Raw genomic sequence first — 57,286 nt, forward strand, 5'->3', positions numbered from 1 at the left:
CACGGACGTACGTGTGGAGGAGAAGACGGGCGGGAAGTCGGGCGACTGGAGCCGGGCGTGAACGCCGGGCCGTCCGCCGATGGCGTGCCGCGCGCGCCGTATCGCGCGCTGGTCGTGACCGCCTCCAACCGGGCCGCCGCCGGTGTCTACGAGGACCGGGGCGGACCGCTGGTCGCGGCGGGCCTGGCGGACCTCGGGTTCAGCGTGGACGGGCCGCGGGTCGTGCCCGACGGGGACCCCGTGGCGGCCGCGCTGCGCGCCGGGGTCGAGGCGGGGTACGACGTCGTCGTCACCACCGGCGGCACCGGGATCTCGCCCACCGACCGCACGCCGGAGGCGACCCGTGCGGTGCTCGACTACGAGGTGCCGGGCATCGCCGAGGCCGTCCGCGCGTTCGGACGGGAGAAGGTGCCCACCGCCGCGCTCTCCCGGGGCCTGGCCGGGGTGGCGGGCCGGACACTGATCGTCAACCTTCCGGGGTCCACCGGCGGGGTGCGGGACGGCCTCGCCGTCCTGGAACCGCTGCTGGCGCACGCCGTCGACCAGATCCGCGGTGGCGACCACCCCGGGCCGAGCAGCGGGGGTGCGAGCTGAACAGCCTGTCCTGGCCCGTCGTGCTGGTGGACGGCGACGTCGTCCTCCGGCCCATAAGGGTGCGCGACCAGCGGGCCTGGCGCGAGGTCAACCGGCGCAACCGGGACTGGCTGCGCCCCTGGGAGGCCACCATCCCGCCGCCCACGCCCAGCGGGCCGATCGCGCACCGGCCGACCTACCGGCAGATGGTCCGGCACCTGCGGTCCGAGGCGAACGCCGGCCGCATGCTGCCGTTCGTCATCGAGTACCAGGGGCGCCTGGTCGGGCAGTTGACCGTCGCCGGGATCACCTGGGGGTCGATGTGCTCGGGACACGTCGGCTACTGGGTGGACCAGTCGGTGGCCGGCCGCGGGGTGATGCCGACCGCCGTCGCGCTCGTGGTGGACCACTGTTTCCGGACCGTTGGTCTGCACCGCATCGAGGTCTGCATTCGCCCCGAGAACCGGCCCAGCCGCCGGGTCGTGGAGAAACTCGGATTCCGCGAGGAGGGGCTGCGGCCGCGTTATCTCCACATCGACGGCGCCTGGCGCGACCACCTCGTCTTCGCCCTCACCGCGGAAGAGGTGCCCGAGGGGTTGCTCGGCCGCTGGCAGCGGGCACGCTCGCAGAGCGCGTCCGCGAAGGCGCCGGGCTCGACGGGCACGGGCACGCCCCCGCATGTGCCGCGCAATCCGCAGAACACCCCAGGGAATCCCGGCTAGCCGAACTAATTGAATGCGTGTTCGAAATTGATCGGTTCTTGACCATCTCGGGGCGTTGAATTCGCGGCTCCGGCGGCCTACTGATCGCATCGGTCACAAAAAAAGCTCGAAATATCAGCCAGATCGTGCGACACACCGGCGCAATTGGCAGATGGCCCCACGCAAACCCCTCTACCGTGTGAGGCGTGAGCAGCAGCGGCCTCATCTACGCAGTCATCGTCGGGGCCTGGGCCGCCTACTTGGTGCCGATGTGGCTCCGTAGGCAGGACGAGCTGAACGAGGCCCGTCCGACGGAACGCTTCAGCACCGCCATCCGGCTGCTGTCCGGACGGGCGGGGATGGAGCGTCGGTACGCCAGGGACCTGCGGGCGCGCTCCGCCTCGGAGGGGGAGCAGGACGCCCGTGAACCGGACGCCGCCACCGACTCGGTGGACGTCCGGGCCTTCGCCATGCACCCGACCCGCCGTCAGGTCCGGGCGGACGTCCCGGCGGAGAGGGGTCCGGAGGCACCCGGACGCCAGGAACCCGGACGCCAGGAACCGGCGCGCGACCAGACGGCCGCGTCGACGGCCACATCCGCGCCGCCCCGCCAGACGGGCACCGCATCCGTCCCGGCCCCGGCTTCCGCCTCCGCGCCCAAGTCGGGTCCCGCGCCCAAGTCCGGTCCCGCGCCCGCCCGCAAACAGATTCCGACCCCCCGGCGCGCGCCCTCCGCACAGGCGGCCGCGGAACGCGCCCGGCGCTCGAAGGCGCTCGCCCGCCGTCGGCGCACCACCGTCATGCTCTTCGTCGCCTTCACGCTGGGCGCGATCGTCGCCGCCGTCGGAGGACTGGCGTTCCTGTGGGCGCCGGGCGTGCCCGCCGTCATGCTCAGCGCCTACATCGCCTACCTGCGGGCACAGGAGCGCCGGCGCTTCGCCTACCAGATGGACCGGCGTCAGGCCGAGGTCGCCGCACAACGGTTGCGGGAACGCCAGCCGCGCCGGCGCGCGCCCCTCGACCCGGCGGCCGTCGGCGCGGACGAACCGGAGGAGGGACCAGGGACCGGCACCGACCCCGGCCTGTCCGCACTCGCCGCCGACCGGCGCGCCCTCGTCGAGCAGACCGACCACGCCGAGTGGGTCGACCAGCAGCGTGAGCGGCAGCGGCGCCCCGGGCACGGCGACAGCTGGGACCCGGTGCCGGTGCCGCTGCCGACCTACGTGACCGCACCGGTCGCACCGCGCGCCACCTCCGAAGTGGACCTGGGGGCGCCGGACGCGTGGAGCTCGGCGCGGTCCAGCGCCGTCGCGTCGGAACAGGAGAGCAGGCCCGCGGCGCCCCAGGCCGAGGCGGAGGAGGCGGCGCCCGCCGCCGACGACAAGACGGCGGAGGCGGACGGCCGGACCGACGCCGTCCCGCACGCTCGGCGGCGCCCGCGCGGGGGGACCCCCAACGCGGCCTCCGCCCGCCGGGCACGCGAACGCGGCCGCACGCCCCTCTTCGACCAGTACGAGGACGGCGACCGCCCCCGCGCGGCCAACGAATGACCTGACGCCGAAGGCGTGGGGCGCCTCGGCACCCCACGCCTGACCAGTCAGGGAACGGATTTCCAAGCACCCCGACGGGGATGCTAGAGTTTCACTCGTTGCAAGGGCCTGTGGCGCAGTCCGGTAGCGCACCTCGTTCGCATCGAGGGGGCCAGGGGTTCGAATCCCCTCAGGTCCACTGCACGGTGAGACCCCGCACGATCGTGAAGATCGTGCGGGGTCTTCGTCGTTCCCCGGACCGCCGGCCCGGTGGGTGGCGGCTCGGCCGCCACCCGGCAGGTCTGTTCCGGCAGTTGCGGCCTACCGGTCCGCCGGCAGGTCCGCCCGCAGGGCCTTGGCGAAGCAGCGGCTGGACTCGTAGTGGCGGTAGTAGCCGAACTTGACGCACGGTTCGTAGCCGCTGGAGGTGTAGAGGGCGATGGCCTCCGGCTGCTTGGTGCCGGTCTCCAGGACCATGCGCAGGCGGCCGGCCGCGCGGGCGTCGGCCTCCAGGGCCGCGAGCATGCGGCGGGCGAGACCGCGACCGCGCATCGCCTCGACGACGAACATGCGCTTGAGCTCGGCGTCGCCGTCCTCGTTGCCCTCGCCGTTCGCGTCCTGGCTGCGCCAGCCGCCGGTGGCCACCGGGCGGTCGGACTCGTCGTACGCGATCAGGTAGATGCCGTTCGGCGGTGCGAAGTCGGCCGTGCCGAGGACGGTGGCGTCGCCGCCGTCGCCGTAGCGCTGCTGGTACTCGGCCTGGACCTCGTCGTTCAGCTTGACGGCGTCGGGGTGGTCGAAGGCGACTGGGCGTATATCCATGTGGGGCATCGTATATTCGTGCAGGCGGTGAACGCGGTGGGCATCGGGACTCCGTCCAGTGTGCCGGTATCGTGCCCTGGTGCTGACTGTGACCTCGGTGAATGTGAACGGACTGCGGGCCGCCGCGAAGAAGGGCTTCGTGGAGTGGCTCGCGGAGACCTCCGCGGACGTGCTCTGCCTCCAGGAGGTGCGCGCCGAGCCGCAGCAGCTCCCGGAAGAGGTGCGCGCGCCCGGCGGGTGGCATGTGGTGCACGCCCCCGCGGCCGCCAAGGGGCGCGCGGGTGTCTCCCTGTACACCCGGCGTGAGCCGGACCGGGTGTGCGTCGGCTTCGGATCGGACGAGTTCGACGCGAGCGGGCGCTACGTCGAGGCCGACCTGCCCGGGGTCACCGTCGCCTCCCTCTATCTCCCCTCCGGAGAGGTCGGCACCGAGCGGCAGGACGAGAAGTACCGGTTCATGACCGAGTTCCTCGCCCATCTGAAGGACCTGCGCGAGCGGGCCGCCGCCGACGGCCGCGAGGTGGTCGTCTGCGGCGACTGGAACATCGCCCACCGGCAGGCCGACCTGAAGAACTGGCGCGGCAACACCAAGAACTCCGGCTTCCTCCCGGAGGAGCGGGACTGGCTCGGCAAGGTCCTGGACCCGGCCGACGGCGGGTACGTCGACGTCGTGCGCGCGCTGCATCCGGACGCCGAGGGGCCGTACACCTGGTGGTCGTACCGGGGGCGGGCCTTCGACAACGATTCGGGATGGCGCATCGACTACCAGCTGAGCACGCCCGGACTCGCGGGCAAGGCGGTCAAGGGGTTCGTGGAGCGGGCGGCCACGCATGCCGAGCGGTGGTCCGACCATGCGCCGGTCACCGTGGTGTACGACCTCTGACGACTTCTGACCGGTCCCTCTACGGGTTCTTCCGCAGCCGCCGGTCCAGCGCCAGTGACACCTCCGCCTCCACCACGCTGCGGGCCAGCGGGCGCAGGCGCTCCATGTCCTCCTCGGGGCCGTGGCGCAGGACGAGGTCGGCGAAGAGTTCGGCGAGGGCGTCCGCGTGCCGGCGGACGCTGCGGCCGGCGGCCAGCACCTCGGCGAGCGGGAAGCCCTCGCGGACCAGGGCCTCGGAGGCGTCCAGCAGGCGGCGGCTGATGTGGACGATGTCGTCGCCGTCGGTGCCGAGGTAGCCGAGGTCCATGGCGGCGGCGAGGTTCTCCGGGGTGACCTCGCCCTCGAAGCGCGCGGCGAGCTCCTCGGGGGTGAGGCGGACCGGCTCCTCCTCGGTGGGGGTGCCGACGCCGACCAGGTCGGCGACGTTGCGGCCCTGGTCGAGGGCTTCGGCGAGCTCCGCGATGCCGTTCAGGGTGTGACCGCGTTCCAGGAGCGCCGAGATCGTGCGCAGCCGGGCCAGGTGGTGGTCGTCGTACCAGGCGATACGGCCCTCGCGGCGGGGTGGCCGGATCAGCTTGCGTTCGCGGTAGAAGCGCAGGGTGCGCACGGTGATGCCGGCCCGTGCGGCCAGTTCCTCCATGCGGTACTCGCGGCCGCCGCCCGGGGCGGAGGCCGTGGAGGTCGTTCGTCCGCCGTCGTCCGTCACGTGCGCAGCCTATGTTGTACCGCCGGTAACTTTCCTCCGTCCGGGGCCTACCCATCGGTACGGAGCTGCTCTACAGTCCAACCGTGCCAGTGTTCACTGGCGTAATCACGGGCGAGGTGTGGAGGCTCCGGGATGGCCCAGCACGAGCATGTACGGGTGGCGGTGATCGGGTCCGGGTTCGGCGGGCTGGGCGCGGCCGTGCGGTTGCGCAGGGAGGGGATCACCGACTTCGTCGTCCTGGAACGGGCCGGCAGCGTCGGCGGCACCTGGCGGGACAACAGCTATCCGGGGTGCGCCTGCGACGTCCCCTCCCACCTGTACTCCTTCTCCTTCGCACCCAACCCCGACTGGCCGCGCACCTTCTCCGGGCAGGAGCACATCCGCGCCTACCTGGAGCACGTCGCCGACGTGTTCGGGCTCCGGCCGCACCTCCGCTTCGACGCCGAGGTCAAGCGGATGGCCTGGGACGCGGAGGCGCTGCGCTGGGAGATCGAGACCGCCGCCGGCACCTTCTCCGCCGACGTCGTCGTCTCCGCCACCGGGCCGCTGTCCGACCCGAAGATCCCCGAGATCCCGGGGCTGGACTCCTTCCCCGGCAAGGTCTTCCACTCGGCCCGCTGGGACCACGACTACGACCTGCGCGGCAAGCGGGTCGCCATGGTCGGCACCGGCGCCTCCGCGATCCAGATCGTGCCCGCCGTCCAGCCCGAGGTCGACCGCCTCACCCTCTTCCAGCGCACCCCGCCGTGGGTGATGCCCCGCGTCGACCGGGCCATCAGCGCCGCCGAGCGCCGGCTGCACCGCGCGCTGCCCTTCACCACCCAGGCCCGGCGCGGCCTCCTGTGGGGGATCAGGGAACTCCAGGTCCAGGCGTTCACCAAGCGGCCCGACGAACTCGGCCTGGTGGAGAGCCTCGCCAAGCGCAACATGGCCCGCGCGATCAAGGACCCCGCGCTGCGCGCCAGGCTCACCCCGGACTACCGCATCGGCTGCAAGCGGATCCTGCTCTCCAGCACCTACTATCCGGCGCTGGCCCAGCCGAACGTGGACGTGGTGACGAGCGGGCTCAGCGAGATCCGCGGCTCGACCCTCGTCGCGGCCGACGGCGGCAGCGCCGAGGTCGACGCGATCATCTTCGGCACCGGCTTCCACGTCACCGACATGCCCATCGCGGAGCGGGTCGTCGGCGCCGACGGGCGGACCCTCGCGGAGACCTGGAAGGGCGGCATGGCGGCGCTGCGCGGCGCCTCGGTCGCCGGGTTCCCCAACTGGATGACGATCATCGGGCCCAACACCGGCCTCGGGAACTCCTCCATGATCCTCATGATCGAGTCCCAGCTGAACTACCTGGCCGACTACCTGCGCCAGCTCCGCGTGCTCGGCGGGCGGGCGGCCCTGGACGCGCGCCCCGGTGCCGTTGCCGCCTGGAACCACAAGGTCCAGGAGCGCATGCAGCGCACCGTCTGGAACACCGGCGGCTGCACCAGCTGGTACCTCGACGCGAGCGGCCGCAACACCACCGTCTGGCCCGGTACGACCACGGAGTTCCGGCGCGCGACCCAGCGGGTGGACCTCGCGGAGTACGACGTGATCCGCGCGCCCCTGCCGCGTGTCGGCGCCGGCGGCAGCGACATGGCCGGTGCGGAGGTGGGGGCATGAGCCGGCTCACCCACGTGACCTCCGGGCCGTACGCGCCGCCCGCCCCCGCCCGCGAACTCACCGTCGTCTCCGCCGACGGCGCCCGCCTGCACGTCGAGGTGCACGGCCCCGAGGACGCGCCGCCCGTCGTCCTCGCCCACGGCTGGACCTGCTCGACCGCCTTCTGGGCGGCGCAGACACGCGAACTGGCCGTCGACCACCGGGTGATCGCCTACGACCAGAGGGGGCACGGGCGCAGTCCCGCGAGCTCCGCGTGCACCACCCGGGCGCTGGCGGACGACCTCGAAGCGGTGCTCGCGCACACCCTTGCCCGCGGGGAGCGTGCCGTGATCGTCGGCCACTCCATGGGCGGCATGACCGTCATGGCGGCCGCCGCGCGCCCCCGCTTCCGTGAGCACGCCGCCGCCGTCCTGCTGTGCAGCACCGGCAGCTCGCGGCTGGTCGCCGAGGCGCGCGTGCTGCCGTTGCGCGCCGGCGGCCTGCGCACCTGGCTGACCACGCGGGTCCTGGCCTCGCGCGCCCCGCTCGGTCCTGTCACGCCCCTCGCGCGGCGCATCCTCAGGTACGCGACCATGGGTCCGGGTTCCGCCCCGCACATGGTCGAGGCGTGCGCGCGGATCGTGCACGCCTGTCCGCGCGCGGTGCGCCACACCTGGGCCCGCGTCCTCGCGCAGCTCGACCTCGACCACGGCGTACGGGAGTTGAGCGCGCCCACCGCGGTCGTCACCGGCACGGCCGACCGGCTCACGCCCCCGGTGCACGCCCGCGCGCTGATCGCCGCGCTGCCGCACCCCCTCGGCCTCACCGAACTGCCGGGCATGGGCCACATGACTCCGGTCGAGGCACCGGAGCTGGTCAACGGAAAGATCCGGGAACTGGTCACCGCGTACGTGACCGGCGCCCCTCAGGAAGCCGGCGCCGACGGGCCCGCGCGGATCAAGGAGGGCTCATGAGCAGGGTCGGTCTCGAAGGGCAGGTCGCCGTCGTCACCGGAGCGGCGCGCGGTGTCGGCGAGTTGCTCGCCCGCAAGCTCTCCGCGCGCGGGGCGCGGGTCGCGCTGGTCGGCCTTGAGGAGGAGGCCCTCAAGGAGGTCTCCGGCAGGCTGCACAGCGACAGCGCCCACTGGTACGCCGACGTCACCGACCACGAGGCGATGGGCCGGGTCGCCCGGGAGGTCAAGGAGCGGTTCGGGAAGGTCGACATCGTGGTGGCCAACGCCGGGGTGGCGAACGGCGGTCCGTTCGCCGACTCCGACCCCGACGCCTGGCGGCGGGTGATCGAGGTCAACCTGATCGGCTCGGCGGTGACGGGGCGGGCGTTCCTGCCGGTGCTCACGGAGAGCCGCGGCTATCTGCTGCAGATCGCCTCGCTGGCCGCGATCACACCGGCGCCGATGATGACGGCGTACTGCGCGTCCAAGGCGGGCGTGGAGGCGTACGCGCACAGCCTGCGCGCCGAGGTCGGCCACCAGGGCGTGCGGGTCGGGGTCGGGTACCTGTCCTGGACGGACACCGACATGGTGCGCGGCGCCGACCAGGACGAGGTGATGCGGGAGTTGCGGCAGCGGCTGCCGTGGCCGGCGAACAAGACGTACCCGCTGGGTCCGGCCGTGGACCGGATCGTGGCCGGCATCGAGCGGCGCTCCGCGCACGTGTACGGGCAGCGGTGGCTGCGCGGGATGCAGGGCGTGCGCGGGTACCTGCCGGCACTGATCGGTACGGTCGGGCAGCGGGAGATGAAGCGGTTCGCGCCCCGGCTGCAGGGCATCCGCACTGGGCTCGTCGGTGCAGGTGGGGCGGCCGACGAGGAGGCGCGCGCTACGCACCGTCATTGATCGAAATGCGCGCGTAGTCGGCCCGTGTGAGTCTGGTCGAGGCCCCACTGAGGGCCGATCCCCTCACCCTCCACGGGAGTGAACCCACATGGGTATGAAGGACAAGGCCGGCAAGATGCAGGGACAGGCCAAGCAGAAGGCGCAGGAGGGCCGGCAGCAGGCCCCGCAGCGCGGCCAGCAGGCGCAGCAGGGCGCCCAGCCCACCCAGCAGCGTGGCCAGCAGGGTGCCCAGCACACGCAGCAGCGCGGTCAGCAGGCGCAGGAGCGCGGCCGGCAGATGACTGAGCGCGGTCGTCAGAACATGGACGACACCGAGCAGGAGATGCAGGACCGGTTCGACCAGGACTACGACGCGTAGTCGTTGCACTTGGCTTGGCCGAATTGGCGTGGGGCGCCCTTCTTTTGGAGGGTGCCCTGCGTTTTGTGCGCCCAGGGGGGAGTGGGTTGCGGTGGGGGGCGGGTGCGGGGTGGTGGGGGCTGGTCGCGCAGTTCCTCCCCCAGCCTTCGGCCGGGGGTACCCCCAGCGCCCCTTTGGTAGGGACGCTCCCCGGCGTCTCAAGTAGACCGTGGGGGAAGCTTCGGGCGGGAGCGGTTCGGTACCTCGCTGTGGTCGGGTGGGACTGCCGCCGGGTGGTCGGTCAGGAGGTCCAGGGCCAGTTGGATGGCGTCGTCCATCTCGACGTGGCGGCCCTCCGCCCAGTCCAGGGGGGTGCGCAGGACCTCCAGGTCGGGGGCGACGCCGTGGTTCTCGACGGACCAGCCGTAGTCCTCGAACCAGGCCGCGTTCATCGGCACCGTGATCACCGTGCCGTCGCCCAGGCGGTGGCGGCCGGTCATGCCGACCACTCCGCCCCAGGTGCGCTGGCCGACGACCGGGCCGAGCTTCAGCAGCTTGATCGCGGCCGCGATCATGTCGCCGTCGGAGGAGGTGGCCTCGTCGGTCAGCGCGACGATCGGGCCGCGCGGGGCGTTGGAGGCGTACGACACCGGCTGGGCGTTCCTCGTCAGGTCCCAGCCGAGGATGGTCCGGGTGAGCTGCTCCACGACGAGTTCGCTGATGTGGCCGCCCGCGTTGCCGCGCACGTCGACGATGAGCGCCGGCCGGGAGACCTCCATCCGCAGATCGCGGTTGAACTGGGCCCAGCCTGAGCCGCCCATGTCCGGGATGTGCAGGTAGCCGCACTTCCCGCCGCTCATCTCCCGTACCACCTCACGGCGTTTGGCCACCCAGTCCTGGTAGCGCAGCGGCCGTTCGTCGATCAGCGGGAGGACGGCGACCCGGCGCGGCGGCCCCGACTCGCCCTCGCCCGGGGCGAACGTCAGCTCCACCGTCGTGGCCCCCGCCCCCGCGAGCAGCGGGAACGGCCCGGTCACCGGGTCCACCGGCCTGCCGTCGATGTGGGTGAGGACCGCGCCCTCCCGGATGCCGGTGCCCGCGAGCGGGGAACGCGCCTTGGAGTCGGAGGAGTCGCCGGGCAGGATCCGCTTGACCGTCCAGCCGCCGTCCCGGCGTACGAAGTTGGCGCCGAGCAGGCCCTGGAGGCGCTGGTAGTGCGGCGGGCCCTCGTTGCGGCGGGCCGGGGTGACGTAGGCGTGCGAGGTGCCCAGCTCGCCGAGGACCTCGCGGAGGAGGTCGGCGAAGTCGTCGGGGGACGCGACCCGTTCGACCAGGGGCCGGTACTGGTCGAGCACACCGTCCCAGTCGATGCCGCACATCCCGGGGTCCCAGAAGTAGTCCCGGATGAGGCGGCCGGCCTCGGCGTACGACTGGCGCCACTCGGCGGGCGGGTCGACCTCGTGCAGGATGCGGCGCAGGTCGATCCAGACGGTCGTGTCGCCGTCGCCGGACTCGGTCGACGGCACCGCCCGCAGCTCGCCCTCGTCGACCACGACCAGTCGGCTGCCGTCGCCGCTGACCGTGAACCAGTCGAGGTGGTCCACGAGTTCGGACTTTTTCGCCTTGGTGATGTTGAAGTACTCCAGGGTCGGCCGTCCGCTGGTGTCGGCCGGGTTGACGAAGGTCTCGCCCAGCGCGCCCGAGATCGGCCAGCGCAGCCAGACCAGGCCGCCGCCCGCGACCGGGTACAGCGCCGAGTACTTGGAGGCGGTGACCGGGAACGGGGTCACCCGGCTCTCCAGCCCCTCCACCTCGACCGTCACCGCGCCGCCCTCGCCGGGTTCCTCGTCCTCGACGGGGTCCAGGCCGCCGGCGGCCGGCCGCCCGTCCGGGTTGAGCGCGAACGGGGAGGGGGTCGCCGAGGAGAGCGGGACCAGGTAGGGGCGGCAGCCGAGCGGGAACGACAGGTCGCCGGTGTGCACGTCGTACACCGGGTCGAAGCCGCGCCAGGACAGGAACGCGAGGTAGCGGCCGTCGCGGGTGAAGACCGGGTTCTCGTCCTCGAAGCGGCCGTTGGTGACGTCGATGACGAGCCGGTCGCTGATGCGGGCCATCTTGATCTGCCGCAGCGAACGGCCGATGCCCGGATGCGACCAGGTCAACCATGACCCGTCCGGTGAGAAGGCCAGATCACGGACCGGTCCGTTGACCGACTGGATCAGCTCGGTGACCACGTCGTCGGAGCCCGCACCGTCAACAGGATCAATGCCGACGGGACCAGAAGCGTCAACGCTGTCAACGCCGTCAACTCGGTCAACTCGGTCAACGTCGTCAACTCCGTCCATGTCGTCAACGCCGTCGGCTTGGTCGACTCCGGCAACGTCGCCCACCTCCTCGGTCGCGTCGATGAGCAGCAGCCTGCCGTCGTGTGCCGCCACGGCCAGCCGTTCGCCGAGGGGGTCCGCGACCAGTTCGAGCACCCGGCCCAGCTTCCCGCAGGCAAGCCGGCGCGGTGGGCGGGCGCCGGTCGCCCGGGGCAGGTGGGCGATCTCGACGGCGTCCTCGCCGCCGGCGTCGGTGACGTAGGCGATCTGCCCGGTCGAACCGAGCATCTCCGGGAGCCGCACCCGTACCCCCGGGGTGTCGGCGATGGTGCGGGCCGGTCCGTCGCGGTGGGTGAGCCAGTACAGGCTGCCGCGGACGACGACGGCGCCGGCCCGCCCGGTCTCGTCGACGGAGACGCCGTCGACGTGCTGGGCGGCCGGCACCTGGTAGGGGCGGCGCCCGGCCCGGGGGCCGGACAGGCGTACGTCGAGGCGGCGCGGTGCGGCGTCCGGGCCGAGGTCGTCGACGAGCCAGAGGTCGCCCGCGCACTGGTACACGACCCTGCTGCCGTCGCTGGCGGCGTTTCGGGCGTAGAAGGCGTCGTGGTCGGTGTGCCGGCGCAGGTCGGAGCCGTCGTGGGCGCAGGAGTAGAGGTTGCCGACGCCCTCGTGGTCGGAGAGGAAGGCGATGCGGCCGCCGACGAACATGGGGGAGTCGAGGTGGCCGCCGATGCCGTCGAGGAGCCGCTGCCCGTGCAGCCACAGCCGGCCCATGGCGCCGCCCCGGTAGCGCTTCCAGCCGGCCGGTTCGTGCGGCGGGGTGCCGGTGAGCAGCAGGGTCCTGCGTTCGCCGGCGATGTCGGCGACCTGGATGTCGGCGACCGGCCCCCAGGGCAGTTCGCGGCCCGGGTCGCCGTCGGGGGAGACCTTGTAGGCCCAGGTGAAGTAGGAGAAGGGCTGGCCGTGCGAGGCGACCGCCAGGATGTCCCCCTCCGGGGTCCAGCCGCTCACCCGGGTGTCGGCGCTGCCCCAGTACGTCAGCTGCCGGCCGGGGCCGCCGTCGACGTCGACCAGGTGGATCTCGGGCACCAGGCTCCGCCAGCTCGTGTACGCGATCCGGCGGCCGTCGGGGGAGAAGCGCGGGTGGCCGGTCTTGGTGCGGTCGACGGTGAGCCGCCAGGCGCGGCCCGGGGCGTCGAGCGAGGTCAGCCAGAGGTCGTCCTCGGCCACGAAGCACAACAGGTCGCCGCTGAGGTGCGGCTGGCGCAGATAGCTCACCTCCCCATGCTTTTCCGGGGGCGGAGGGCCAGCAACTCGTGGCAGCTCACGGATTTCCCGTCCGCGTGAGACAGCACACGTACGAAACGGTTTCGTTTCTGTAGATCGCAGGGTATCTTCGGGGGTGTAAGCACGAAGGTGACGAGGGAGCAGCGAAGGGTGAGTGGCATGACTGAGGTCGCAACGGCGCGTCGCAGTCGCATCACGCCCGAGCGTGAGGCCGAGCTGTACGAGGCCGTGCTCGACCTGCTCCGTGAGGTCGGCTACGACGCCCTCACCATGGACGCCGTCGCCACCCGTACCAAGTCCAGCAAGGCCACCCTCTACCGCCAGTGGGGCGGGAAGGCCGAACTGGTGGCCAAGGCGGTCCGGTACCAGAAGCCCGGGGCCGCGATCGGCGAGATCGACACCGGCTCGCTCCGCGGCGACCTGCACGCCATGACCATGCGCTCCGACGACTGCGAGATGGAGCAGAGCTCCGCGCTGATGCGGGGCCTCGCCATGGCGATCCACGGCAACCCGGATCTCCTGCAGGCCTTCAAGGAGCACCTGATCGAGCCCGAGATGGCCGGTTTCCGGACCGTGCTGCAGCGGGCGATCGACCGGGGCGAGGTCCGTGCGGACAACCCGGCGATCGACTTCGTGATGCACATGATGATCGGTGGATTCGCTGCCCGCTCGCTGATCGACGAGCAGCCGCCCACCCAGACCTTCCTGCTGTCGTACATCGACGCCGTGGTGCTGCCCGCCCTCGGCGCACCCGCCTGCTGACCCATCCCCGCAGCCTGCCCACCTGACGTCTCCGCTCACGTCGTCGGGCCGATCAGCCCTGCCACCCACCGGGTTGATCACCCCTGCCCTGAAAACCCCACGACCTGACCGGGAGTACGCCCCCGTGGCCACGTTTCTCTACAAACTCGGCCGGTTCGCCTTTCGGCGACGGCACTACGTCGCCCTCATATGGGTGGCGCTGCTGACCCTCGCCGGCGTCGCCGCCGCCTCCGCCCCCGCGGCCGGCTCCAGCTCCTTCTCGATCCCCGGCACCGAGGCCCAGAAGGCCTTCGACCTGCTGGACCAGCGCTTCCCCGGCTCCAGCTCCGACGGCGCCACCGCGCGGGTCGTCTTCAAGGCGCCGGCCGGCGAGAAGATGACGGACAAACTCAACAGGGCGACCGTCAAGAAGACCGTGAAGGAACTGGCCGCCGGCTCCGAGGTCACCTCCGTCACCGACCCCTACAAGCAGCACGCCGTCAGCAAGGACGGCACGGTCGCCTACGCCTCGGTGCGTTACGACGTCTCCGGCACCGAACTCAAGGACTCCTCCCGCGACGCGCTGGAGGCGGCCGGCCACGACGCCCAGAAGGCCGGGCTGACCGTCGAGGTCGGCGGGGACGCGCTCCAGTCCGGGGCCGGCGCGGGCGGCGCCGGTGAGGCCATCGGTCTCGCCATCGCCGCCGTCGTCCTCGTCATCACCCTGGGCTCACTGGTCGCGGCCGGACTGCCGCTGCTGACGGCGATCATCGGCGTGGGCATCGGCGTCTCCACCATCACCGCCCTCGCCAAGGCGCTCGACCTCGGCGACACCACGTCCACCCTGGCGATGATGATCGGTCTCGCGGTCGGCATCGACTACGCGCTGTTCATCGTCTCCCGCTACCGCAGCGAACTGGCCGAGGGCCGCGACCGCGAGGAGGCGGTCGGCCGCGCCGCCGGTACGGCGGGCTCGGCGGTGGTCTTCGCGGGCCTCACGGTCGTGATCGCGCTCGCGGGCCTCTCGGTCGTCGGCGTGCCCATGCTGACGAAGATGGGCCTCGCGGCGGCGGGCACGGTCGTGGTCGCCGTCCTCATCGCGCTCACCATGATCCCGGCGATGCTCGGCTACGCGGGCCGGAAGGTCAGGGCCGCGGGCGAGAAGCGCCGGACGCACGCCCATGCCGTCCGGCAGGACAAGCCCGGCCTGGGCGCCCGCTGGGCGAGCTTCGTGGTCCGCCGCCCGGCAGCCGTGCTGCTGCTCGGCGTGGCCGGGCTGGGCGCGATCGCCCTCCCGGCCACCCAGCTCGAACTGGGCCTGCCCGACGACGGCTCGCAGCCCACGTCCACGACCCAGCGCCGCGCCTACGACCTGCTGTCGGAGGGCTTCGGTCCCGGCTTCAACGGGCCACTGATGATCGTGGTCGACGCCAAGGGCAGCGACGCCCCGAAGAAGGCGGCCAGCAAGGTGGCCGACGACATCAAGGGCCTCAAGGACGTCGTGACGGTGACCCCGGCGGCGTTCAACAAGGCCGGCGACACCGCGACGATCACGGTGATCCCGGACTCCAAGCCGTCCTCGGTGCAGACCGAGAACCTGGTGCACGCCATCCGCGACCAGAGCGCCGACGTCAAGGCCGACACCGGCGCACGGGTCCTGGTCACCGGCACCACCGCGATGAACATCGACTTCTCGCAGAAGCTCAACGACGCGCTGGTCCCGTACCTGGCGCTGGTGGTCGGCCTCGCCTTCCTCCTCCTGATCGCGGTCTTCCGCTCCATCCTGGTCCCGCTGAAGGCGGCCCTCGGCTTCCTGCTCAGCGTGCTCGCCGCGCTCGGCGCCGTCGTCGCGGTCTTCCAGTGGGGCTGGCTCGGCGGCCTGCTCGGCGTCGAGCAGACCGGCCCGATCATGTCGATGATGCCGATCTTCATGGTGGGCGTGGTCTTCGGCCTCGCCATGGACTACGAGGTGTTCCTGGTGACCCGGATGCGGGAGGCGTACGTCCACGGCGAGACGCCCGGCCAGGCCGTGGTGACCGGCTTCCGGCACAGCGCGCGGGTCGTGGCCGCCGCGGCGGTCATCATGATCTCCGTCTTCAGCGGCTTCATCACCTCCAGCGAGTCCATGATCAAGATGATCGGCTTCGGCCTCGCCATCGCGGTCTTCTTCGACGCGTTCGTCGTCCGCATGGCGATCGTTCCGGCGGTGCTCGCCCTGCTCGGCAAGCGCGCCTGGTGGCTGCCGAAGTGGCTGGACCGGGCGCTGCCCAACGTCGACGTCGAGGGCGAGGGCCTGCGCGCCCTGTCCGGCGAGGACGCCGGGGCCGGCAAGGACGACGAGGACCGGGAGCTCGTACGCGCCTGACGTACGGCTCGTGACAGACCGCCGGTGAGGGTCCGTGGGGACGGGGCGCCCTCACCGGCTTCCTCGTGCAGCCCGTGCTCAACCGCTCGCCGCACCTTCCCCGCCCCGTTAGCGTGCCCCCATGACGACAGCCGCCACTGACGCCGACGCCCAGGGCTCCGGTGCCCATCCTCGTTTCGCCGCCGCCCTCACGGAGCTGGGCCTCGGGGAACTGACCTCGCGGATCCGGCGGTTCCCGGACGCCACCCGTACCGCCGCCGAGGCCGCGGCCGCGGTCGGCTGCGAACTGAGCGAGATCTGCAAGTCCCTGATCTTCGCGGCCGACGGGGTGCCCGTGCTGGTGCTGATGGACGGCGCCTCCCGCGTCGACGTGGAACTGGTCCGCAAGGAACTCGGCGCCGCGCGGGTGACCCGGGCCAAGGCGGACGTCGTACGCGAGACGACCGGGTACGCCATCGGCGGCGTGCCGCCCTTCGGCCACCGGACACGCACGCGCGTGCTCGCCGACCGGGCGCTGCTCCGGCACGACGTGGTGTGGGCCGCCGCCGGCAACCCCCACGCCGTCTTCCCCATCGCCCCCGCCGCCCTGGTGCAGCACGCCGGCGCCACCGTCGTGGACGTACGCGAGCCCACCGGCTGACCCGGCGGCCGCCGCGCCCTGCTCAGTCCCGCCGGCCGGAGAACAGGCGCGTCGCCACGGCCAGCGCCAGCCCCGCCGCGACGAGGTACCAGCCGAGGCGTTCCTGGGGCAGTGCCGGTGACCACACCCGCCAGACGGACGGGGTGAAGGAGTCGGCCGCCAGGTAGTCCGCGTACCTCATGGGCGGCGGGCTGGTCCGGCCGCGCACCCAGAGCAGAACGCCTATGGCGGCACAGGTCGCGGATATCGCGTACAGGACCGGGGCGCGGCCCGGGACGGGTCTGTTCACGAGTTCTTCCTCGGTGTCGTCGTGGGGACGGGCGGCTCCTGCGGGTCTTGTCCGCAGGTCAGGTCATGCTCGACGGTGCCGACCCGATCGCCCGTGAATCGTAAGGGCGTTGCGGAGCCGGAGCCCGGGGCGCCCGTCCGTTCAACGGACTTGCCGTTGCCTTGACGAACCGTTCCTCGAACGTTCAGCCGACCACCTGTGCCCGGGTTGTGTGTTCTCCATAAAGTCCCTGCGGATTGCGGAAGAAGGGACGCACGGGACTCATGGACACACCTCACGCAGTCCGGGCCCGCGGGATCACCAAGTGCTTCGGTGACGTGGTCGCACTGGACGCCGTGGACCTGGACGTGACGCAAGGCCAGATCCACGGCCTGGTCGGGCCGAACGGCGCCGGCAAGACGACGCTGCTCGGCCTCCTGCTGGGGCTGGCCGTCGCCGACGGCGGGCGGCTGGAGATCCTGGGCACGCCGGTCGAGCGGGCGCTCGCCGTCCCCGACGGCGTCGCCGGCTTCGTGGACGCGCCCGGTCTCTACCCCTCGCTCACCGCCCGGCAGAACCTCGCCGCGCTGGCCGCACTGCGCGGTCTCGACACCGGGACGGCGGGGAACTCGGGGACGGCCGGGACCGCGGGGACGGCGGGTATCGACGACGTGCTCGCCGAGGTCGGTCTCACCGACGTCGCCGACGACAAGACCCGCGGCTTCTCCCTCGGCATGCGCCAGCGACTCGGGCTCGCCGCCGCCCTGCTCACCCGGCCCCGGCTGCTCGTGCTCGACGAGCCGTCCAACGGTCTCGACCCGGCCGGCAAGAGGCACGTGCACGGCGTCCTCACCCGGCTCGCCGCCGACGGCACCGCCGTGGTGCTCTCCAGCCACCGGATGGACGATCTGGAGGCGCTGTGCTCCGAGGTCACCATCCTCGCCACCGGCCGCGTCGTCTTCTCCGGCCCGCTGGCCAAGCTGGCCGCCGAGAGCCGCGAACTCGACTACCGGCTGCGCACCTCCGACGCCGGGACCGCGCGCCGGATCGCCACGGACGCGCCCGGCATCAGGATCGTCGACGACACCGGCCTCGTCCTGCGGAAGGACCCCGACGTGCTCGTCGTACGCGCCCTGGTGCCCGCCCTCGACGAACTCGTCACGGAGGTCGTGCGGTCGGGTGTCGCGGTGCGCGAACTCGCCCCCGTCGTCTCCCCCCTCGAAGCCGCGTTCCTCGCTCTCACCGAACACCAGGAGACCGGCCGATGACCGTCACGGAGAACGCTCCCGTCACCGGACCCGCCCCGGTCACCCGTCGCGTCCCGGTCTCGCGCGGCTACCGCTTCGAACTGGTGAAGCTGGTCTCGCAGTGGCGGATCCGGCTTCTGGTGCTCGCCTGCTGGATCGCGCCGGGCCTGTTCGTCGTGGGGGTCGGCCAGCAGAGCACGCTGCCCGCCGACACGCTCTTCGGGCGCTGGATGCACGCCACCGGGTGGGCCGGGCCGCTGGTGATGCTCGGTTTCGCGGGCACCTGGGCGCTGCCGCTGCTGACGTCGGTGGTCGCCGGTGACGTGTTCGCCGCCGAGGACCGCCTCGGCACCTGGCGCCACCTGCTGGTGGCGGTCCGCTCGCCCGCGCGGATCTTCGTGGCGAAGTCGCTGGCCAGCCTCACCGTGATCCTGCTGCTGGTGGCCGGACTGGCCGCCTCCAGCACGCTCGGCGGGCTGGCGTCGGTCGGCGACCAGCCGCTGGTCGGCCTCGACGGCCACCTGCTGTCGCCCGGCGACGCGGCCGCCCGGGTCCTGCTGGCCTGGCTCGCGGCCCTCGCCCCGACCCTCTCCCTCGCCGCGATCGGACTGCTCGGCTCGGTCGCCCTCGGCCGCTCCCCGATGGGCCTGCTGCTGCCCCCGATCGTCGCGCTCGCGATGTCGGTCGCCCAGATGCTGCCGCTGCCCGTCGCCGTCCGCCTCGCCCTGCCCGGCTACGCCTTCATCTCCTGGAACGGCCTGTTCACCAGCCCCGAACAGCTCGCCCCGCTGCTCATCGCCGTCGCGGTGAGCCTGGCGTGGGCGGTGCTCGCGACGGTCCTCGCGTATGTGCTGTTCGTACGGCGGGACTTCACCAACCCGGCCTACGACGGCTCCGGGCGCCGCGCGCTCACCCTCGGCGTGCTGCCGCTGGCCGCGCTGACCGCCGTCACCGTCGGCGCGGTCGCCGTGGCCACCCCGTCGACCGGCTCCGGGATCAAGCAGGACAAGGTGCAGAAGTCCCTCGCCACGGTCTTCGGCCACCTCTACCGCCTGCAGACGCGGGAACTCCACCGACCCGCCGTCACCGAGGCGCAGTTGGGCGCCACGGCGGCGTGCACCAAGAGCGACGGCCAGGCCGCGCAGGAGGGCGCGGGCAACGACTGGCGTTGCGTGGTCAGCTGGCACCTCCCCGGCGTCACGGCGGTCACGGGGACGGCGATCTACCAGCTCGACATCACCTCGGACGGGCGGTTCGTGGCCGACGGCGACGGTCCCAAGGAAGTCAACGGCTACTTCCTGGTGCGGACCCCGACCGGCGACGCCCCGAATCCGCTGTGGCAGTTCGACGGCAACGTCGACCTGCTCGACACCCAGTGAAGGGAAACAGTTCCGTGCAGGTAACCCGCCAGCGCCGGATCAGCCAGAAAAGACAGATCAACCTCTTCGGCCACCGCGTCGGCCGCCGCGCCATGCTGGTGACGGCCGGTATCGCCGTCGCCCTCGGCGTCACGGGCACCGCGGTCGCCTCGACGTACCAGTTCGGCACCCAGCAGGTCGGCCAGACCACCGCCAACGGCCAGGTGGTCTCCGCCGACCAGTACATCAACCCCTACGGCACGCGCAGCGTCATCAACGACGGCAAGATCATGTCGTCGGTCGTCAGCCCGGACGGCACCCACCTCGCCGCCTCGGTCGCCGACGGCGACGCGTCGCTCGTCGTCGTGGACCTGGCGACGGGTCAGGTCACGCAGAAGGTCGGCACCAACGCGGCCGACAACCTGCGCATCAGCAGCGGCGCGGTCGGCCAGGAAGGGCCGACCTACTCGCCCGACGGCAAGCAGCTGTGGCTGGGCCAGGCGAACGGCTACACCAAGTTCACCGTCAACGCCGACGGCACCCTCGCGAGCCCCACGGCCGTGCCGATCGCGGCCGACGGCGCCAAGCAGGCACTGGTGGGCGCGGCGGTGTTCTCGGCCGACGGCGCCACCGTGTACTCCGCGGTCAACGGCGAGAACAAGGTGGTCGCCATCGACGCGGCGACTGGAACGATCAAGCAGACCTGGGCGGTCGGCAACGCCCCGCGCGGCCTCGCGCTGGCCGGCGGCAAGCTCTACGTCAGCAACGAGGGCGGGCGCCCGGCCAAGGCCGGCGACACCACCATCAACTCCTACGGCACCGATGTCGTGGCGAACCCGAAGACCGGCGCCAGCACCACCGGCACGGTCAGCGTCATCGACACCGCGGACCCGTCCGCCGCCGTCTCCACCGTCGACGTCGGCCTGCACCCGACCGCCGTGTACGCGAGCAAGGGCGCGGTGTTCGTCACCAACACCGCCGACAACACCGTGTCGGTCATCGACAGCCGCAAGGACAAGGTCGTCCAGACGATCTCCACCCAGCCGTGGCCCGAGGCGTCCGTCGGCTACGAGCCGAACGCGGTCACCCTCACCGACGACGGCCGCCTCCTGGTGACGCTCGGCCGCGCCAACGCCGTCGCCGTCTACCGCTACACCTCGGCCCAGCAGCCCGCCCGCTACGTCGGCCTGCTCCCGACCGACTACTTCCCGTCGGGGATCACCGCCCTCGGCAAGAAGGTCGTCGTCGCCAACACCCGCGGCATCGACGCCCTCCGTCCCGACGCGGCCGGGCACAACACGCACGACACCACGTCGAGCCTCACCTGGTTCACCATGCCGAGCGACCAGGTCGTCAGGTCCGAGACGAACAAGGTGTTCAAGCAGAACGGCTGGACGTCCAACTCGGTCAGGACCGCCAAGAGCAACAGCCACAAGAAGGCCGTCCCGGTCCCGAAGCGGATCGGCGACCCGTCGACGATCAAGCACGTCTTCCTGCTCGTCAAGGAGAACCGCACCTACGACCAGGTCTTCGGCGACCTCCCGCAGGGCAACGGAAACTCCTCGCTCACCCAGTTCGGCGAGAACGTCACGCCGAACCAGCACGCGCTGGCCCAGCAGTTCGGCCTGTACGACAACTTCTACGACATCGGCACCAACTCCGCCGAGGGCCACAACTGGCTGATGCAGTCGGACAACCCGGAGTACACCGAGTCGTCGGCCGGCGAGTACACCCGCAGCTACGACACCGAGAACGACGTCCTCGGCCACCAGAAGACCGGGTTCATCTGGACCGGTGCACAGGCGGCCGGCAAGTCCGTGAAGGACTTCGGCGAGTTCCAGTCGTACGAGAGCAAGCCGGCCGGGGCGACCTGGCAGAACCTGTACTGCGACAGCAAGAACATGGCCGCGACCGGCGCCCAGACCCAGTACCCGATCAAGACGGGCTCGGCGATCCCCTCGCTCAACGACGTGTCGGTGCAGGGCTTCCCGCTGTTCGACCTCGACGTCCCGGACATCTACAAAGAGCAGATCTGGAAGCAGGACTTCGAGAAGAACGGCCCGGCGAACCTGAACATGTTCTGGTTCTCCAACGACCACACCGGCGGCCCGGCGAACGCGGCCGCGGAGGTCGCGGACAACGACCTCGCGGTCGGCCGGATGGTCGACACGATCACCCACAGCAAGTACTGGAAGGACTCGGCGATCTTCGTCGTCGAGGACGACTCCCAGGCCGGCCTCGACCACGTCGACGGCCACCGCGCCCCGGTCCAGGTCATCAGCCCGTACGCCCAGCACGGCAAGGTCGACGACCACTACTACTCGCAGATCACCATGGTCCGCACCATCGAGCAGATCCTCGGGGTGCACCCGATGAACCAGCTCGACAGCGCGGCCACCCCGATGTACGGGGCGTTCACCGGCAAGGCGGACGACACCCCGTTCACGGCGGTCCCGAACCGGACCTCGCTGACCCTCGGCGTGAACCCGCAGCCGACCTGCGGCTCGGACACCCCGGCGGCCCAGGACGCCCGGGCGGCGGCCGCGCCGACGTCGGTCTCCGTCCCGGCGGCCGAGACCCAGGTCGCGGCGCAGTGGCGGACGTGGGCCTCGCACCAGCGGCTGACCGGCAAGAACGCGGTGCCCGACTACGCGAACCCCACCCAGATGAACCGTTACACCTGGTACCAGACCCACAACTGGACCAAGCCCTACCCCGGCGACAAGAAGATCTACTCGCCGAACGACGTGCCCGGCGCCTACCTCCCGTCCGCGGAGAACGACGGCTGAGCCCGGCCCTCACGCACGGGGACCCCGGCCCTCGCGGCCGGGGTCCCCGTGCGTTCTCCGGCGCGCCGCCGGGATACCCGGACGTGGCGCGCCGGGCGGCCCCCCGGTACGTCAAGCTGGCTGCGGAACGTACGAGGACAGGGAGACGTCATGACCGACAAGCCGACCGTGGGCATGCTGGGCACCGGCATCATGGGCGCCGCGATGGCCCGCAACCTCCTGAAGGCCGGGCACACCGTCCGCGCGTGGAACCGCACCCGCGCCAAGGCCGAGCCCCTCGCCGCCGACGGCGCCCAGGTCACGGACACACCGGCCGAGGCCGTCGAGGGCGCCGACGTCGTCCTGACCATGCTGTACGACGGCGCGACCGCCCTGGAGGCCCTGCGCGAGGCCGCCGGATCGCTGCGTCCCGGGGCCGTCTGGGTGCAGTCGACCACCGCGGGCCTCGACCAGATCCCCGCCCTGGCCGCGTTCGCCGCCGAGCACGGCCTGGTCTTCTACGACGCCCCGGTCCTCGGCACCCGCCAGCCCGCCGAGGCCGGGCAGCTCACCGTCCTGGCCGCCGGGCCGGAACAGGGCCGGGAGACGGTGACGCCCGTCTTCGACGCGGTCGGTGCCCGCACGGTGTGGACCGGCGACGACGGGTCCACGGCCGCCGCGACCCGGCTGAAGCTGGTCGCCAACAGCTGGGTCCTGGCGGCCACCGCGGCGACCGGCGAGGTGGTCGCGCTGGCCCAGGGGCTCGATGTGGACCCGCAGCGCTTCTTCGACCTGATCGCGGGCGGCCCCCTCGACATGGGCTACCTGCGGGCGAAGGCCGGGCTGATCCTCGACGGCGGGCTGACCCCGCCGTCGTTCGCGGTGGACACCGCCGGGAAGGACGCCCGGCTGATCGTGGCCGCCGGCGCGAGCCACGGCGTGCGCCTGGACGTCGCCCAGGCGGCCGCCGAACGCTTCGCCCGCGCCGCCGCCCAGGGGCACGCCGACGAGGACATGGCGGCCGCGTACTTCGCCAGCTTCGAGGACAAGTAGGAGACGGGTAGCCGGGCGGGCGCGGGGGCCGGGCCGACGTGACGGGCCCGGTCCCCGAGGAGCACCCTGGAAGCAGCGATTGCGGAGGTGGTCCCATGAACATGATGCAAACCGCTGTGGGATGGCATGTCGAGATGGAGTTCCTGGAGGACGACACGCACACGCGCGCGGTGGCGCTGGTACGCCTGCCCGACGGCACCGAGGTACGGGCGCACGGCCACGCGAGCCGGCACGAGTCCGACAGCAACCAGCCCAGAGTCGGCGAGGAGATCGCCGGCGCCCGCGCCCTGAACGAACTCGCCATGCAGTTGCTGTCCAAGGCGCACGGCGAGATCGACGCGCTGTCGGGGCGGCATTCGCACCCGATCAACGTGTGAGCGGTGCGCGTGGGCGCGCAGGTGCGCGCGGCGGTTACGACAGCGCCGTGCGCACCGCGCGTACCAGCGCCTGCGCCCGCGGGTCCGCCGTCACGCTCTTGCGGAAGCCGTTGGTGACGTACCCGAAGGCGATGCCCGACCCGGGGTCCGCGAAGCCGAGCGCCCCGCCGCGGCCCGGGTGGCCGAAGGAGCCGGGGGAGAGCAGCGGGGACGCGCTGCCGTGCAGCATGTAGCCGAGCCCGAAGCGGGTGGCGACGACCAGTACCCGGTCGGGGCCGGCCGACTGCTCGCCGCGGGCCAGCCGCACGGTCTCCGGCGTGAACAGCCGTCGGCCGCCGTCGACGTCGCCGATCAGGGAGGCGTAGAAGCGGGCCAGGCCGTCGGCGGTGGCGATGCCGTTGGAGGCGGGCAGGGCGGCCGCGCGGTAGGCGGGGTCGTTCTCGTCCGGGAGCGGGTCGATCGCGCCGAAGGCCCGGCGGGTCAGCGAGCCGGGGTCGGCGTACGCCTCGGAGACGGCCCGCTTGGGCCGGGTCCGCAGCGCGCCCGCGCTCTGCGGTGCCGGCACGGGCCCGACGCGTCCGACGCGCGCCTGCTCCGCCTCCGGCAGCCCGAGCCACAGCCCCGCGCCGATCGGCCCGGCGATCTCGTCCGCGATCCACTCGCCGACGGTCCGCCCGGTCACCCGCCGCACCAGCTCGCCGGTCAGCCAGCTGTACGTCTGCGCGTGGTAGCCGTGGTCGGTGCCCGGCTCCCACACCGGCGCCTGCGCCGCCACGGCGGCCGCGCCGAGGTCGGGGTCGGCGGCCTGCGCGGGCGTGAGCGGCCGGTCCAGCACCGGTACGCCCGCGGAGTGCGCGAGCAGCTGCCGCACCAGCGTCCGCTCCTTGCCAGCCGCCTTGTACTCCGGCCAGTGGTCGCCCACCGGCGCGTCCAGGTCCAGCTCGCCGCGCTGGTGCAGGAGCAGCAGGACGGCGGCGGCGACGCCCTTGGTCGCCGAGCGCACGATCTGGGCGGTGCCGTGCTCCCACGGGCTGTCACCGTCGACGTCCCTGCTGCCGCCCCACAGGTCGACGACCCGGTGCCCGTCCCGGTACACGGCCACCGCCGCGCCGCGGTCCCCGAGCAGCTCGAAGTTGCTCGCGAACGCGTCCCCGACCGGCTCGAAGCCCTCCGCCACAGTGCCGTGCACGTCCACGTCCGGATCCCTCCGCCTGCCCACTTGCCGGTGACAGTGAGTGAAACATGGCCGCGCGGCCCCGGATTCCTCGGTACGACGTGGTCTGCGGCACGTGCCCGGGGGTCAGCCGAGCACGATGGTCACCTCGATGTTCCCGCGGGTGGCGTTCGAGTACGGGCACACCTCGTGGGCGGCGTCCACCAGCTTCGCCGCGACGTCCGCGTCCAGCACCGGGAGCGAGACGCTGAGGGCGACGGCGAGGCCGTAGCCGCGCTGCTTGTTGGGGCCGATGCCGACCTTGGCGGCGACCGTGGAGCCGGTCAGGTCGTAGCCCGCGCGGTTGCCGACGAGGATCAGCGCGTTGTGGAAGCAGGCGCTGTAGCCGGCCGCGAACAGCTGCTCCGGGTTGGTGCCGTTGCCGTCCCCGCCCAGCTCCGGCGGCATCGCGACCTTGAGGTCGATCTGGCCGTCCTGGCTGCTGACGTACCCGTCCCGGCCGCCGTGCGCGGTCGCCTCTGCGACATACATGATCTTCGTCGGACGAGAGTCGACGGTGGCGCCTTCGATCACGGCGGGACCTCCCCCAGGGCGGAAACAGTGGTGGGCAACACAGAAGTGTGCAAGCACATCGTGCACAAGGTACCGACCGGTAGGAAGCCCTGCGGCTACCAGGGGGTGGAAACCGCGGGTAACGGCCGCCGGCTGTCACGGCCGCAGGACCGTCCGGCCGGGCCGGCCGAACGGGCACCGGCTACGACGGCCGCGAGGCCGCCCGGCCCGCCCGTTCCGCGAGGTCCCGCAGCTCCTCGCGCAGCCGGGCCACGTCGGCCCCGTCGAGCCCCGTCGTCGTGAGCAGGGCGCCGGGGACGCGCGCCGCGCGCTCCCGCAGCTCCTCCGCGCGCCCGGTGCATCCGACGAGCACCGAGCGCTCGTCCCGCTCCGAGCGCTCCCTGCGCACCAGTCCCGCCCCCTCCAGCCGCTTCAGCAGCGGTGACACCGTGCCGTAGTCGAGCCGGAGCGCCTCCGCCAGTTCCTTCACCGTGGTCTCGCCCCGCTCCCACAGGACGAGCAGTACCAGGTACTGCGGGTAGGTGAGCCCGAGGTCGTCGAGGAGCGGCCGGTAGGCGGCGGTCACGGCACGCTGCGCCGCGTACAGCGCGAAGCACAGCTGGTCGTCCAGCCGCGGCGGCCCCGCAGGGGTCCCGGCGTCCTCTTGATGCGTCACGCGCCCATTGTCACGGACGCGGGGCGAACCCGAAGGGAAGTTCCAGCCGGTGGGCCCGCATCAGGGCGTCGTCGGCGAGGAGTTCGGCGGTGGGCCCGTCGGCGGCGATCGTGCCGTCGCTGAGCACCAGGGAGCGCGGGCACAGCTCCAGGGCGTACGGCAGGTCGTGGGTGACCATCAGGACCGTCACGTCCAGGGAGCGCAGGATGTCGGCGAGTTCGCGCCGGGAGGCCGGGTCGAGGTTGGAGGAGGGCTCGTCCAGGACGAGGATCTCCGGCTCCGTGGCGAGGACGGTCGCCACCGCCACCCGGCGGCGCTGCCCGAAGGACAGGTGGTGCGGCGGGCGTTCGGCGAAGCCGGCCATGCCGACCTGCTCCAGGGCGGCACGCACGCGTGCGTCCAGTTCCGCGCCCTTCAGCCCGGCGGCCGCGGGCCCGAACGCCACGTCCTCGCGGACCGTCGGCATGAACAGCTGGTCGTCCGGGTCCTGGAAGACGATGCCGACCCGGCGCCTGATCTCCGCCATGTGCCGCTTGCCGACGGGCAGTCCGGCCACCGTCACGGTGCCCGCGCCGCCGCCCAGGATGCCGTTGAGGTGCAGCACCAGGGTGGTCTTCCCGGCGCCGTTCGGTCCGAGCAGCGCGACCCGTTCGCCGCGCGCGACGCTGAAGTCCACGCCGAACAGGGCCTGGTGCCCGTCGGGGTAGGCGTAGGCGAGGCCGGAGACCTCCAGGGAGGCGGGAGCGGGGGCGGGAACAGCGGTCACAGGGTCCATCCCAAAAGGCAGACGACAAGGGCCGACAGCGGCAGCGCGAGGGCGTACGACCACTCGGCCCGGGACGCGGTCACCTCGTCGACGACCGGCATCGAACCGGTATAGCCACGGCTCACCATGGCCAGGTGGACGCGTTCCCCGCGTTCGTAGGAGCGGATGAACAGCGCGCCCGCGGACTTCGCGAGCACGCCCCAGTGGCGCACGCCCCGCGCCTCGAAGCCGCGCGACCGGCGGGCGATCCGCATCCGGCGCAGCTCGTCGGTGATGACGTCGCCGTAGCGGATCATGAAGGAGGCGATCTGGACGAGCAGCGACGGCAGCTTCAGCCGCTGCAGGCCGAGGAGCAGCTCGCGCAGCTCCGTGGTGGCCGCCAGGAGGACGGAGGTCGCGACCCCCAGCGTGCCCTTCACCAGAACGTTCCAGGCGCCCCAGAGGCCGTCCACGCTGAGCGAGAGGCCCAGCACGTCGGTCCGCGCGCCCTCCGCGACGAACGGCATCAGCACCGCGAAGGCGACGAACGGCACCTCGATCAGCAGCCGCCTCAGCAGGAAGCCGGCGGGCACGCGCGCATGGTGCGCGACGACCGCGAGCAGCACGGCGTACAGCGCGAACGCCCACATCGCCGTGCGCGGGGTCGAGACCACGACGACCACGAAGGCGAGGGCGGCGGCGAGCTTGGTGTGCGGCGGGAGCGCGTGCACGCGCGAGTGCGCGTGCCGGTAGAGCCGGTGCGCTCCCCCACGCTCGAATTCGCTCGCGCGGGAGGTACCCCCGTCGGCACCCACGTCAGTGCGTCTCCGAAGGGGCGCCGGTACGACGCCTGCGCACCGCCCAGAACACCGCGCTGCCCGCCACCACGGTCGTACCGACCCCGATCACGCCCGCGAGCCCCCCGGAGAGCCGGGCGTCGGAGACGTCCTCGACGCCGTAGTCGGCGAGCGGTGAGCCGGCCGAGGCGTGCTCCTTCGTCTTCGAGTCGATGCCGTGGTCGTGGGCGACCTTCTCCAGGCCGTCGGGGCTGGCGGAGGCGTAGTAGCTGACGAACCCGGCGAGCACCAGGGAGGCCGCCAGGCCGCTGAGCCACAGCGCGCGCCGGGAGGTACGCGCCGCCACGGGCGCGGTCGGCTCCGGCGCGTCCACCAGTTCGCCGTGCACGCGCAGCTTCAGCCCCTGCCGCAGGCCGCGCGCCCCGTACACGAGGTCGGGGCGTACGGCGATCACCGCGCCGACGGTGAGCGCGGTGATCGCGGCCTCGCCGACGCCGATGAGGACGTGCACGCCGATCATCGCCCCGGCCACCTTGCCGATGGCGACGTCGGTGGTGCCGCCGACGGCGTAGAGGAGGGTGAAGGCGACGGCCGCGGCGGGCACGGAGAGCAGGGCGGCGACGAAGGCGGCGCCGGTCACCGAGCGCCGGCCGCGGGGGAGGAGCTTCACCAGGCCGCGGAAGACGGCGTACGCGACCACGGTGGTCACGATCGCCATGTCGGTGATGTTGACGCCGAGCGCGGTCAGCCCGCCGTCCGCGAACAGGATGCCCTGCATGAGGAGGACCACGGACACGCACAGGACGCCCGTGTAGGGGCCGACGAGTATCGCGGCGAGCGCCCCGCCCAGCAGATGGCCGCTTGTTCCGGCCGCCACGGGGAAGTTGAGCATCTGTACGGCGAAGATGAACGCCGCCACCAGGCCGGCCAGCGGCGCGGTGCGCTCGTCGAGTTCACGGCGGGCGCCCCGCAGGCCGACCGCGAGGGCGCCGGCCGCGACCACGGCGGTGACCGCGGAGGTGGGGGCGTCGATGAATCCGTCAGGTACATGCACGGTTCGATTTTAGGGTCCTATTGCGAAGCTTTTGCAAGAGCGAGAAGCTCGTCACATCTGGATGTGCTGGTGGGGTCCTGGCGGCCTCCGCAAGCGCATCAGGGAAAATGTGCGACATTGGATATGAAAGCGGATGCACAGCCTTCGCACAGATCACGGAGCGTAAAGGGCAGTCCGATGTCTGTAGTCGAGCAGTACGCGCGAGCCCACATCGTCACGGACGAGGACGCGCGGGACGATCCCGGCGCGGTGCCCGTCGTCCTGCGCTACGACCCCGACGGCGATCCGCGGACGGTACACGTCGGCCTGCCCGGCACGGACGAGTGGACGTTCTCGCGTTCGCTGCTGGAGCAGGGCCTCAGGGCGCCCGCGGAGAGCGGCGACGTACGGGTCTGGCCGCTGGGGCGGGTCCAGGCCGTGGTGGAGTTCCACTCCGACCACGGCACGTCGGTGGTGCAGTTCGAGTCGAAGGCGCTGCTGCGGTTCCTGAGGCGGACCTACATGGCGACCCCCGTGGCCGGTTGACGCACCCCTTCGCGCCCCTTCGGGGCGCGCCTAGAGGGACGCGCCGAGCTTCAGCAGCGCCGCGACGATCGGTCCGGCCGTGTCGCCGCCGTGCCCGCCCGCCTGGACCACGCCAGCCGCGGCGAAGTCGCCGCAGTACGCGGTGAACCAGCCGTTCGGCTTCTTCTGGCCGTCGACCTCCGCCGAGCCCGTCTTGGCGCCGCAGCTCGAACTCAGGCCCGACATCGCCTTGGCGGCCGTACCGTAGCCCGCCGTGTACTGCATGACCTCCTTCAGCTGCGCCTGCGTCTTCGCGGACATGGTGCGCGAGGCCTTCGCGATCGTCCGGTTGTCGACGCTCGGGGCGACCAGGTACGGCTGGTGGAAGGAGCCGGTGTCCACCGTGGCCGACACCGACGCCATGTTCAGCGGGTTCATGCGCACCCCGCCCTGCCCGATCAGCGAGGCGCCCATCTGCGCGCCGCTCTGCACCGGCACGGAGCCGTCGAAGGTCGGGACGCCGATCGCCCAGTTGTTCATGCCGAGGCCGTAGACCTGCTGGGCCTCGGTGGTCAGGTCGCTGTCGGAGAGCTTGGGCGCGAAGTCGATGAAGGCGTTGTTGCAGGAGGCGCCGAAGCTCAGCTTGAACGTGCCCTGCTTGATCTCGGAGTCGTCGTCGTTGTGGAACGTCCACCCGGCGAGCTTGTACGTCTTCGGGCAGGGGTGCGAGGCGTCGGGGGTGATGAGCCCCTTCTCGAACAGCATGGTCGACGTGATGATCTTCATCGTGGAGCCGGGCGCCAGCGAGCCCTGGAAGGCCACGTTGAAGCCGTGGCTGGAGTTGGCGACGGCGAGGACCTCGCCGGTCGACGGGCGCACCATCACGACCGAGGCGTTCTTCTGCGTGGTGACCTGCTTCTCGGCGGCCGCCTGCAGGGTCGGGCTGAGCGTGGTCTTCACGGTGCCAGGCGTGCCCTTGCTGAGCTCCAGGAGCGTCTTGTCGGACAGCTTCGCCTTCTCGGACGCCGCGCCGCGCACCACGCGCAGTTCGACGCCCGCCTTGCCGCCGGCCTTCTTGCCGAACTTCTCCCGCAGCCCGTCGAGCACCGAGCCCAGCGACGGGTACTTGGCGGTGGTGATCTCCCCGCCGTCCCGATCCAGCGCCTTGATCGGCGGGGTGCCGGACTCGCCGGTGACCAGGGTGTCGCCGTCCGCGAGGTCCGGGTGGACGACCGCGGCGTGCCAGTTCACCACCGGCTTGCCGTCACTGGTCCGCCGGATCACGGTGAACGCGGAGTCGTAGGACAGGGGCTTGCTGACGCCCTTGTACGACACGGTCGCCTTGACGGAGAACGGGACCTTGCCGCCGGTACGGGTGCCCTCGGTGAGGGTGACGCCCGTGACGTGGGCGTCCTTGGCGTAACCGGTGAGCAGCTTGATGCACGCCGCGCTGTCGTCCGTGACGGCGGCGGCCCGGGTGACCTTGCCCTGCTGCCAGGACGACAGGAAGGTGCGCGCCGTCGTCTGCACCTCGGTGGCGGACAGCGGGCCGGTCTTGACGGGCTTGTGGTCGGCCGTCTTCGCCGTCGACGCGTCCGCGGCCCCGCCGCCGTACAGGGCGTAGAGGCCGAGGCCCGCGCCGCCGACGACGACGGCGATCACTCCGCCGATGACGGCGGGTCTGTGCTTCCGTCGCTCGACGACGCGCCTTCTCTTGCCCACTGGTCAGTTCCTCCGCGCATTCCCCAGGGTCCCCGCCGCCCCGTAGCCCTCACGCTCCCCAACGACGGCACCAGCCTAGAGTCCCGGCCTGTGGGAGTGACGTCAGCCACCGATCCGTAGCACACTCGCGACAATCGGACCGGCCGCGTCGATGCCGTGGCCGCCGTCCTGGGTCATGGCCGCGGCCGCCACGTCGTTGCGGTAGCCGGCGAACCAGCTGTTCGACTTGGACTGGCCGTCGACCTCCGCCGAACCCGTCTTGGCGCCGATACTGCCGCTCAGCCCGCGCATGACGCCGGCCGCGGTGCCGCTGGTCGCGGTGCGGTTCATCATGGCGCGCAGCTGGCTGGCCGTGGACGCCGACAGGCCCTTCGCGGTGGCCAGTTCACGGCCGTCCAGCTTCTGCGGGACGAGCACCGGCTGCCGGAAGGTCCCCGTCATCGCGGTCGCCGCGACCGACGCCATGTTCAGCGGGGACATCTGCACCTGGCCCTGGCCGATCAGGTTGGCCGCGGTGTCCGGGCCGCCGGAGGCGGGGACCCGGCCGTCGAAGCTCGGGATGCCCACCTTCCAGTCGTTCTTCCCGAGCCCGAACCGGTCCTCGGCCTCCTTGGTCAGCGAGTCGACCTGGACCGAGTCCGCGTACTTCACGAACGCCGTGTTGCAGGAGCGCGCGAAGCTGTCCGAGAGGGTGGCCTTCTCGTCCGGTGCAAGTCCCTTGAGGTTGCTGAAGGTCTGGCTCTGCCAGGTCGCGGTCGGCGGACAGGGGGCCGGACCTGCGGCCGTCGTCAGCCCCGTGTCGATGAGGGTGGCGGCGCTGATGATCTTCATGGTGGAGCCGGGTGCCAGCTCGCCGAGGAAGGCCGCGTTGAAGCCGTCCTCGCGGTGGTTGGCGACCGCCAGCACCTCGCCGGTGCTGGGCTTGACGGCCACCACCGACGACTCGGCGTACTTCGTCACCGCGGTCTCGGCGGCGGCCTGCACGCGCGCGTCGAGCGTCGTGCGCAGCCTGCCCGCCTTCCCCTCCGCGAGGGTCAGCAGCGTGGTGTCGGCGGACTCCTCGGACGCGTGCTGGATGACCAGCTCCACGCCGGGGGTGCCGCCCGCCTTGTCGCCGTACCGGCTGCGCAGCTCGTCCAGGATCGGGCCCAGGGACGGGTACTTGTCCTTCGTGAGGACCACGCCGTTGCGGTCCACGGCCTCGATGGGCGGGCTGGCCGCCTCGCCGGTGGACAGGGTGTCGCCGCGCTTCAGCTGCGGGTGGACCACCGACGGATCCCAGTCGACCAGCGCCCGGTGGGTGGTCTCGCCGCGCACGATCGTCAGACGGCTCTTGTAGGCGAGCGGCTTCGACTTCCCGTCGTAGGACACGGTCGCCGTCACGCTGTACGGCACGGTGGCGCCGGTCGCCCTGCCGGGCGTGATGTGCACGTCCTTGATGTGCGCCACGTCGCCGAACGAGGTGAGCACGGGTTCGGCGTCGGCGGAGTCGTTCGTGAGCGACGCCGCGGTCGCCGACTGGCCCTTCTCCCAGGCCGCGAAGAACTTCTGCGTGGTGTCCTTGATCTCGTCCTTCGTCGGCGGCCCGGTCCGCACGGCCGGTGCGGCGTCACTGTGCAACGTCGTCAGAACGTTGTAGGCGCCGTACCCGCCCCCGCCCAGCACGGCTGCGCAGACGCCGCCGATCAGGGCGCCCTTGACCCCCTTGCGCATGATGCGAAAGTCCCTCCCCGTAAGCTTTTGCGCGCTTTGTGAACGCGTTCAAAAGCTGGTTGTGACTCGCACTGTAGGTCGTTGTGGGGCCCCTGTGACAGGCGTTGACCGATTGTTGGCCGAACTGTTGGCCGAATGGAGATCAGGGACGTGGCTCACACCCAGGTGTCGAGCCACATACGTGAACGCCAGGAGTCGATGGGAATCGCCGTGCCCGTGTACAGCGGCCAGAAGTAGATGAAGTTCCACACGATCAGCAGCACCAGGACGCCCGCACCCGACGCGCCGACCAGCCGGCGGGTGTCACTGGAGCCGGGCGGGCCGATGATCGCACCGATCATCATCGCCACCGCGAGACACAGGAACGGCACGAAGACGACGGCGTAGAAGAGGAAGATCGTGCGCTCCTGGTACATGAACCAGGGCAGGTAACCGGCCGCGATGCCGCACGCGATCGCGCCGGCCCGCCAGTCGCGGCGGAACGCCCACCGCCACAGGATGTAGGCGATCGCGAAGCAGGCCGCCCACCACAGCAGCGGGGTGCCGATCGCGAGCACCTCACGGGCGCACTTCTGGCCGGCGTCCGACGGGCAGCCGTCCACACCCGGGGACGGCGACTCGTAGTAGTACGACACCGGGCGGCCCAGCACCAGCCACGACCACGGGTTCGACATGTACGTGTGCGGCGACGACAGGCCGACGTGGAACAGGTACACCTCGTGCTCGTAGTGCCACAGACTGCGCAGCCAGTCCGGCAGGAACGTCCAGTTCCCGCCCTTGCCTGCGGTGGCCGCCCAGTTGCGGAAGTAGCCGCCGGTGCCGTCGGTGGGGGAGAGGATCCAGCCGATCCAGGAGACCAGGTAGACGGCGATCGCCACCGGGACCGTCGCCAGGAACGTGATCCCCGTGTCGTGCGCCAGGACCGCCCGGTACGGGTGCCGGGCACCGGCCACCTTGCGGGCGCCGACGTCCCACAACAGCGCCATCAGGCAGAACGCGGCCAGGATGTAGAGACCGTTCCACTTGGTGCCGATCGCGAGGCCCAGCATGAGGCCCGCACCCCAGCGCCAGGGCCGCCACCCGAAGCGGAAGCCGTCGGCCACGTCCGCGTCCGGCCGGACCCGGCCGTCCGTGTCCGGCGGCAGTGCGGCCGCCAGCTTCGCCCGCGCCCGGTCCCGGTCGATGACCAGACAGCCGAACGCGGCCAGCACGAAGAACATCAGCACCCCGTCGAGCAGCGAGGTGCGGCTCATCACGAAGTGCAGACCGTCCACCGCCATCAGCGCGCCCGCCAGGCAGCCCAGGAAGGTGGACCGGAACATCCGGCGCCCGATCCGGCACAGCAGCAGCACGCTCAGCGTGCCGAGCAGCGCCGTCATGAACCGCCAGCCGAACGGGTTGAAGCCGAAGACCAGCTCCCCGAGCCCGATGACGTACTTGCCGACCGGCGGGTGCACGACGTACGCCGCGTCCACCGGGATGCCGACGTGACCGGCCTTCTGGAGGATCAGGTCGTTGGCGTTCTTGTCCCAGTTGACCTCGAAACCGCGGTGGACGAGCGCCCACGCGTCCTTCGCGTAGTACGTCTCGTCGAATATCACCGCCTTGGGGCTGCCCAGGTTCCAGAACCGCAGCAGGCCCGCCACCAGCGTCACCAGCAGCGGACCGACCCAGCCCGACCAGCGCGTGATCCGCTCGGCGAGCACCGGGGGCACCCCCAGGCCGAGCCACAGCCGGGGGCTGGGCTCCGCGTACGGCGGTACCAGGCGGTCGACGACACCGGCGTGCGCGCCGGAGCCGGCGGCGCCTCTGTCACCGGAGGTGTGCGCCGTGTGCGCCGGGCTCGCCGGGTAGCCGAACCGGCGCAGCCGCTGCTGCCACGTCGGCCGCTCGTCGAGCACTGCCTGGCCCTGCCGGGTGTCCGAGGAGGACGCGGTACTGGTCACCGCGCCATCGTAGGGAACCGTTCTGTGTGAGTCCCGTGCAATGGGGCTTCACGGTGGGTTCCTTTGCGTTCGCCGCCCCCCGGGGTCCGCCGGGGACGGCGCTGTCGGTGGCGGCTGCGAGGATGGAGGTGTGACTGGAACCCTTGTCCTCGCAGGCACCCCCATCGGCGACGTCGCGGACGCCCCGCCCCGGCTCGCCGCGGAGCTGACCGGCGCCGACGTGATCGCGGCCGAGGACACGCGGCGGCTGCGGTGGCTCACCCAGGCGCTGGGGGTGACGCCCAGGGGACGCGTGGTGTCGTACTTCGAGGGCAACGAGGCCGCCCGCACACCGGAGCTGGTCGAGGAACTCGTCGGCGGCGCGCGCGTGCTGCTCGTGACCGACGCCGGGATGCCGTCCGTCTCCGACCCCGGCTACCGGCTGGTCGCGGCCGCCGTGGAGAAGGAGATCCGGGTCACGGCCGTGCCGGGGCCCTCCGCCGTGCTCACCGCGCTCGCGCTGTCGGGGCTGCCCGTGGACCGCTTCTGCTTCGAGGGGTTCCTGCCGCGCAAGGCGGGCGAGCGCCGCGCACGGCTCCAGGAGGTCGCCGAGGAGCGCCGCACCCTCGTCTACTTCGAGGCCCCGCACCGCCTCGACGACACCCTCGCCGCCATGGCCGAGGTCTTCGGCGCCGAGCGCCGGGCCGCCGTCTGCCGCGAGCTGACCAAGACGTACGAGGAGGTGCGGCGCGGGCCGCTGGCCGAGCTGGCGGTGTGGGCCGCCGAGGGGGTGCGCGGCGAGATCACCGTCGTCGTCGAGGGCGCGCCCGAGCGGGGGCCCGAGGAACTCGACGCGGAGGAACTGGTGCGGCGGGTGCGGGTGCGGGAGGAGGCCGGGGAGCGCCGCAAGGAGGCGATCGCGGCGGTGGCGGTGGCGGCGGGGATTCCCAAGCGGATGGTGTTCGACGCCGTGGTCGCCGCGAAGCGTGCCGATGGGTGAGGGGGGTTTCGGCGGCGCCGTCGTGGTTGCTCTTGTGTAGTTGTGTGCGGGGCGGCGGGGGCTGGTCGCGCAGTTCCCCGCGCCCCTGACGGGGCGCTTCGGCAACGGCGTTGCGAGGGGGCGCTCCTTGATCTCTGAGCGAGCCGCTTCTCGGCTGAGCGTGCGCCCCTGACCTGCGGTGATGTGTCCTCTGAGCGGGGTGCTTCTCCTCTGAGCGCGCGCCCCACGGGACGGTAAAGCAGAGGCGGGAAACGCAAAGCCCAGCCCTACGCGGTGAGGCCCCTTTGGCAAGCCGACTCCAAATCGCCTCCAACACTCGGCAGGCCGGTCGCATTCGCGTGGGTGAAGGCGTCCACTGGTCGTGAGGGACGCACCCGTCCCTCACCCCCATGGGATTCCGGGGGGAATCCCCGCGCCGGGGGTGCGTGCTTGTCCAAGCGGACAAGAGGAGCTGGCATGAGCGAGATCGCAGGGCAGACCGGCCTCAGCAGTGCGGCCACAGCCGTCGTCCACGAGTCGTATTCCTTCGCCTGCATGCGATGCGGGCACGGCTGGGAGCAGTCGTACGAGATAGAGCACCACACCGACGCCGACAACCACGAGTTCGTCAAGTACGTGGCGAACGGCCGGGTCGTCCCGTCACCGCTGAGCCGGCCCTCGTGCCAGAACTGCGACGGCCAGGTCCTGAGGATCATGCGCGCGGGGCAGGTCTCGTCGGTGCGGAACGCGGCGCAGCGGTCGCACCAGCCGTCGGCGCAGGGCCGGTTGGCCGGACAGGACGGCGCGGAGGCCGGGGCGGCCGTGACGGAGACGTCCGCCGAGGCCAAGGCGGTGCACCACTGGCACCTGTCGGATCTCCTGCATCCCTTCCAGCGCAAGGCGAGCTGACCCGGCCCGGAGTCCGGCGGGCATGCCCCTTTCGTAGGATCGGGGCATGCCTTCGAACGCCCCCGGTACGGCCTCCCGTACGGCCGACAAGAACGCGGCGCCGCCGCTCCCGGAACCCCTCCGGGTGCCCGTCGCCGACTCCCACACGCACCTCGACATGCAGTCCGGCACGGTCGAGGAGGGCCTCGCGAAGGCCGCTTCGGTGGGCGTCACGACCGTCGTCCAGGTCGGCTGCGACGTCAAGGGTTCGCGGTGGGCGGCCGACACCGCGGCCGCGCACGCGAACGTCCACGCGACCGTCGCCCTGCACCCCAACGAGGCGCCGCGCATCGTGCACGGCGATCCTGGGGGCACCTCCCAGCCCCCTGGGGCTGGGGGAGGCTGGTCCCGGCAGGGGGCTCGCGCGGGGGGTGGAGACACGGCGCTGGACGAGGCGCTGGCCGAGATCGACCGGCTGGCCGGGCTGCCCCAGGTGAAGGGCGTCGGCGAGACCGGCCTCGACCACTTCCGGACCGGGCCCGGGGGAAAGGACGCCCAGGAGCGCTCCTTCCGCGCCCACATCGAGATCGCCAAGCGGCACGGCAAGGCCCTCGTCATCCACGACCGCGACGCGCACGCCGACGTCCTGCGGGTCCTCAAGGAGGAGGGTGCCCCCGAGCGGACGGTGTTCCACTGCTACTCCGGGGACGCCGCGATGGCCGAGGTGTGCGCCCGCGAGGGCTACTTCATGTCCTTCGCCGGCAACGTCACCTTCAAGAACGCCCAGAACCTGCGGGACGCGGTGGCGGTGGCCCCGCTGGAACTGCTCCTGGTGGAGACCGACGCCCCCTTCCTGACCCCCGCGCCGTACCGCGGACGGCCCAACGCCCCGTATCTCATTCCGGTCACGGTGCGCGCGATGGCCGCGGTGCGCGGTATCGACGAGGACGCGCTGGCGACGGCCCTGGGCGCGAACACGGCCCGCGCTTTCGGCTACTGAGCGTGTACCGATCGTAACCGACGCATAACGTTCGCCGGGGTGCACCTTTGGTCCGCGCGCGACCGTGGGTAGTCGTGCCGCTTTGGAGAGTGACGGACGCTCCGCTAGGTTCTGGGGGCCCGATCCGGACCCCTCTGGCCCTCTGGAGCGTGTCGGCGTGAGCACATCGCAGTACGAGACGTCTGGGGCGTACGACCCCTACGGCGCGCCCGGAGTGCACGGCGCGCAGGAGATGCACGGCGTGCACGACCCCGGGGCGCCCGCATACGGCACGGCGTACGGGGACGACACGTACCAGCCGGCGTACGAGGCCGCGGCGCAGGCCGCGCACGCGTACGCCGGTGAGCAGGTGCTGCCGCGGCAGGACGAGCGCGGGGCGGCGGAGGAGGAGGCGCGGGAGGCAGGTGAGCGCGCCGGCGCAGGGCGACGCGCCGCGCGCCGGCGCAAGGCGAAGTACTCCAAGCGCCCCGAGTCGGCCGTACGCCGGCTGCTGCCGCAAGCGCTCGTCGTCGCGTTCCTCGCGGGCGGCACCACCGCGTTCCTCGCCAAGGACAAGGCGATCGAGCTGACCGTGGACGGCAAGCCGCGCACCCTGCACACGTTCGCCGACGACGTGACCGGACTGCTGGCCGAGGAGGGCGTACCGGTCGGCACGCACGACGTGGTCGCCCCCGCCCCCGGTACCGCCCTGGCCAGCGGCGACGAGGTCGCGGTGCGCTACGGCCGCCCGGTACGGCTCACACTGGACGGCGAACGGCGCGAGCTGTGGACGACGGCACACACGGTGGACGGGGCGCTCAGACAGCTCGGGGTGCGGGCCGAGGGCGCTTACCTGTCCGCCTCGCGCTCCCAGAACATCGGACGCGCCGGGCTCGCGCTCGACGTCCGCACCGAGCGCACGGTCACGATCCTGGCGGACGGCCGGACCCGGACCATCCGCACCAACGCCGCGACCGTCGGCGAGGCCGTCGAGGAGGCCGGGATCACCCTGCACGGCCAGGACACCACCTCCGTGTCCCAGACCGGCTTTCCGCGCGACGGGCAGACGGTGACCGTGCTCCGCGTCACCGGCAGCAAGGAGGTCCGCGAGGAGACCATCCCGTTCCAGGTGCGGCGGACGGCGGACCCGACGCTGTTCAAGGGCACCGAGGTGGTGGAGCGGGCCGGGCGGCCGGGGCTGCGACGTGTGACATATTACCTGCGCTCCGTCAACGGAGTCCGGCAGAAGCCGCGCCGCGAGACGGCCGAGGTGGTCCGGGAGGCGCGCACCCAGCTGGTCAAGGTGGGGACCAAGCCGCACCCCGACTCCGTGACCGGCGCCGACGGCCTCAACTGGCACGGTCTGGCCGCCTGCGAGTCCGGCGGCCGCCCGCACGCGGTGGACCCCTCCGGGACGTACGGCGGGCTGTACCAGTTCGACACCCACACCTGGCACAGCCTCGGCGGCAGCGGGCGCCCGCAGGACGCCTCGGCCGGGGAGCAGACGTTCCGCGCGAAGAAGCTCTACGTGAGCCGCGGCTCCACGCCCTGGCCGCACTGCGGGGTGCGGCTGCACAAGTGACCGCCGGAAGCCGCCGTACGGGCGACCGGCAGGAGGCGATCGCGGCGGCCCGTACCCTTGTCCCGTGAGCAGCCCCACCCCCGACGCCCTCCTCGGCCCCGCCGACATCCGTGAGCTTGCGGCAGCGCTCGGTGTCCGCCCCACCAAGCAGCGCGGCCAGAACTTCGTGATCGACGCCAACACGGTCCGCCGGATCGTCCGGACCGCCGAGGTCCGCCCGGACGACGTCGTCGTGGAGGTCGGCCCGGGGCTCGGGTCCCTCACGCTCGCGCTCCTGGAGGTCGCCGACCGGGTCACCGCCGTCGAGATCGACGACGTCCTGGCCGGTGCCCTGCCCGCGACGATCGCGGCGCGCATGCCGGCGCGCGCGGACCGGTTCGCGCTGGTCCACTCCGACGCGATGCACGTCACCGAGCTGCCCGGCCCGCCGCCGACCGCACTCGTCGCGAACCTCCCCTACAACGTCGCCGTCCCCGTCCTCCTGCACATGCTCGAGACCTTCCCGAGCATCGAGCGGACGCTGGTGATGGTGCAGTCCGAGGTCGCCGACCGGCTCGCCGCCGGACCCGGCAACAAGGTGTACGGCGTGCCGTCCGTCAAGGCCAACTGGTACGCCGAGGTCAAGCGCGCCGGTGCCATCGGGCGCAACGTCTTCTGGCCCGCGCCCAACGTCGACAGCGGACTCGTCTCCCTGGTCCGGCGCGCGGAACCGCTGAAGACGACGGCTTCCAGGCGCGAGGTCTTCGCGGTCGTCGACGCGGCGTTCGCGCAGCGCCGCAAGACCCTGCGGGCGGCGCTCGCCGGCTGGGCCGGGTCCGCGGCGGCCGCCGAGGCGGCGCTGGTCGCGGCCGGGGTCTCGCCGCAGGCCCGCGGCGAGGCGCTGACGGTCGAGGAGTTCGCCAGGATCGCCGAGCACGCCGAGCACAAGGAGTCCGGTAAGTGAGCGTCACGGTACGCGTCCCCGCCAAGGTCAACGTCCAGCTCGCGGTGGGCGCCGCGCGCCCCGACGGCTTCCACGACCTGGCCAACGTCTTCCTCGCCGTCGGCCTCCACGACGAGGTCACGGTCACGCCCGCCGACGAGCTGACCGTCACCTGCGAGGGCCCGGACGCCGCCGAGGTCCCCCTCGACCACACCAACCTCGCGGCGCGCGCCGCGCTCGCGCTCGCCGGGCGCCGGGGCATCGAACCGGCCGTGCACATCCACATCGCCAAGGACATCCCGGTCGCCGGCGGCATGGCCGGGGGCAGTGCGGACGGCGCGGGCGCGCTCCTCGCCTGCAACGAGCTCTGGCAGGCGGGCGCCTCCCGCGCCGAACTCCTCGCCATCTGCGCCGACCTGGGCAGCGACGTGCCGTTCAGCCTGGTCGGCGGGGCCGCCCTCGGTACCGGGCGGGGCGAGCGGCTGACCGCGCTGGAGACCGGCGGCACCTTCCACTGGGTGTTCGCGATGGCCGGACGGGGGCTGTCGACGCCGTCCGTCTTCCGCGAGTTCGACCGGTTGGCGCAGGGGCGGGACATCCCGGCGCCGGTGGCCTCGGCGGATCTGCTCCAGGCCCTGGCGAAGGGTGATCCCGACGCGCTCGCCGCCGCCGTCTCCAACGACCTCCAGCCCGCGGCCCTGTCCCTCTTCCCGGAACTCGCCGACACCCTGGACGCGGGGCGCGGGGCCGGAGCGCTCGCCGCACTCGTCTCGGGCTCGGGGCCCACGACGGCCTTCCTCGCCCGCGATCCGGAGACGGCCACGAAGATCGCCGACGCCCTGCGGACCTCCGGCACCTGCCGTACGGTACGCACCGCGACCGCCCCCGCGCCGGGCGCCACGGTGATCCGCCGAGCCTGAGCAAGCGCCCCGGAGGGGCGCCGGGGCCCCGGCCGAAGGCGGGGGGGCAGAATGCGCGACCGGCCACGGCGGCGCAGCAACCGGCAGCCGCTATGTCGCGGCACTTCCAGCAGAACGCGGGGGCACACACATGGGCACGGGGGACACGGACGCGGACCCGCTCGTCGCGGCCGTACGGCGCGGCGACGCCGACCAGGTCGAGGACCTGCTGGCCGCCGGCGCCGATCCGGACGCCGCCGACGGGACCACCGGTCTGCCCGTGCTGTGCCGGGCGATCTCGGCCCACGACCAGCCGGTCGCCGAGGCCCTGGTGCAGGGCGGAGCCGACCCGCTGCGACGGCTGCCCGACGGCACCACCCCGCTGCTGCGGGCGGTGGAAACCGGATCACCGGGACTGGCCTGGGCCGTCGTCCCCGAGACGGCCCTGTACCCCGGGCCGCTGCGCGAGGAACTGCTGGACCACGCCCGCCGGCAGGCGGTGACCGACCCGGAGACCGAACTGCGCCGCCGTACCGGCCTGCCGGGCCCCGCCGCGCGGACCCGGCAGGAGGACGAGAGCGGCTGCGGGCACGAGCGGCGCACCCTCGGCGGGCTGACGCTGGGCGACGCGCACGCGGCCTTCCTCACCGCCCTGGAGGCGCGGCTGCGGCTGCGCACGCCCTTCGCCGACCTGCTCGCGCGCGCCCTGACCCGCCCGGACCGCCACCACGAGGTGTGGGCGGAATCGGCGTCGGTGCTGGGCGCGCGGCTGGACGACGACACCTGGGCCGAGGCGACCCGGCTCGGCCACGACCCCGACCCGCTGCTCCGGCTCTTCGCCGCGGACGTTGTGCTGAGCACGATCATCGAGGACGCCCAGCGCCACGAGCCCGCCCTTCAGGGCCGGGCCCTCACCCTGCTTCCCTGGGCCGAGCGGGAGCGGGACCCGGACGTCCTGGACCTCCTGCTCAACGGGTTGACGTGGCGCAACGGCCCCGGGACCGACGCGTTCGGCCTGGCGTGCCGCACGCATCCCGATCCCCGGATCCGCAGCTGGGTGCCCGAGCTGCTGGACTGCGACGAGGACGGGCTGCGCCCGCAGGGCCTGGCCGCCGTTCTCACTCTGGCCCGCGACCCGGACCCCGACGTACGCGGACACGTCTGCTTCTGGCTGTGGCACTACTCGGGTTCCGAGCCGGAGATCGGGGACGTGCTGGTGGAGCTCACGCACGACGAGCGGCAGTACACGCGCGCGCACGCGGTCGCGGCGCTGGCCCGCCGCGACGACCCGCGCTGCGTGGCGGCCGAGCACCGCATCGGCCCCCTGGAGCCCGGCACGGACGTCGACGCGTTGCCGGTGACCGCGGTCTGGTGGTACCAGCGGCGTCAGCAGGAGCAGAAGGACCACGGCTGACGTCCGACTACCCTGGACGGGCGATCCATCCCCCGTGCGCAGGAGTGAAATGGCCGTCAACCTGGTCAATGTCGAGAACGTCAGCAAGGTCTACGGCACCCGTGCCCTGCTGGACGGCGTCTCGCTCGGCGTGTCGGAGGGGGACCGCATCGGCGTGGTGGGCCGCAACGGCGACGGCAAGACCACCCTGATCCGGATGCTCGCCAAGCTGGAGGAGGCCGACACCGGCCGCGTCACCCACTCCGGCGGGCTGCGGCTCGGCGTCCTCACCCAGCACGACTCCCTGGACCCGGCCGCGACCGTCCGGCACGAGGTCATCGGCGACATGGCCGACCACGAGTGGGCCGGCAACGCCAAGGTCCGCGACGTTCTGACCGGTCTCTTCGGCGGGCTCGACCTGCCGGGCTTCCCCAAGGGCCTGGACACCGTCATCGGGCCCCTCTCCGGCGGTGAGCGGCGGCGTATCGCGCTCGCCAAGCTGCTCATCGAGGAGCAGGACCTGCTCGTCCTCGACGAGCCGACGAACCACCTCGACGTCGAGGGCATCGCCTGGCTCGCCCGGCACCTGCGCGAGCGCCGCTCGGCGCTGGTCTGCGTCACCCACGACCGGTGGTTCCTCGACCAGGTCTGCACCCGCATGTGGGACGTGCAGCGCGGCGCCGTCTACGAGTACGAGGGCGGCTACTCGGACTACGTCTTCGCCCGTGCGGAGCGCGAGCGGATCGCGGCCACCGAGGAGACCAAGCGGCAGAACCTGGTCCGCAAGGAGCTCGCCTGGCTGCGCCGCGGTGCGCCCGCCCGTACCTCCAAGCCGCGTTTCCGGGTCGAGGCGGCCAACGAACTGATCGCCGACGTGCCGCCGCCGCGCGACAGCTCCGAGCTGATGAAGTTCGCCTCCACCCGGCTCGGCAAGACCGTCTTCGACCTGGAGGACGTGACCGTCCAGGCCGGGCCCAAGATGCTGCTCAAGCACGTCACCTGGCAGCTCGGCCCCGGCGACCGCATCGGCCTGGTCGGCGTCAACGGCGCCGGCAAGACCTCGCTGCTGCGCGCCATGGCCGAGGCCGCCCGGACGGAGGGCGAGACGCAGCCGGCGGGCGGCCGGATCGCCGTCGGCAAGACCGTGAAGCTGGCCTACCTCTCCCAGGAGGTCGCCGAACTGAACCCGAACACGCGGGTCCTGGAGGCGGTCCAGCAGGTGCGCGAGCGCGTCGACCTCGGCAAGGGGCGCGAGCTGACCGCGGGGCAGCTGTGCGAGACGTTCGGCTTCAGCAAGGAGAAACAGTGGACGCCGGTCGGCGACCTCTCCGGCGGTGAGCGCCGCCGCCTCCAGCTGCTGCGTCTGCTCATGGACGAGCCGAACGTCCTCTTCCTCGACGAGCCCACCAACGACCTCGACATCGAGACCCTCACCCAGCTGGAGGACGTCCTCGACGGCTGGCCCGGCTCGATGATCGTCATCTCCCACGACCGGTTCTTCGTCGAGCGGACCACCGACCGCGTCTTCGCCCTCCTCGGCGACGCCACCCTGCGGATGCTGCCGCGGGGCATCGACGAGTACCTGGAGCGCCGGCAGCGCATGGAGGAGGCGGTCGCCGTCACCACCGGCGCCGCGGCCGCCAAGCCCGCCACCACCGAGCGGAGCGCCGCCGACCAGCGGGCGGCCAAGAAGGAACTCCAGAAGATCGAGCGGCAGTTGGACCGCGTCTCCGAGAAGGAGACCAAGCTGCACGACCAGATCGCGGCGAACGCCACGGACTTCGCGAAGGTCGCCGAACTCGACGCCCAGCTGCGCGACCTGGCCGGGGAGCGCGAGGAACTGGAGATGCGCTGGCTGGAGTTGGCGGAGGACGCGTAACGGGCGTACCCACCGGCGTGAATCAGCCCTCTTCGCGCCCCCGCGCAACCCCCTTGCGCGCGGGCGGTGAAGGGGGCGTGAAGGCGCGTAACGGCGCCATCACGGGCCGGTTCTCCCTTGGGAACAGCGGCAGATACGGGCCCGTGGGCTGTCGGTGCCGGGTGGTACAAAGGTCAGTCTGAGAACTGCCTGAGTGCGACCACGGGTCCGCCACCAGCCTCAGGTGTGGCTCAAAATCAGTGAACGAGGGGGAAGAACGCTGATGACACAGCCGCCCGGCCAGCCGCCGCAGGGCGCTTTCGGAGCGCCACAGGACCCGCCGCCACCCGGCGGCGGATTCGGCGCTCCGCAACAGCCGCCCGCGCAGGGAGCTTTCGGCGCACCCCAGGGCATGCCCCCGCTCCCTCCCCAACCGCCCCACCAGCCCCAGCCGGGGTACGGCTACCCGCAGCAGCCCGCCCCCGGCCCCTACGGCGCCCCGGGCCCGTACGGGCCGCAGCCCGGGTACGGCTACCCCCAGCAGCAGCCGCAGTACCCCGGCGGACCGGGGATGCCCCCGCCTCCCGGCGGCCAGGGCGGCCGCGGGCCGTTCAGGGGGAAGCCCGCGCTGATCGTCGCGGCGGCGGTGGCCGGACTGCTGGTCGTCGGCGGCACGGTGTACGCCGTGACCAGCGACGGGGACGGCGGCGGGAAGCCGGTCGCCCGGCAGTCCGACGGCCCCAGGGCCTCCGGCACCCCGGTCGACCCCGGTGACGGCAGCGGCGACGGCGGTGCGGACCCGGAGAACCTCAACGCGGGCCGCAGGTCCGGCGAGGCCAAGGTGCTCTGGTACAAGTCGGCACCCGACGCGCCCGCCTCCGGCGCCGACGCACCCGGCATGTGGATCACCGCGAAGACGGCGGTGAAGGCGGCGTACAAGCAGGTCTTCGCCTACCGGGTGGGCAACGGCGACCCCGCCTGGGCCCCGATCACGTTCCCCCGGAAGATCTGCGCGGTCACCTCGCAGAAGTCCGCGGACGACAAGGTCGTCGTGGCCTACATGAACGGCACCAGCGACCGGGCCAAGTGCAACCAGCTGCAGGAGATCGACCTCGACACGGGCCGCAAGGGCTGGACCGCGACCGTCGCCGACGGCGGGCTGTTCGACAGCGCGCTCAGCATCGAGCTGACGATCAGCGGAAAGACGCTGATGGTGGGCCGTTCCCAGTCCGGCACGGCGTACGACCTCGGCAGCGGCGACAAGCTGTACGACAAGAAGGAGTACGGCGCGTCCTGCTTCCCGACGGCGTTCGCGGGCGGCACGGACCGGCTGGTCCAGGTGGCTTCCTGCGGAGCCGGCGGCAGCGCCGAGCACGACGAGATCTCGCAGCTCGACCCGGCCACCGGCAGGGTCGAGTGGACGCAGCAGGTGAAGAAGGGGTGGTCGGTCGAGCGGACCTACTCCGTCGACCCGCTCGTGGTCTACATGACCAACGAGGAGAAGAAGGCCTGGAACATCTCGGTCCTGGACGCCAAGGGCGCCTTCCGTTCCGAGGTCAAGGTCGACGAGAAGTTCGCGCCCCAGTGCGGCTGGGCGCTCCTCGCCCGCGACCTGCAGGGCTGCCAGGGCGTGGCCGTCGACGCGAACACCCTCTACCTGCCGACGGACGTGAGCGGCAGCGCCAACGAGATCGTCGCGATCAGCCTCGCCGACGGCACGGCGAAGTGGCGGGTGAAGTCCCCGACGGACGAGTCGATGTACCCGGTCGAGGTGGAGGGCGGCAAGCTCGTCGCATACGTACGGCCGTCCTACGACGCGGGCGGCCAGGTCGTGTCGATCCCGACCACCGGCGCGAGCCACCGGACCACCAGGCTGCTGCAGAACCCGCGGCACACCGCCGACATCGAGGGCGGCTTCTACGACGGCGCGGTCGACTGGGCCGGCGGCCGCTTCTACCTCTCCTCCACACGGCTGACCGGCAGCGACGACGCGAAGGAGAAGCTGATGATGGCCTTCGGCAACTGAGCGGGGCCCGTCCCGAGCCGTCCCGCAGCCCACGCCGTCCCCAGCCGTCTCACGCGCCGTCTCCCGAGGTACTTCCGCCATGACCCAGCCGCCCCCGCCCGACCAGCCCCCGAACCCGTACGCCCAGCAGCCCGGCTACGGTTACCCGAGCCAGCAGCCCCCGCAGCCCGGTTACGGCTACCCGCAGCAGCCCCCGGCCCCGAACCCGTACGCCCAGCAGCCCGGCTACGGCTACCCGAACCAGCAGCCGCCCCAGCCCGGCTACGGCCACCCGGGCGGCCAACCGGGCCACCCGGGCGGCCCCCGCCGCAACAACGCCGCGCTGCTCATCGTCGTCGCCGCGGTCGCCGCCATCGCGCTGATCGTCGGCGGCGGCATCTGGTACGCCAGGTCCTCCGGCGGGGACGGCAAGAAGGACGACACGGCGAACTCCGCCGGCGGCGGCAGCGGTGGCCGGGGTGCGGACGGCGGCACGAGCGGCCGGGGGACCGAGGAGGTGCCCGCGGACACCACCTCCAAGGTCCTCTTCCAGGTCCCGCTGCCCACGGCGAAGGACACCACCGTCACCGCCGGTTCCTGGCTCACCGGCAAGGTGTACGCGAAGAGCGGCATCGCCGGGATCACCGGCTACGACCGCGACTCGGGCGCGAAGCTGTGGACGGTCCCGCTGCTCGGCCCGGTCTGCCGCGCCACCGGGCATGTCATCGCCGACGGCCGGACCGCGGTCGTCTTCCAGCCGAAGATGCCCGCGAAGGGCTCCACGGCCGGCTGCACCCAGGTCGCCGCGATCGACCTCGACAACGGCAGGAAGCTCTGGACCCGGACGGTCAGGTCCGGTGACGTGCCGATCAACTTCGACAACGTGACGGTGGCTCAGCAGACGGTCGCGGTCGGCGGCTCCGGCGGCGGCGCCGCCTTCGACCTCGCCTCCGGCAAGGTCCGCTGGCAGCCGAAGGCGGCCGACAGCTGCGACGACGCGGGCTACGGCGGCGGCGCCAAGCTGGTCGCGGTCCGCAGGTGCGGCAACGGCGACGCCGGCCAGCTGCACATCCAGACCCTCGACCCGGTCTCCGGCAAGGTGCTCTCCGAGTACCGGATGGCCTCGGGCATCGACTACGCCGGCGTCGTGTCGACCGACCCGCTGGTGGTGGCCGCCGACATCAACAACAGCGCCGGAGACGGCAGCGGCTTCTCGGACGTCTTCTCCATCGACAACAGGACCGGCGCCCTGCGCACCCGCATCTCCACGCCGGGCAGCTCCTACGCGGCCCGCTGCGACGGCATCTACGAACTGGAGAAGTGCACGGGCGTGGTGGTCGGCAACGACCGGCTCTACCTGGCGACCGAGCAGCACGACGGCGACGGGGACTACACGAAGACCAACGAGATCGTCGCCTTCGACCTGGGCACCGGCAAGCAGACCGGCCAGCGCGCCGACGCCGGGGACAACTACACGATCACGCCGCTGCGCATGGACGGCCCCGATGTGATCGCGTACAAGAACGCGCCCTACGACAAGGGCGCACAGGTCGTCAGCATCGACGGCGGCTCGTTCAAGGAGACCAAGCTGATGGAGAACCCGGTGACCACGGCGGTCAAGGCCGTGGAGACCACCATGTCGCCCGACTACGCCGAAGTCCGCTACTCCCAGGGACACCTGTATCTGTCCGCCGCGTACGCCCACGCCGCCACGTCCTCGTCGTCGGCCAAGGAGTACCTGGTCACCGCCTTCGGCGCGGGTGGCTGATACGCGCTCTTCACCCTCGAATACGAGAAAACCCAGAGATTCCTCCGATCCGGGGCACTTCTCATCAGTAGGGGCAGCGCAACGTCGAACAAGCGTGTAGCTTCCGGGGGCATGAAGGACGGGGTGCCGGGGGGCCCTCTGTCCATGCGGACCAGTGGGCATCCATAGTGGGGCATCCATTGGGGGGACTGGGGGGTTGCTCTATGGGAGTGCGGCTCATGGTGGTCGACGACCACCGGTTGCTCGCGGAGGCGCTGGCCTCCGCGCTGAAGCTGCGCGGTCACCGGGTGCTCGCGGCGGCGGCACCCGCGGCGGGCGCGGCCGAGCTGGTGATCACACGGGCACCCGAGGTGTGCCTGCTCGGGACGGCGACACCGGCCGAGCCGGGGATCTTCGACCCGGTGGTGAAGATCAAGCGGGAGCGGCCGCAGGTCGCCGTCCTGGTCCTGGGCCCGGTGCCGTCCCCGCGGGGCATCGCGGCGGCCTTCGCCGCGGGCGCCTCCGGGTACGTACGGCACGACGAGCGGATAGAAGGCGTCGAGCGGGCCATCATGAAGGCGCGGGCCGGGGAGGCCGCCGTGGCACCCGCCCTGCTCCAGGGCGCCTTCGGTGAACTCCTCAACCCGGCCGCCCAGCCCGACGACGAGGGCCAGCGCCTCCTGCAGATGCTCACCCCGCGGGAGGTGGAGGTCCTGGTCCGCGTCGCCGACGGCGAGGACACCCGCCTCATCGCCGCCGGCATGGGCATCGCCCCGAGCACGGCACGTACGCATGTGCAGCGGGTCCTGATGAAACTGGGCGTGGGGTCGAGACTGGAGGCGGCGGCCCTGGCGGCACGGACAGGACTCTTGGACAGGGCTGGACCACTGAACAATTCAGCGGGGCCGGACTTCTAGCCGAGGGGACCGCAATTCCCCAGGGGCGCTGGGGTCCCCCCGGCCGAAGGCTGGGGGAGGAACTGCGCGACCAGCCCCCACGCACCCGCAGCCAGAACACAACCGAAATCAGTCATCGGCCTCTTCAACCGGAGGTACCGGCGGCGGCGTCGGCCTGAGCCACAGCCACACCAGAAAGAACACCCCCAGCAACAGCATCCCGATCCCGGTCCACAGGTTGATGTTGATCCCCTGTGCCTTGTCGATCTCGGCCTGCGAGTCCGTGATCCCGGTGATCGTGACGATGATCCCGTACAGCACGAACAGCCCGCCGATGATCCGCCGCAGATCGAAGATCCGCGCGGCGGTCGCGGACCGTCCCTCCAGCTCGGTGACCTCGCGCTGGACGTCCTGCTCGGAGTAGTGGAACCCGGAGTGCCCGGAGTCGTCGGTCATGGTCTCTCCATCCTCCCGCGACCGGGACTAGAACGAGAACGAGAACGGGATGTAGCAGGCGGCGGCGATGATCACCGCGCCCCAGCCGAGGAGCGCCGGCCGCCGGTACCAGGCCTCGTCGCCCGGCGCGGGCGCCTCGGTCATCCCCGGGGACGTCGTGCCGTAGACGAGGCCGGCCAGCTCCGCCTCCGGCTTGGGCGCGGTGAACAGGGACACGATCACCATCACGACCGCGCCGGCGACGAAACCGGCGATCGCGGAGACGAAGTTGGCGCCCTGGTCGGTGGGGATGCCGATGACGCCCCTCTTGTAGAGGACGAAGTAGTTGACCATCGCGGTCACGGTGCCCGCGAGCAGCCCCCAGAAGCCGGATTTCGCCGAGGCCCGCTTCCAGAACATGCCGACGATGAAGACGACGAACATCGGCACGTTGAAGAAGGAGAACAGCGTCTGGAGGTAGCTCATGATGTTCGAGAACGACGACGCGAGGAACGCCGTACCGACGGACGCGCAGACGCCGATCACCGTGATGAGGCGTCCGAAGCGCACGTAGTAGCCGTCCTCCCGGCCTTTCACCACGTACTTCGCCCAGATGTCCGTCGTGAACACGGTGTTGAAGGACGACACGTTGGCCGCCATGCCGGCCATGAAGGCCGCCAGCAGCCCGGTGACCGCGATGCCGAGGACACCGTTGGGCAGCAGCTGCGACATCAGGTAGGGGATCGCGTCGTTGTACTGCAGGTCCGAGCCGGACGTGCCGATGTCCGGCACCAGCGCGGCGGCGACCAGGCCCGGGATCATCACCAGGAAGACGATGAAGATCTTCGGGTAGGCGGCGATCAGCGGCGTGCGCTGGGCGGCGGACAGGTTCTTCGCCGACAGGGCGCGCTGCACCTCGGCGAAGTTCGTCGTCCAGTAGCCGAAGGAGAGCACGAAGCCGAGGCCGAGGACGATGGTCAGCCAGTTCGCGCCGAGCGGGTTGACGGAGCCGATGCCGGTGCCGCCCCAGGCGGTCGTGAAGTTGTGGCCGTGGGTGGCGGTGAGCCTGTCGACCAGGCCGTCCCAGCCGCCCACCTTCTTCAGGCCGAGCACGGACAGCGGGATCAGGGCGGCAAGGATCACGAAGAACTGCAGGACCTCGTTGTAGATGGCCGAGGAGAGACCGCCGAGGGTGATGTAGGCCAGCACGAACGCGCCGGCCACCACGATCGCCACCCACTGCGGCCAGCCGAGGAGCGCCTCCACGACGATCGCCAGGGCGTACAGGTTCACACCGGCGATCAGAATGGCAGCGAAGGCGAACAGGATCGAACTGAGCAGGTGTGCGGCTCTGTCGAAGCGGAGCAGCAGCATCTCGGGGACCGAGCGGACCTTGCTGCCGTAGTAGAAGGGCATCATCACCAGGCCGAGGAAGACCATGGCCGGAATGGCGCCGATCCAGTACCAGTGCACGGTGTACGCACCGTACTGCGCGCTGTTGGCGGCCATCCCGAGGATCTCGGTGGCGGCCAGGTTGGCCGAGATGAACGCGAGACCGGTGATCCAGGCGGGCAGCGACCGCCCGGAGAGGAAGAAGTCGAGGCTGGTCCGCACCGAGCGGCGGGCCGCGAAGCCGATGCCCAGGACGACGACGAAGTAGATCGCGAGGATCGTGTAGTCCAGGCCGTTGGTCGGGAGCCGCAGCCCCGCCGCGAGGTCCGTGGTGAGGTCTGTCGCGAGGTATGTGGGGGATACGGGGGCATCTGTGGGGTTCTGCACCCAGTAATTCAACACTTTCGTTGTCTCACCTTGATTGATTGCGATGTTGACTGGCGTGGTGAGTTGTGTTTTGGTGTGTTCGGTTCTGTTGGATGGTTGGCTGGCTCGATCAATGGGAGTCCGCAGTGAAGAAGACCTCGACCCGGCTGGCCGACGGTCGCGAACTCATCTACTACGACCTGCGCGACGACACCGTGCGGGACGCGGTGGACCGCCGCCCGCTGGAGCGGACGCACACCACCTCGGAAATCCGCCGGGACGTGCTGCTCGGCGACCAGGTCGCGATCGCCTCGCACCGGCAGGGCCGCACCTACCACCCGCCGGCCGACCAGTGCCCGCTGTGCCCGACCAAGGGCGACCGGCTGAGCGAGATCCCCGACTCGTCGTACGACGTCGTGGTCTTCGAGAACCGTTTCCCCTCGCTGGCCGGCGACTCCGGGCGCTGCGAGGTGGTCTGCTTCACCTCGGACCACGACGCGTCCTTCGCCTCCCTCACCGAGGAGCAGGCGCGGCTCGTCCTCGACGCGTGGACCGACCGGACCTCGGAACTGTCGCATCTCCCCTCCGTCGAGCAGGTGTTCTGCTTCGAGAACCGCGGCGAGGAGATCGGCGTGACGCTCGGTCACCCGCACGGCCAGATCTACGCCTACCCCTTCACCACCCCGCGCACCGCCCTGATGCTGCGTTCGCTCGCGCAGCACAAGGAGGCCACCGGCGGCGAGAACCTCTTCGACGCCGTGCTGGAGCGTGAACTCGCCGACGAACGCGTCGTCCTTGAGGGTGAACACTGGGTCGCCTTCGTGCCGTACGCGGCACACTGGCCCTACGAGGTCCACCTGTACCCGAGGCGCCGCGTCCCCGACCTGCTCGGCCTCGACGAGGGGGCGCGCTCAGAGTTCCCCCAGGTTTATCTGGAACTCTTGAGGCGGTTCGACCGTATCTTCGGCGAGGGTGAGCCTCCCACGCCCTACATCGCCGCCTGGCACCAGGCGCCGTTCGGGACGCTGGAGGAGTTCGACGGTGTCACGCGCGACGATTTCGCGCTGCACCTGGAGCTTTTCACCATCCGCCGAACGTCCGGCAAGCTGAAGTTTCTCGCGGGTTCCGAATCAGGCATGAGCGTGTTCATCAACGACGTGCCGCCGGAGCGCGCGGCCGAGCGACTGCGAGAGGTAGCGAGTTGATGAAGTACCTGGTGACGGGCGGGGCAGGATACGTCGGCAGCGTGGTTGCCCAGCACCTGCTGGAGGCGGGCCACGAGGTCACCGTCCTGGACAACCTGTCCACGGGCTTCCGCGAGGGGGTCCCGGCGGGCGCCGCCTTCGTCGAGGGCGACATCCGCGACGCCGCCAAGTGGCTGGACCCGTCCTACGACGCGGTGCTGCACTTCGCCGCGTTCTCCCAGGTCGGCGAGTCCGTCGTGAAGCCCGAGAAGTACTGGGACAACAACGTCGGCGGCACCATGGCGCTGCTCGCCGCGATGCGCGAGGCGGGTGTCCGCAAGCTCGTCTTCTCCTCCACGGCGGCCACCTACGGCGAGCCCGTCCACACCCCGATCACCGAGACCGACCCGACCGCCCCCACCTCGCCCTACGGCGCCACCAAGCTCGCCGTCGACCACATGATCACCGGCGAGGCGGCCGCGCACGGCCTGGGCGCGGTCTCCCTGCGCTACTTCAACGTGGCCGGCGCGTACGGCGCGCAGGGCGAGCGCCACGACCCCGAGTCGCACCTGATCCCGCTGGTCCTCCAGGTGGCCCAGGGCAGGCGCGAGGCCATCTCCGTCTTCGGCGACGACTACCCGACGCCCGACGGCACCTGCATCCGCGACTACATCCACGTCGCCGACCTGGCCGACGCCCACCTGCTGGCCCTCACGGCCGCCCGGCCCGGCGAGCACCTGATCTGCAACCTCGGCAACGGCGAGGGCTTCTCGGTCCGCGAGGTCATCGAGACCGTCCGCCAGGTCACCGGCCACCCGATTCCCGAGGTCGTCGCCCCGCGCCGGGGCGGCGACCCGGCCGTCCTGGTCGCCTCGGCGGCCACCGCCCGCGAGAAGCTGGGCTGGAACCCGACCCGCGCGGACCTCGCGGGGATCGTCGCGGACGCCTGGGAGTTCGCGCAGCACATCTCAAGGGAGCGGTAGTGGGGGCAGCAGTACAGGTGAGAGGCGCCTTCGAGGAGCTGTACGGCACGGCTCCCGACGGCGTCTGGGCGGCGCCGGGCCGGGTCAACCTGATCGGCGAGCACACCGACTACAACGACGGCTTCGTGATGCCGTTCGCCCTGCCGCACGTGGCGACGGCCGCCGTCGCCCGCCGCGCCGACGGAGTGCTGCGGCTGCACTCCTCGGACGTCGAGGGCGGGGTCGTCGAGTTCTCCCTCGACGCCCTGGAGCCCGGTACCGACCACGAGTGGACGGCGTACCCGGCGGGTGTGGTCTGGGCGCTGCGCGAGGCCGGCCACCCGGTCACCGGCGCCGACGTCCACCTCGCCTCCACCGTGCCGACCGGCGCCGGCCTGTCCTCCTCCGCGGCCCTGGAGGTGGTGATCGCCCTCGCGCTCAACGACCTCTTCGAACTGGGCCTGCAGCGCTGGCAGCTGGCCCGCCTGTGCCAGCGCGCGGAGAACGTCTACGTCGGGGCGCCGACCGGCATCATGGACCAGACGGCGTCCGCCTGCTGCGAGCAGGGCCACGCCCTGTTCCTGGACACCCGCGACCTCTCGCAGAAGCAGATCCCCTTCGACCTCGCGGCCGAGGGCATGCGCCTGCTGGTCGTCGACACCCAGGTCAAGCACGCCCACAGCGGCGGCGAGTACGGCAAGCGCCGCGCCGGCTGCGAGAAGGGCGCGGCCCTGCTGGGCGTGGACGCGCTGCGGGACATCGCCTACGACGACCTCGACGCGTCGCTCGAACGCCTCGGTGACGAGGCGGAGGTGCGGCGCCTGGTCCGGCACGTCGTCACCGAGGACCACCGCGTCGAGCGCGTCGTCGCCCTCCTCGAAGCGGGCGACACCCGTGCCATCGGCCCGGTCCTCACCGAGGGCCACGCCTCCCTCCGCGACGACTTCCAGGTCTCCTGCCCCGAGCTGGACCTGGTCGTGGAGGCGGCGAACGCGGCCGGCGCGCTGGGTGCCCGGATGACCGGCGGCGGCTTCGGCGGCTCGGCGATCGTCCTCGCGGAGGCGGCCGACGTCGACACGATCGCGAAGGCGGTCGAGGAGGCCTTCGCGGCGGCCGGGTTCAAGGCCCCGCGGGTCTTCGAGGCGGTGCCGTCGGCGGGCGCCCGCCGGGAGAGCTGAGGCTCAGCCCAGCCGCTTCGTCAGCGTGTACTCCGTGATCCCCGGCGGGTAGTCGGGGATCACGCACACCACGTCGTACCCCTGCTTCCGGTAGAACTCCGGGGCCTGGAAGTCCCAGGTCTCCAGGCGGGCCGCGGTGCAGGCGCGGTCGGTGCGGGCGATGCGCTCGGCCTCCGCGAGCAGGCTGCCGCCGAGGCCGGTGCCGCGGTGGCGGGCGTCCACCCACAGGTACGTGACATGCAGCCAGGACGCCCAGCTGTGCCCGACCAGACCGCCGGCCACGTCCCCCGAACTCTCGTCCATCGCCCAGAGGTGCAGGGGCACTTCGCGTTCGGCCGGGGTGCCGCGCAGCGCGGCCAGGACCGGAGAGGCCGCCGTGTTGGTGGCCAGCAGCCGCGCGCGGAGCAGATCGCGTCGTTCCTTGTCGACTTCCGCCTCAATACGAAACATGCGGCACACCATAAACGCGTCGGCCGGGCAGTTCTGCAAATTGCCTTCCGCTCACGGCGACCGGTCGTACTCTGATGAGCAGTGCCGGTGGGGGCCGGCACTGATCAGGGGGCGAGACAAGTCGGATACGACGCCCGCGGTGGGGGTAGCAGTTCAGGCACGGCGGCGGTCGTGCGGTTCCGTCCTCCCGCGGGTGTCGTGTCCGCACGGTTCGTCGTTCTCCGGACCTTGGGGTATCCCCGGCTCGTGAAGAGCACAGGGGAAGGGGGTTTCGTGGTTCGCATCCGAGTCCTGGTCGTCGACGACCACCGCATCTTCGCCGAGTCGCTGGCCGCCGCACTGGCCGCCGAGCCCGACGTCGACGTGTCCGCGGCCGGCAGCGGTCCGGCCGCGCTGCGCTGCCTGGAGCGCGCGGTCGCCGAGGGCCGCCGCTACGACGTGCTGCTCGTCGACGCCGACCTGGGCGGTCAACTGCCGGGCGGCCGGGCGGCCGTGCCGGTGCAGGAGGCCAACGCGGAGGGGCTGGTCGACGGCATATCGCTGGTCGCCGGGGTCCGTTCGGCGCATCCGGCCGTCCGGGTCGTCGTCCTCGCCGAGAAGGACGACCCGCGGCGCGCGGCCCTGGCGCTGCAGGCCGGCGCCTGCGGCTGGGTCGCCAAGGACTGCTCGCTGTCCCGGCTGCTCAACGTCATCCGGGGCGTGCTGCGCGACGAGACGCATCTGCCGCCGGCCCTGCTCACGGGCGTCCTGCGGGAGCTGACCGCGGCCCGCAAGCACCGCACCGAGAGCGAGCGCCTGGTGGAGTCCCTCACGCCGAGGGAGCGGGAAGTACTCCGGTGCATGGTGGCGGGCCTGGGGCGCAAGGCGGTCGCCGAGCGCCTCTTCCTGTCCCCGCACACCGTCCGCACCCACATGCAGAACGTCCTCGGCAAGCTGGGCGTCCACTCCACCCTGGCCGCGGTCGCGCTGGCACGGCGGGCGGGAGTGGGCCCGGTGGACCTGGGGCCCGCCGGGCGGATCATGCCGGAGGAGAGCAGCAGCGCCTGAGCGGCGCACCAGGCCGTATGTCGACTGCGGCGCCGTCGTGGCTGGTCGCGCAGTTCCCCGCGCCCCTGCGGGGGCGCTGCCTAGCCCGGGATGTTGTCGAACGGGGCGGTCAACTGCCGCAGCAGCCCGGCGAGTTCCGCCCGCTGGGCGGGGGAGAGCTCACCGAGGATGGCCCGCTCCTGGGCGAGGAGGCCCGCCAGGGCCTGGTCCGCGCGGTCCTGGCCCTCGGTGGTGAGCCGGACCAGCACACCGCGCCGGTCGCTCGGGTCCGGCAGCCGCTCGACGAGGCCCTTCTTGGCCAGCCGGTCGATGCGGTTGGTCATCGTCCCCGAGGTGACCAGGGTCTGGGTCAGCAGCTGCCCGGGGGAGAGCTGGTACGGCGTACCGGCGCGCCTGAGCGCGGTGAGCACGTCGAACTCCCAGGGCTCCAGGCTGTGCTCGGCGAAGGCCAGCCGACGTGCCCGGTCCAGGTGCCGCGCCAGTCGGCTCACCCGGCTGAGCACCTCGAGCGGTTCCACGTCGAGGTCCGGGCGCTCCCGGCGCCACGCAGCGACCAGCCGATCGACCTCGTCCTCCATGGCGATCAGTGTAGTGGTTGTGTCGACGTGAAGTCTCTTGATGTCGAGTCTCTTGACATCGAGATACCTGGACGGGGAAGGTGGAGGACATGACGACTCCTGCCTGGGACCCCGCCCAGTACCTCCGTCACTCCGGCCACCGCGCCCGCGCCTTCACCGACCTCCTCGCCCACGTCCCCGCCCTCCCCGGCGACCCCCCGGCCATCGCCGACCTCGGCTGCGGGCCCGGCAACGTCACCGCCGTCCTCGCCGACCGCTGGCCCAGCGCGCGCATCACCGGCTACGACAACTCGACCCCGATGCTCGACCAGGCCGAGGTGGACCACGCAGGCCCCACTCCCGGCGGCGGCCGCCTCGACTTCGCCCACGCCGACCTGCGCACCTGGGCGCCCGCCGGGCCGTACGACCTGATCGTGTCCAACGCGGCGCTCCAGTGGGTCCCCGGCCACCTGGACCGCTTCGCCGACTGGCTCGACGCGCTCGCTCCCGGCGGCACCTTCGCCTTCCAGGTGCCCCACAACATCGACGCGCCCCTGCACGCCCTGATGCGCGAGCTCGCCGCCACGCCCCGCTGGAAGGCCCGGCTCGCCGACGTGCTGCGCCACGAGGACTCCGTCCACCCGCCCGCCGCCTACCTCGACCGGCTCGCCCGCCTCGGCTGCGCCACCGACGTCTGGGAGACCACCTACCTGCACGTCCTGACCGGCGAGGACCCCGTCCTGGACTGGGTCAAGGGCACCGGACTGCGTCCCGTCCTCACCGCCCTCGGCGACGACCCCGAGGCCCGGGACGACTTCGTCGCCGACTACCGCGACCTGCTGCGGGAGGCCTACCCGAGCGCCCCCTACGGCACGCTCCTGCCCTTCCGCCGCCTGTTCGCCGTCGCCCGCAGGGAGGACGCCTGATGCTCACCGCCCTCGACCACGTCCAGCTCGCCGTACCGCCGGGCTCGGAGGACCTGCTGCGCGCCTACTACGTCGACCTTCTCGGCATGACCGAGATCCCCAAGCCGCCCGTGCTCGCGGCCCGCGGCGGCTGCTGGTTCCGGGCCGGGACCGTCCACCTGCACCTCGGGGTCGAGGCGGCCTTCCGCCCCGCCCTGCAGGCCCACCCCGGACTGCGGGTCACGGACATCGAGGCGTACGCCGAACGGATCGAAGCCGGCGGCGCCCCCGTCACCTGGGACGAGGACCTCCCCGGACACCGCCGCTT

General features: G+C 72.0%; 52 protein-coding genes and 1 tRNA gene (2 of these 53 only partly in view). 36 read left to right on the plus strand and 17 right to left on the minus strand.

The annotated features are described in order from the left end of the window. The 5 genes from moaC to ACIQVL_RS33870 all read left to right on the plus strand — a co-directional run. Positions 1–61, plus strand: partial view of a cyclic pyranopterin monophosphate synthase MoaC gene (moaC, locus tag ACIQVL_RS33850; protein ID WP_403437149.1) — the end only. 452 nt of this gene lie to the left of the window's left edge; 61 of the gene's 513 nt are visible here — the last part of the coding sequence; its start codon lies off the left edge, out of view; the stop codon is at positions 59–61. Further along, positions 58–594, plus strand: a complete 537-nt coding sequence (locus tag ACIQVL_RS33855) for a molybdenum cofactor biosynthesis protein B (RefSeq protein ID WP_403477260.1) — start codon at positions 58–60, stop codon at positions 592–594. Before moaC ends, ACIQVL_RS33855 begins: the two co-directional genes overlap by 4 nt. Before the next feature lie 20 nt (positions 595–614). Then, positions 615–1,295, plus strand: a complete 681-nt coding sequence (locus tag ACIQVL_RS33860) for a GNAT family N-acetyltransferase (protein ID WP_403477261.1) — start codon at positions 615–617, stop codon at positions 1,293–1,295. Positions 1,296–1,480: 185 nt separating this feature from the next. Continuing rightward, the gene (glpR, locus tag ACIQVL_RS33865) at positions 1,481–2,824 is read left to right on the plus strand and encodes a gephyrin-like molybdotransferase receptor GlpR (protein WP_403477262.1); all 1,344 of its coding nucleotides are present in this window, start codon (positions 1,481–1,483) and stop codon (positions 2,822–2,824) included. A 104-nt stretch (positions 2,825–2,928) separates the two neighbouring features. Further along, positions 2,929–3,002, plus strand: a tRNA-Ala gene (locus ACIQVL_RS33870). Between the two features lie 122 nt (positions 3,003–3,124). Here ACIQVL_RS33870 and ACIQVL_RS33875 read toward each other — a convergent pair. After that, positions 3,125–3,625, minus strand: coding sequence for a GNAT family N-acetyltransferase (locus ACIQVL_RS33875; protein WP_403437155.1), 501 nt, complete (start codon positions 3,623–3,625; stop codon positions 3,125–3,127). Between the two features lie 79 nt (positions 3,626–3,704). On the opposite strand from ACIQVL_RS33875, the gene ACIQVL_RS33880 reads away from it, so the two are divergent. Next, entirely contained in the window at positions 3,705–4,508 is an 804-nt protein-coding gene (locus ACIQVL_RS33880) for an exodeoxyribonuclease III (protein ID WP_403437157.1), read from the plus strand. Between the two features lie 19 nt (positions 4,509–4,527). Here ACIQVL_RS33880 and ACIQVL_RS33885 read toward each other — a convergent pair whose 3' ends face one another. Continuing rightward, positions 4,528–5,148: a MerR family transcriptional regulator gene (locus tag ACIQVL_RS33885; protein ID WP_403437383.1), complete on the minus strand. Its 621-nt coding sequence runs from the start codon at positions 5,146–5,148 to the stop codon at positions 4,528–4,530. A 198-nt stretch (positions 5,149–5,346) separates the two neighbouring features. Here ACIQVL_RS33885 and ACIQVL_RS33890 point away from each other — a divergent pair, with 198 nt between their 5' ends. The 4 genes from ACIQVL_RS33890 (at position 5,347) to ACIQVL_RS33905 (ending at position 9,065) form a co-directional block, all read left to right on the plus strand. Continuing rightward, entirely contained in the window at positions 5,347–6,873 is a 1,527-nt protein-coding gene (locus ACIQVL_RS33890) for a flavin-containing monooxygenase (RefSeq protein WP_403477263.1), read from the plus strand. Beyond that, positions 6,870–7,826 carry an alpha/beta fold hydrolase gene (locus tag ACIQVL_RS33895; RefSeq protein ID WP_403477264.1) on the plus strand — a complete coding sequence of 319 codons (957 nt, stop codon included), beginning with the start codon at positions 6,870–6,872 and terminating at the stop codon, positions 7,824–7,826. Before ACIQVL_RS33890 ends, ACIQVL_RS33895 begins: the two co-directional genes overlap by 4 nt. After that, a complete protein-coding gene (locus tag ACIQVL_RS33900; protein WP_403437161.1) occupies positions 7,823–8,707 on the plus strand; it encodes an SDR family oxidoreductase in 885 nt (294 codons plus the stop codon). Before ACIQVL_RS33895 ends, ACIQVL_RS33900 begins: the two co-directional genes overlap by 4 nt. Before the next feature lie 88 nt (positions 8,708–8,795). Further along, positions 8,796–9,065, plus strand: coding sequence for a hypothetical protein (locus ACIQVL_RS33905; RefSeq protein ID WP_403477265.1), 270 nt, complete (start codon positions 8,796–8,798; stop codon positions 9,063–9,065). A gap of 197 nt (positions 9,066–9,262) precedes the next feature. Here the strand turns inward: ACIQVL_RS33905 and ACIQVL_RS33910 are convergent, their stop codons facing one another. Next, positions 9,263–12,646 (minus strand): S41 family peptidase, encoded by a 3,384-nt coding sequence (locus tag ACIQVL_RS33910; RefSeq protein WP_403477266.1) that lies wholly within the window; start codon positions 12,644–12,646, stop codon positions 9,263–9,265. Positions 12,647–12,814: 168 nt separating this feature from the next. Here ACIQVL_RS33910 and ACIQVL_RS33915 point away from each other — a divergent pair, with 168 nt between their 5' ends. The 3 genes from ACIQVL_RS33915 (at position 12,815) to ACIQVL_RS33925 (ending at position 16,401) form a co-directional block, all read left to right on the plus strand. Further along, a complete protein-coding gene (locus ACIQVL_RS33915; protein WP_403437165.1) occupies positions 12,815–13,417 on the plus strand; it encodes a TetR/AcrR family transcriptional regulator in 603 nt (200 codons plus the stop codon). 124 nt (positions 13,418–13,541) lie between these two features. Beyond that, positions 13,542–15,761, plus strand: a complete 2,220-nt coding sequence (locus ACIQVL_RS33920; RefSeq protein ID WP_403437166.1) for an MMPL family transporter — start codon at positions 13,542–13,544, stop codon at positions 15,759–15,761. Positions 15,762–15,882: 121 nt separating this feature from the next. Beyond that, on the plus strand, positions 15,883–16,401 hold the full coding sequence (locus ACIQVL_RS33925) for a YbaK/EbsC family protein (RefSeq protein WP_403437168.1): 519 nt from the start codon (positions 15,883–15,885) through the stop codon (positions 16,399–16,401). A gap of 22 nt (positions 16,402–16,423) precedes the next feature. Here ACIQVL_RS33925 and ACIQVL_RS33930 read toward each other — a convergent pair whose 3' ends face one another. After that, complete coding sequence (locus ACIQVL_RS33930; protein ID WP_403437169.1) at positions 16,424–16,690, minus strand: hypothetical protein; 267 nt, start codon at positions 16,688–16,690, stop codon at positions 16,424–16,426. 263 nt (positions 16,691–16,953) lie between these two features. On the opposite strand from ACIQVL_RS33930, the gene ACIQVL_RS33935 reads away from it, so the two are divergent. The 5 genes from ACIQVL_RS33935 to ACIQVL_RS33955 all read left to right on the plus strand — a co-directional run bounded on the left by ACIQVL_RS33935 (position 16,954) and on the right by ACIQVL_RS33955 (position 23,472). Next, positions 16,954–17,937: an ABC transporter ATP-binding protein gene (locus ACIQVL_RS33935; protein WP_403437170.1), complete on the plus strand. Its 984-nt coding sequence runs from the start codon at positions 16,954–16,956 to the stop codon at positions 17,935–17,937. Next, positions 17,934–19,295: an ABC transporter permease gene (locus ACIQVL_RS33940; RefSeq protein WP_403477267.1), complete on the plus strand. Its 1,362-nt coding sequence runs from the start codon at positions 17,934–17,936 to the stop codon at positions 19,293–19,295. Before ACIQVL_RS33935 ends, ACIQVL_RS33940 begins: the two co-directional genes overlap by 4 nt. Positions 19,296–19,309: 14 nt before the next feature. Beyond that, on the plus strand, positions 19,310–22,063 hold the full coding sequence (locus ACIQVL_RS33945; protein ID WP_403437174.1) for an alkaline phosphatase family protein: 2,754 nt from the start codon (positions 19,310–19,312) through the stop codon (positions 22,061–22,063). 150 nt (positions 22,064–22,213) lie between these two features. Then, positions 22,214–23,095, plus strand: a complete 882-nt coding sequence (locus tag ACIQVL_RS33950) for an NAD(P)-dependent oxidoreductase (RefSeq protein WP_403477268.1) — start codon at positions 22,214–22,216, stop codon at positions 23,093–23,095. Positions 23,096–23,196: 101 nt separating this feature from the next. Continuing rightward, a complete protein-coding gene (locus tag ACIQVL_RS33955) occupies positions 23,197–23,472 on the plus strand; it encodes a DUF1876 domain-containing protein (RefSeq protein ID WP_403437384.1) in 276 nt (91 codons plus the stop codon). A gap of 34 nt (positions 23,473–23,506) precedes the next feature. Here the strand turns inward: ACIQVL_RS33955 and ACIQVL_RS33960 are convergent, their stop codons facing one another. The 6 genes from ACIQVL_RS33960 to ACIQVL_RS33985 all read right to left on the minus strand — a co-directional run bounded on the left by ACIQVL_RS33960 (position 23,507) and on the right by ACIQVL_RS33985 (position 28,470). Then, positions 23,507–24,667 carry a serine hydrolase domain-containing protein gene (locus ACIQVL_RS33960; protein WP_403437176.1) on the minus strand — a complete coding sequence of 387 codons (1,161 nt, stop codon included), beginning with the start codon at positions 24,665–24,667 and terminating at the stop codon, positions 23,507–23,509. A gap of 105 nt (positions 24,668–24,772) precedes the next feature. Beyond that, positions 24,773–25,177 carry an organic hydroperoxide resistance protein gene (locus ACIQVL_RS33965; RefSeq protein ID WP_403437385.1) on the minus strand — a complete coding sequence of 135 codons (405 nt, stop codon included), beginning with the start codon at positions 25,175–25,177 and terminating at the stop codon, positions 24,773–24,775. A 223-nt stretch (positions 25,178–25,400) separates the two neighbouring features. Further along, positions 25,401–25,874, minus strand: a complete 474-nt coding sequence (locus tag ACIQVL_RS33970; protein ID WP_403437178.1) for a MarR family winged helix-turn-helix transcriptional regulator — start codon at positions 25,872–25,874, stop codon at positions 25,401–25,403. A gap of 10 nt (positions 25,875–25,884) precedes the next feature. Continuing rightward, positions 25,885–26,649, minus strand: coding sequence for an energy-coupling factor ABC transporter ATP-binding protein (locus ACIQVL_RS33975; RefSeq protein ID WP_403477269.1), 765 nt, complete (start codon positions 26,647–26,649; stop codon positions 25,885–25,887). After that, on the minus strand, positions 26,637–27,434 hold the full coding sequence (gene cbiQ, locus ACIQVL_RS33980; RefSeq protein WP_403437180.1) for a cobalt ECF transporter T component CbiQ: 798 nt from the start codon (positions 27,432–27,434) through the stop codon (positions 26,637–26,639). Before cbiQ ends, ACIQVL_RS33975 begins: the two co-directional genes overlap by 13 nt. A 1-nt stretch (position 27,435) precedes the next feature. Next, positions 27,436–28,470 (minus strand): energy-coupling factor ABC transporter permease, encoded by a 1,035-nt coding sequence (locus tag ACIQVL_RS33985; RefSeq protein ID WP_403477270.1) that lies wholly within the window; start codon positions 28,468–28,470, stop codon positions 27,436–27,438. A gap of 177 nt (positions 28,471–28,647) precedes the next feature. On the opposite strand from ACIQVL_RS33985, the gene ACIQVL_RS33990 reads away from it, so the two are divergent. Further along, positions 28,648–28,995, plus strand: a complete 348-nt coding sequence (locus ACIQVL_RS33990) for an SsgA family sporulation/cell division regulator (RefSeq protein WP_393814620.1) — start codon at positions 28,648–28,650, stop codon at positions 28,993–28,995. A 30-nt stretch (positions 28,996–29,025) separates the two neighbouring features. Here the strand turns inward: ACIQVL_RS33990 and ACIQVL_RS33995 are convergent, their stop codons facing one another. From ACIQVL_RS33995 to ACIQVL_RS34005, 3 genes are all read right to left on the minus strand, one after another. Next, complete coding sequence (locus ACIQVL_RS33995; protein ID WP_403437182.1) at positions 29,026–30,696, minus strand: penicillin-binding transpeptidase domain-containing protein; 1,671 nt, start codon at positions 30,694–30,696, stop codon at positions 29,026–29,028. A 102-nt stretch (positions 30,697–30,798) separates the two neighbouring features. Continuing rightward, a complete protein-coding gene (locus tag ACIQVL_RS34000; RefSeq protein WP_403477271.1) occupies positions 30,799–32,409 on the minus strand; it encodes a penicillin-binding transpeptidase domain-containing protein in 1,611 nt (536 codons plus the stop codon). Between the two features lie 155 nt (positions 32,410–32,564). Beyond that, a complete protein-coding gene (locus tag ACIQVL_RS34005; protein WP_403477272.1) occupies positions 32,565–34,355 on the minus strand; it encodes a dolichyl-phosphate-mannose--protein mannosyltransferase in 1,791 nt (596 codons plus the stop codon). A gap of 130 nt (positions 34,356–34,485) precedes the next feature. Between ACIQVL_RS34005 and rsmI the strand changes: the two genes are divergently transcribed. The 11 genes from rsmI to ACIQVL_RS34060 all read left to right on the plus strand — a co-directional run bounded on the left by rsmI (position 34,486) and on the right by ACIQVL_RS34060 (position 48,503). After that, positions 34,486–35,334: a 16S rRNA (cytidine(1402)-2'-O)-methyltransferase gene (gene rsmI / locus ACIQVL_RS34010; RefSeq protein ID WP_403437185.1), complete on the plus strand. Its 849-nt coding sequence runs from the start codon at positions 34,486–34,488 to the stop codon at positions 35,332–35,334. 456 nt (positions 35,335–35,790) lie between these two features. Further along, a complete protein-coding gene (locus ACIQVL_RS34015; RefSeq protein ID WP_403437187.1) occupies positions 35,791–36,222 on the plus strand; it encodes a hypothetical protein in 432 nt (143 codons plus the stop codon). A 46-nt stretch (positions 36,223–36,268) separates the two neighbouring features. Further along, a complete protein-coding gene (locus tag ACIQVL_RS34020; RefSeq protein ID WP_403437188.1) occupies positions 36,269–37,201 on the plus strand; it encodes a TatD family hydrolase in 933 nt (310 codons plus the stop codon). Between the two features lie 157 nt (positions 37,202–37,358). Continuing rightward, positions 37,359–38,762 carry a ubiquitin-like domain-containing protein gene (locus ACIQVL_RS34025; protein WP_403477273.1) on the plus strand — a complete coding sequence of 468 codons (1,404 nt, stop codon included), beginning with the start codon at positions 37,359–37,361 and terminating at the stop codon, positions 38,760–38,762. Between the two features lie 64 nt (positions 38,763–38,826). Further along, positions 38,827–39,705: a 16S rRNA (adenine(1518)-N(6)/adenine(1519)-N(6))-dimethyltransferase RsmA gene (gene rsmA / locus ACIQVL_RS34030; protein ID WP_403437190.1), complete on the plus strand. Its 879-nt coding sequence runs from the start codon at positions 38,827–38,829 to the stop codon at positions 39,703–39,705. After that, positions 39,702–40,604, plus strand: a complete 903-nt coding sequence (locus ACIQVL_RS34035; RefSeq protein WP_403437191.1) for a 4-(cytidine 5'-diphospho)-2-C-methyl-D-erythritol kinase — start codon at positions 39,702–39,704, stop codon at positions 40,602–40,604. Before rsmA ends, ACIQVL_RS34035 begins: the two co-directional genes overlap by 4 nt. Positions 40,605–40,734: 130 nt before the next feature. Continuing rightward, on the plus strand, positions 40,735–41,997 hold the full coding sequence (locus ACIQVL_RS34040; RefSeq protein WP_403477274.1) for a HEAT repeat domain-containing protein: 1,263 nt from the start codon (positions 40,735–40,737) through the stop codon (positions 41,995–41,997). A 49-nt stretch (positions 41,998–42,046) separates the two neighbouring features. Beyond that, a complete protein-coding gene (locus ACIQVL_RS34045; RefSeq protein ID WP_403437195.1) occupies positions 42,047–43,855 on the plus strand; it encodes an ABC-F family ATP-binding cassette domain-containing protein in 1,809 nt (602 codons plus the stop codon). Between the two features lie 262 nt (positions 43,856–44,117). Next, positions 44,118–45,860 carry a PQQ-binding-like beta-propeller repeat protein gene (locus ACIQVL_RS34050; protein ID WP_403477275.1) on the plus strand — a complete coding sequence of 581 codons (1,743 nt, stop codon included), beginning with the start codon at positions 44,118–44,120 and terminating at the stop codon, positions 45,858–45,860. A 79-nt stretch (positions 45,861–45,939) separates the two neighbouring features. Beyond that, on the plus strand, positions 45,940–47,607 hold the full coding sequence (locus tag ACIQVL_RS34055) for a PQQ-binding-like beta-propeller repeat protein (RefSeq protein WP_403477276.1): 1,668 nt from the start codon (positions 45,940–45,942) through the stop codon (positions 47,605–47,607). A gap of 203 nt (positions 47,608–47,810) precedes the next feature. After that, complete coding sequence (locus tag ACIQVL_RS34060) at positions 47,811–48,503, plus strand: LuxR C-terminal-related transcriptional regulator (RefSeq protein ID WP_390046926.1); 693 nt, start codon at positions 47,811–47,813, stop codon at positions 48,501–48,503. Positions 48,504–48,611: 108 nt separating this feature from the next. Here ACIQVL_RS34060 and ACIQVL_RS34065 read toward each other — a convergent pair whose 3' ends face one another. Continuing rightward, a complete protein-coding gene (locus ACIQVL_RS34065; protein WP_403477277.1) occupies positions 48,612–48,938 on the minus strand; it encodes a hypothetical protein in 327 nt (108 codons plus the stop codon). Between the two features lie 27 nt (positions 48,939–48,965). Then, positions 48,966–50,696 carry a sodium:solute symporter family protein gene (locus ACIQVL_RS34070; RefSeq protein ID WP_403437200.1) on the minus strand — a complete coding sequence of 577 codons (1,731 nt, stop codon included), beginning with the start codon at positions 50,694–50,696 and terminating at the stop codon, positions 48,966–48,968. A gap of 125 nt (positions 50,697–50,821) precedes the next feature. Here ACIQVL_RS34070 and galT point away from each other — a divergent pair, with 125 nt between their 5' ends. Genes galT through galK form a run of 3 tightly spaced genes read left to right on the plus strand, consistent with a single transcriptional unit; the run spans position 50,822 to position 53,999 of the window. Beyond that, positions 50,822–51,880: a galactose-1-phosphate uridylyltransferase gene (gene galT, locus ACIQVL_RS34075; RefSeq protein WP_403477278.1), complete on the plus strand. Its 1,059-nt coding sequence runs from the start codon at positions 50,822–50,824 to the stop codon at positions 51,878–51,880. Then, entirely contained in the window at positions 51,880–52,842 is a 963-nt protein-coding gene (galE, locus tag ACIQVL_RS34080; protein WP_403437203.1) for a UDP-glucose 4-epimerase GalE, read from the plus strand. Before galT ends, galE begins: the two co-directional genes overlap by 1 nt. Next, positions 52,842–53,999, plus strand: a complete 1,158-nt coding sequence (gene galK, locus ACIQVL_RS34085; protein ID WP_403477279.1) for a galactokinase — start codon at positions 52,842–52,844, stop codon at positions 53,997–53,999. The genes galE and galK overlap by 1 nt, the downstream gene beginning before the upstream one ends. Before the next feature lie 3 nt (positions 54,000–54,002). On the opposite strand, the gene ACIQVL_RS34090 is transcribed toward galK, so the two are convergent. Then, positions 54,003–54,461 carry a GNAT family N-acetyltransferase gene (locus tag ACIQVL_RS34090; RefSeq protein WP_403437386.1) on the minus strand — a complete coding sequence of 153 codons (459 nt, stop codon included), beginning with the start codon at positions 54,459–54,461 and terminating at the stop codon, positions 54,003–54,005. A gap of 261 nt (positions 54,462–54,722) precedes the next feature. Between ACIQVL_RS34090 and ACIQVL_RS34095 the strand changes: the two genes are divergently transcribed. After that, a complete protein-coding gene (locus ACIQVL_RS34095) occupies positions 54,723–55,496 on the plus strand; it encodes a response regulator transcription factor (protein WP_293997381.1) in 774 nt (257 codons plus the stop codon). 80 nt (positions 55,497–55,576) lie between these two features. Here ACIQVL_RS34095 and tamR read toward each other — a convergent pair whose 3' ends face one another. Next, positions 55,577–56,074 carry a MarR family transcriptional regulator TamR gene (tamR, locus tag ACIQVL_RS34100; protein ID WP_403437207.1) on the minus strand — a complete coding sequence of 166 codons (498 nt, stop codon included), beginning with the start codon at positions 56,072–56,074 and terminating at the stop codon, positions 55,577–55,579. A gap of 89 nt (positions 56,075–56,163) precedes the next feature. On the opposite strand from tamR, the gene ACIQVL_RS34105 reads away from it, so the two are divergent. Continuing rightward, positions 56,164–56,979 carry a trans-aconitate 2-methyltransferase gene (locus ACIQVL_RS34105; protein WP_403437208.1) on the plus strand — a complete coding sequence of 272 codons (816 nt, stop codon included), beginning with the start codon at positions 56,164–56,166 and terminating at the stop codon, positions 56,977–56,979. Further along, positions 56,979–57,286: the 5' portion of a VOC family protein gene (locus ACIQVL_RS34110; protein ID WP_403437209.1), read on the plus strand. It continues 55 nt past the right edge of the window; 308 of the gene's 363 nt are visible here — the first part of the coding sequence; its start codon is at positions 56,979–56,981; its stop codon lies beyond the right edge, outside the window. Before ACIQVL_RS34105 ends, ACIQVL_RS34110 begins: the two co-directional genes overlap by 1 nt.

Source organism: Streptomyces sp. NPDC090499, assembly GCF_044769305.1.
GTDB lineage: Bacteria > Actinomycetota > Actinomycetes > Streptomycetales > Streptomycetaceae > Streptomyces.

Coding starts and splice junctions, on each gene's coding strand:
- ACIQVL_RS33875 (WP_403437155.1), bottom strand. CDS start 3,625: ATGGATATACGCCCAGTCGCCTTCGACCACCCCGACGCCGTCAAGCTG.
- ACIQVL_RS33885 (WP_403437383.1), bottom strand. CDS start 5,148: ATGGAGGAACTGGCCGCACGGGCCGGCATCACCGTGCGCACCCTGCGC.
- ACIQVL_RS33890 (WP_403477263.1), top strand. CDS start 5,347: ATGGCCCAGCACGAGCATGTACGGGTGGCGGTGATCGGGTCCGGGTTC.
- ACIQVL_RS33895 (WP_403477264.1), top strand. CDS start 6,870: ATGAGCCGGCTCACCCACGTGACCTCCGGGCCGTACGCGCCGCCCGCC.
- ACIQVL_RS33900 (WP_403437161.1), top strand. CDS start 7,823: ATGAGCAGGGTCGGTCTCGAAGGGCAGGTCGCCGTCGTCACCGGAGCG.
- ACIQVL_RS33905 (WP_403477265.1), top strand. CDS start 8,796: ATGGGTATGAAGGACAAGGCCGGCAAGATGCAGGGACAGGCCAAGCAG.
- ACIQVL_RS33915 (WP_403437165.1), top strand. CDS start 12,815: ATGACTGAGGTCGCAACGGCGCGTCGCAGTCGCATCACGCCCGAGCGT.
- ACIQVL_RS33925 (WP_403437168.1), top strand. CDS start 15,883: ATGACGACAGCCGCCACTGACGCCGACGCCCAGGGCTCCGGTGCCCAT.
- ACIQVL_RS33935 (WP_403437170.1), top strand. CDS start 16,954: ATGGACACACCTCACGCAGTCCGGGCCCGCGGGATCACCAAGTGCTTC.
- ACIQVL_RS33940 (WP_403477267.1), top strand. CDS start 17,934: ATGACCGTCACGGAGAACGCTCCCGTCACCGGACCCGCCCCGGTCACC.
- ACIQVL_RS33950 (WP_403477268.1), top strand. CDS start 22,214: ATGACCGACAAGCCGACCGTGGGCATGCTGGGCACCGGCATCATGGGC.
- ACIQVL_RS33955 (WP_403437384.1), top strand. CDS start 23,197: ATGATGCAAACCGCTGTGGGATGGCATGTCGAGATGGAGTTCCTGGAG.
- ACIQVL_RS33965 (WP_403437385.1), bottom strand. CDS start 25,177: ATGTATGTCGCAGAGGCGACCGCGCACGGCGGCCGGGACGGGTACGTC.
- ACIQVL_RS33975 (WP_403477269.1), bottom strand. CDS start 26,649: ATGGACCCTGTGACCGCTGTTCCCGCCCCCGCTCCCGCCTCCCTGGAG.
- ACIQVL_RS33990 (WP_393814620.1), top strand. CDS start 28,648: ATGTCTGTAGTCGAGCAGTACGCGCGAGCCCACATCGTCACGGACGAG.
- ACIQVL_RS34000 (WP_403477271.1), bottom strand. CDS start 32,409: ATGCGCAAGGGGGTCAAGGGCGCCCTGATCGGCGGCGTCTGCGCAGCC.
- ACIQVL_RS34015 (WP_403437187.1), top strand. CDS start 35,791: ATGAGCGAGATCGCAGGGCAGACCGGCCTCAGCAGTGCGGCCACAGCC.
- ACIQVL_RS34020 (WP_403437188.1), top strand. CDS start 36,269: ATGCCTTCGAACGCCCCCGGTACGGCCTCCCGTACGGCCGACAAGAAC.
- ACIQVL_RS34040 (WP_403477274.1), top strand. CDS start 40,735: ATGGGCACGGGGGACACGGACGCGGACCCGCTCGTCGCGGCCGTACGG.
- ACIQVL_RS34045 (WP_403437195.1), top strand. CDS start 42,047: ATGGCCGTCAACCTGGTCAATGTCGAGAACGTCAGCAAGGTCTACGGC.
- ACIQVL_RS34050 (WP_403477275.1), top strand. CDS start 44,118: ATGACACAGCCGCCCGGCCAGCCGCCGCAGGGCGCTTTCGGAGCGCCA.
- ACIQVL_RS34055 (WP_403477276.1), top strand. CDS start 45,940: ATGACCCAGCCGCCCCCGCCCGACCAGCCCCCGAACCCGTACGCCCAG.
- ACIQVL_RS34060 (WP_390046926.1), top strand. CDS start 47,811: ATGGGAGTGCGGCTCATGGTGGTCGACGACCACCGGTTGCTCGCGGAG.
- ACIQVL_RS34065 (WP_403477277.1), bottom strand. CDS start 48,938: ATGACCGACGACTCCGGGCACTCCGGGTTCCACTACTCCGAGCAGGAC.
- galE (WP_403437203.1), top strand. CDS start 51,880: ATGAAGTACCTGGTGACGGGCGGGGCAGGATACGTCGGCAGCGTGGTT.
- ACIQVL_RS34090 (WP_403437386.1), bottom strand. CDS start 54,461: ATGGTGTGCCGCATGTTTCGTATTGAGGCGGAAGTCGACAAGGAACGA.
- tamR (WP_403437207.1), bottom strand. CDS start 56,074: ATGGAGGACGAGGTCGATCGGCTGGTCGCTGCGTGGCGCCGGGAGCGC.
- ACIQVL_RS34105 (WP_403437208.1), top strand. CDS start 56,164: ATGACGACTCCTGCCTGGGACCCCGCCCAGTACCTCCGTCACTCCGGC.